The 42,985-nt window shown below is 57.8% G+C and carries 31 protein-coding genes and 1 tRNA gene (1 of these 32 running past the window's edge); 23 read left to right on the forward strand and 9 right to left on the reverse strand.

All coding sequences use genetic code 11. The features are described 5' to 3' along the window. Positions 1-1,414 carry the 5' portion of a heavy metal translocating P-type ATPase gene (locus tag DHV10_RS22450; RefSeq protein WP_162601793.1) on the reverse strand. Its footprint begins 425 nt before the window's first position, so the window shows 1,414 of its 1,839 coding nt (coding positions 1-1,414); the start codon lies at positions 1,412-1,414; its stop codon lies beyond the left edge, outside the window. Between the two features lie 965 nt (positions 1,415-2,379). Here DHV10_RS22450 and DHV10_RS22455 point away from each other — a divergent pair. From DHV10_RS22455 to DHV10_RS22475, 5 genes are all read left to right on the forward strand, one after another. After that, entirely contained in the window at positions 2,380-2,712 is a 333-nt protein-coding gene (locus tag DHV10_RS22455; protein WP_162601794.1) for an STAS domain-containing protein, read from the forward strand. 8 nt (positions 2,713-2,720) lie between these two features. After that, positions 2,721-3,146 (forward strand): ATP-binding protein, encoded by a 426-nt coding sequence (locus DHV10_RS22460; protein ID WP_109488655.1) that lies wholly within the window; start codon positions 2,721-2,723, stop codon positions 3,144-3,146. Beyond that, complete coding sequence (locus DHV10_RS22465; RefSeq protein ID WP_109488656.1) at positions 3,143-4,180, forward strand: PrsW family glutamic-type intramembrane protease; 1,038 nt, start codon at positions 3,143-3,145, stop codon at positions 4,178-4,180. The genes DHV10_RS22460 and DHV10_RS22465 overlap by 4 nt, the downstream gene beginning before the upstream one ends. Positions 4,181-4,241: 61 nt before the next feature. Further along, positions 4,242-4,811 (forward strand): sigma-70 family RNA polymerase sigma factor, encoded by a 570-nt coding sequence (locus DHV10_RS22470; protein ID WP_204101503.1) that lies wholly within the window; start codon positions 4,242-4,244, stop codon positions 4,809-4,811. Then, positions 4,808-5,857, forward strand: a complete 1,050-nt coding sequence (locus DHV10_RS22475) for a serine/threonine-protein kinase (RefSeq protein WP_109488657.1) — start codon at positions 4,808-4,810, stop codon at positions 5,855-5,857. Before DHV10_RS22470 ends, DHV10_RS22475 begins: the two co-directional genes overlap by 4 nt. Here the strand turns inward: DHV10_RS22475 and DHV10_RS22480 are convergent. From DHV10_RS22480 to glgP, 3 genes are all read right to left on the reverse strand, one after another. Next, positions 5,832-8,822, reverse strand: coding sequence for an SMP-30/gluconolactonase/LRE family protein (locus DHV10_RS22480; RefSeq protein WP_109488658.1), 2,991 nt, complete (start codon positions 8,820-8,822; stop codon positions 5,832-5,834). The genes DHV10_RS22475 and DHV10_RS22480 overlap by 26 nt on opposite strands. Before the next feature lie 84 nt (positions 8,823-8,906). Continuing rightward, the gene (locus tag DHV10_RS22485) at positions 8,907-9,497 is read right to left on the reverse strand and encodes a hypothetical protein (RefSeq protein ID WP_162601795.1); all 591 of its coding nucleotides are present in this window, start codon (positions 9,495-9,497) and stop codon (positions 8,907-8,909) included. Between the two features lie 941 nt (positions 9,498-10,438). Further along, a complete protein-coding gene (gene glgP / locus DHV10_RS22495; RefSeq protein WP_162601796.1) occupies positions 10,439-13,096 on the reverse strand; it encodes an alpha-glucan family phosphorylase in 2,658 nt (885 codons plus the stop codon). Between the two features lie 408 nt (positions 13,097-13,504). On the opposite strand from glgP, the gene DHV10_RS22500 reads away from it, so the two are divergent. The 3 genes from DHV10_RS22500 (at position 13,505) to DHV10_RS22510 (ending at position 17,546) form a co-directional block, all read left to right on the forward strand. Further along, the gene (locus tag DHV10_RS22500; RefSeq protein WP_109488701.1) at positions 13,505-13,852 is read left to right on the forward strand and encodes a PadR family transcriptional regulator; all 348 of its coding nucleotides are present in this window, start codon (positions 13,505-13,507) and stop codon (positions 13,850-13,852) included. Next, entirely contained in the window at positions 13,849-16,572 is a 2,724-nt protein-coding gene (locus tag DHV10_RS22505; RefSeq protein ID WP_109488661.1) for an ABC transporter permease, read from the forward strand. Before DHV10_RS22500 ends, DHV10_RS22505 begins: the two co-directional genes overlap by 4 nt. Before the next feature lie 221 nt (positions 16,573-16,793). Beyond that, on the forward strand, positions 16,794-17,546 hold the full coding sequence (locus DHV10_RS22510) for a glucose 1-dehydrogenase (RefSeq protein WP_109488662.1): 753 nt from the start codon (positions 16,794-16,796) through the stop codon (positions 17,544-17,546). Between the two features lie 390 nt (positions 17,547-17,936). On the opposite strand, the gene DHV10_RS22520 is transcribed toward DHV10_RS22510, so the two are convergent. Next, the gene (locus DHV10_RS22520; RefSeq protein ID WP_109488663.1) at positions 17,937-18,866 is read right to left on the reverse strand and encodes an MBL fold metallo-hydrolase; all 930 of its coding nucleotides are present in this window, start codon (positions 18,864-18,866) and stop codon (positions 17,937-17,939) included. Positions 18,867-18,962: 96 nt separating this feature from the next. Between DHV10_RS22520 and DHV10_RS22525 the strand changes: the two genes are divergently transcribed. The 9 genes from DHV10_RS22525 to DHV10_RS22565 all read left to right on the forward strand — a co-directional run bounded on the left by DHV10_RS22525 (position 18,963) and on the right by DHV10_RS22565 (position 30,216). After that, positions 18,963-20,432, forward strand: coding sequence for an MFS transporter (locus DHV10_RS22525; RefSeq protein ID WP_109488664.1), 1,470 nt, complete (start codon positions 18,963-18,965; stop codon positions 20,430-20,432). Between the two features lie 105 nt (positions 20,433-20,537). Further along, positions 20,538-21,284 carry a sulfite exporter TauE/SafE family protein gene (locus tag DHV10_RS22530; RefSeq protein WP_162601797.1) on the forward strand — a complete coding sequence of 249 codons (747 nt, stop codon included), beginning with the start codon at positions 20,538-20,540 and terminating at the stop codon, positions 21,282-21,284. A gap of 163 nt (positions 21,285-21,447) precedes the next feature. Then, entirely contained in the window at positions 21,448-23,193 is a 1,746-nt protein-coding gene (locus DHV10_RS22535) for an aryl-sulfate sulfotransferase (RefSeq protein WP_109488666.1), read from the forward strand. Between the two features lie 26 nt (positions 23,194-23,219). Then, complete coding sequence (locus DHV10_RS22540) at positions 23,220-24,113, forward strand: PHP domain-containing protein (protein WP_162601798.1); 894 nt, start codon at positions 23,220-23,222, stop codon at positions 24,111-24,113. After that, positions 24,110-25,018: a sulfate adenylyltransferase subunit CysD gene (gene cysD / locus DHV10_RS22545; RefSeq protein ID WP_109488668.1), complete on the forward strand. Its 909-nt coding sequence runs from the start codon at positions 24,110-24,112 to the stop codon at positions 25,016-25,018. The genes DHV10_RS22540 and cysD overlap by 4 nt, the downstream gene beginning before the upstream one ends. Before the next feature lies 1 nt (position 25,019). Beyond that, complete coding sequence (gene cysN, locus DHV10_RS22550) at positions 25,020-26,744, forward strand: sulfate adenylyltransferase subunit CysN (protein WP_109488669.1); 1,725 nt, start codon at positions 25,020-25,022, stop codon at positions 26,742-26,744. Positions 26,745-26,765: 21 nt separating this feature from the next. Continuing rightward, positions 26,766-27,353: an adenylyl-sulfate kinase gene (gene cysC / locus DHV10_RS22555; RefSeq protein ID WP_109488670.1), complete on the forward strand. Its 588-nt coding sequence runs from the start codon at positions 26,766-26,768 to the stop codon at positions 27,351-27,353. 49 nt (positions 27,354-27,402) lie between these two features. Further along, positions 27,403-28,308 carry a sulfotransferase domain-containing protein gene (locus DHV10_RS22560; protein ID WP_109488671.1) on the forward strand — a complete coding sequence of 302 codons (906 nt, stop codon included), beginning with the start codon at positions 27,403-27,405 and terminating at the stop codon, positions 28,306-28,308. Between the two features lie 168 nt (positions 28,309-28,476). Continuing rightward, on the forward strand, positions 28,477-30,216 hold the full coding sequence (locus DHV10_RS22565) for a coiled-coil domain-containing protein (protein WP_162601799.1): 1,740 nt from the start codon (positions 28,477-28,479) through the stop codon (positions 30,214-30,216). A gap of 801 nt (positions 30,217-31,017) precedes the next feature. Here DHV10_RS22565 and DHV10_RS28420 read toward each other — a convergent pair. The 3 genes from DHV10_RS28420 to DHV10_RS22580 form a co-directional block, all read right to left on the reverse strand. Further along, entirely contained in the window at positions 31,018-31,131 is a 114-nt protein-coding gene (locus DHV10_RS28420; protein ID WP_109488673.1) for a methyl-accepting chemotaxis protein, read from the reverse strand. Positions 31,132-31,144: 13 nt separating this feature from the next. Then, positions 31,145-31,468 (reverse strand): hypothetical protein, encoded by a 324-nt coding sequence (locus DHV10_RS22575; RefSeq protein ID WP_162601800.1) that lies wholly within the window; start codon positions 31,466-31,468, stop codon positions 31,145-31,147. A gap of 74 nt (positions 31,469-31,542) precedes the next feature. Next, a complete protein-coding gene (locus DHV10_RS22580) occupies positions 31,543-33,060 on the reverse strand; it encodes a protein adenylyltransferase SelO (protein WP_239461981.1) in 1,518 nt (505 codons plus the stop codon). Between the two features lie 399 nt (positions 33,061-33,459). On the opposite strand from DHV10_RS22580, the gene DHV10_RS22585 reads away from it, so the two are divergent. Continuing rightward, the gene (locus DHV10_RS22585) at positions 33,460-35,028 is read left to right on the forward strand and encodes an amidase (RefSeq protein ID WP_109488676.1); all 1,569 of its coding nucleotides are present in this window, start codon (positions 33,460-33,462) and stop codon (positions 35,026-35,028) included. A gap of 397 nt (positions 35,029-35,425) precedes the next feature. Here DHV10_RS22585 and DHV10_RS22590 read toward each other — a convergent pair. Further along, a tRNA-Ser gene (locus DHV10_RS22590) sits at positions 35,426-35,517 on the reverse strand. Positions 35,518-35,761: 244 nt separating this feature from the next. Here DHV10_RS22590 and DHV10_RS22595 point away from each other — a divergent pair. From DHV10_RS22595 to DHV10_RS22615, 5 genes are all read left to right on the forward strand, one after another. Next, on the forward strand, positions 35,762-39,607 hold the full coding sequence (locus tag DHV10_RS22595; protein WP_239461982.1) for an alpha-amylase family glycosyl hydrolase: 3,846 nt from the start codon (positions 35,762-35,764) through the stop codon (positions 39,605-39,607). Between the two features lie 112 nt (positions 39,608-39,719). Next, a complete protein-coding gene (locus tag DHV10_RS22600) occupies positions 39,720-40,382 on the forward strand; it encodes an HAD family hydrolase (RefSeq protein ID WP_109488677.1) in 663 nt (220 codons plus the stop codon). 212 nt (positions 40,383-40,594) lie between these two features. Continuing rightward, positions 40,595-41,389 carry an ABC transporter ATP-binding protein gene (locus DHV10_RS22605; RefSeq protein WP_109488678.1) on the forward strand — a complete coding sequence of 265 codons (795 nt, stop codon included), beginning with the start codon at positions 40,595-40,597 and terminating at the stop codon, positions 41,387-41,389. A 3-nt stretch (positions 41,390-41,392) separates the two neighbouring features. After that, the gene (locus DHV10_RS22610) at positions 41,393-42,151 is read left to right on the forward strand and encodes an ABC transporter permease (protein ID WP_109488679.1); all 759 of its coding nucleotides are present in this window, start codon (positions 41,393-41,395) and stop codon (positions 42,149-42,151) included. 2 nt (positions 42,152-42,153) lie between these two features. After that, complete coding sequence (locus DHV10_RS22615; protein ID WP_109488680.1) at positions 42,154-42,795, forward strand: TetR/AcrR family transcriptional regulator; 642 nt, start codon at positions 42,154-42,156, stop codon at positions 42,793-42,795. Positions 42,796-42,985 lie beyond the last annotated feature (190 nt).

Raw genomic sequence — 42,985 nt, forward strand, 5'->3', positions numbered from 1 at the left:
CGCCGATGTACAGCGTCGGTTCTTTTCTCGTCAGATCCTGAACGAGTGCGAGTTTCTCTTCTGGAGATTTCCCTCCGTGGATCTCTGAAATTCCAACCAGTTGGGCAAAATACTCCACCTCTGAAGGTCTGTCGCCAGAGAGCAGTATGGTTCTGGAAAAGCCATGGTGCGACCTGACATGGCGTAGGAATGGCTGGCTTTCTCTGCGGGGTTGGTCGCGAAAGCGCAGCAGCCCAGCGACAGCCCCATCTACCAGGGCAACGCACTCCATGCCCGCCCCCAAGTCACTGATGCTGCGACGTGTCTCTTCACTTAGCTTGCTGCGGCTTGTCAAAGCGAATGTCCGGCCACCGATCGTTCCGGTGAGACCGCAGCCGGGCTCCTCGCGCACATTCTCCGGTAGCAATAAAGGGATATGTTCGTCAGAAGCTATTTGTAGGACAGCACTGGCCAACGTATGTTTCGAGAACTTCTCGAGGCTGGCTGCAAATTGCACGATGTCTCGGCGGGGCAGGGAGTCGGTACACACCACCTCTGTGAGCGTCGGCTTGCCACAGGTCAGGGTTCCGGTCTTGTCAACAATGAGAGTTGTGCAGGAGCCGATCTTCTCTAGTACTGAAGGGTCTTTGACTACGATCCCATGGCGTGCGCTCACCGAGATGGCGCTTGTGATTGCGATTGGGATTGCGAGGAGCAAGGGACAGGGTGTAGCGATGACCAGGATCGACAGAAAACGATCAGCATCTCCGCTCAACATCCAGGCAGCGATTGCAACGGCAATGGACAGGGGCGCGTACCACAATCCAAGTCTGTCCCCGAGGCGTCTCATGTGAGGCCGGTTCTTCTCGGATGCGTGCAGAACCTCGACAATGCGGGCGTATCTCGATTCACTCACCACGCGGGTAGCCTGAATCGTCAGCGGCGCGTTTCCATTTATCGCTCCGGAAAGTACTGCGGCGCCCGGAGCCTTTTCGATTTCGAACGGCTCTCCGGTGAGATAAGACTCGTCCATACTGCCGTTTCCGCGCACAACCAGGCCGTCTACCGGGCAAAGCTCGTGAGGGTAGACAAGCAGCAGGTCGCCGGGAGCGACTTCTTCGATGGCGATATCCTGCGAGATTCCTCCATCTGTTTGTTTATGAGCAATCTGGGGCATTCTGCGAGCGAGAGCGCGCAGGACGGAGGAGGCGCGGCGGGTGGCGTAGTCCTCTAAAGCTTTTCCGCCGGAAAACATGAGAATCACGATCGCGGCGACCCAATCATGTTTCAGCCAGACGGCACTCCCGATGGATATGAAGGCAAGTACATCGACGCCGAAGCTTCGATTTTTCAGTTCCGAAAGCAGTTCAAGGCAAATCGGCACGCTTGCGATGCCGATCGTTGCAAGAAGGATGATGTCTCGTAGTTCAGACACTCGAAACAGATAAGGTCCACCCCAGGCCGCGACCATGCCTACAACGACGAAAGCGGGCAAAAACAGGGGAGAGCGGGCCTGTATGCTCTCCATCGAACAAAATGAGTTTAGTTTGGTCCACATTCAGGCGGTCTTTCTTGAGGTGAGGAGGTGAGTGCGCGACAGTGGCTGAGCAAATGGAAGGGCTCGATCATTGCTCCTGCTCTTAGTGGGAACAACTTTCTCTTCAAAGATCACGCCCTTCGATGTCCATCGCCGCAGCCTCAGATGTGTAGAGCATTTCGGGCACAGCCAGAAATAGCGGCTCGGGACCGAGCATATTGGAAAACCGCCATCGCTTCGAAGAACACGTTCTTCCGGAGGTACGTCCAACTCAACAAGGCATAAGACGCCGGTGCTCAGATCAGCAGCCGGCAACCGGCAGTCAGGGTTTGCGCATTGCATGGGAGGGCTCCCTCTGATGTCCGGAAATTCATTTGCAATTGGCGGACCAGTCATCAGAGTGTGAAGCCGCAATCCCGCATGCTCAGGCCGGTGGCAGTCGAAGCAGATTATCTTCGATAGTCGTTAAATGACTTTGCGCGAACGGGGTCAGGAGAAGGGCCGGCTTCAGCGGTGGAAGGCATGACCTTTGAAACAAAGCGCCTTCGCACTGGTCGCCGCAACAGATCGTAATCCAGCCCCTGCATTAGGACCTGTCGAGACGAGCGACCAGCAAGGTTCAGATCCAACGACTTCAGAGATATCCTGAAACGGGCCAGTTTTCAGCGATCCACGTTGACGGAAAGTCGCCGACGCTGTGATGAGGCCTCATGCCTCTCTGGAACAAGTGAGCGAGTTGCCCGTTTGATGGACGAGTGGACTGGGTTTGTTAACTTTGGCTGAGTTGCGGTTTGTCGAGCCAGGCGTGGACTGGAGCGATTCGCATTGACGTTCAGGGTATGGTGAGGCACCCTAGGAGTACTGTGACAATCGACCGCACGGAAGTTGATGGCAAGGTCGTGCTGCGTGTGGCTGGCCGCATGGATGCAGAGAACGCGGTTCTGTTTGAGCGAGAGTGCGAGTCGTGCCTCACGGATGGCGTTAGAGCTCTCGTGATCGACCTGACCGACCTTAAGTATGTAAGCAGCATGGGGCTGCGTTCGTTTGTGATGATCGGGCAGAAGTTGAAGGAAAAGGGCGGGGATTTTCGAATCTGCTGTCTGACCGGGCTGGTTCGTCAGGTATTCGAGATAACAAGGCTCAACCAGGTTCTGCCCTTGCACGATTCGCTGGAGTCCGCTCTCGTAGGGGGATAACGAGAAGCTTGCCGGACACGCCCAAGACATTAACGCTGATTGCGAAGCCCGCATCGCTCGGCTCTGTCACCGAGTTCGTCAGAATGGGTGCGCGAGAAGCGGAGCTGCCTGATCTGCACATTCGGCAATTGGAACTGCTGATCGAGGAGATCTTTATCAACATCTCGCGGTATTCCTATCCGGAAAATTCACCCGGGTCGGTCACGATCAGTTACGCGGTTCCGAAAGCGGGAGAGCTGCATGTTGAGGTTGGGGACCAGGGGATTGAATTTGATCCTCTCAGCGCGCCCGCGCCGGACCTTACGCTGAGTTTAGAGGAACGGCCGGTCGGGGGACTGGGAATCTATCTGCTGAAGACGCTGGCAGGGTCGCTCAGTTATCGGCGCGAACAGGGCTGGAACCGCTTGCGGTTTGGGATCTCGGCGGAATCGTGATTACACCGTCGATCCATAGCATCGATCTGCTCCGGCTGGCGCTGGCATTCCTGCCGGTGCTTCTATTTCTCGTTGCGCTTCGCGGTTTGGACAGCTACAAGCTGGTTTCGATTCGCTCGGTGGCGATGGGGCTGGGTGCGGGTGCGATTGCGGCCGGCCTTTGTTTTGCGATCAATACGTTGATCTTCCAGCGGTTTGCAGGGTATGAGGATCAGTACGCGCAATTTGGAGCGCCGGTGGTGGAGGAGTTGGCGAAGGCGGCTTACTGGACCTTTGTGATTGCGACAGCCCGGACGGCGTTTATGGCCGACTCGGCGATCTGCGGCTTTGCGGTTGGGGCTGGGTTTGCGCTGGTCGAGAATGTCTCCTATTTGCATTTGCTGCAAGGGAAGGGCGTTGGGGTCTGGCTTCTGCGAGGCTTCGGGACTGCGGTGATGCATGGTGGAGTGGCAGCACTAGGCGCGACGCTTTCGGTGTTTTTGCTGGAAGGCCGGGAGTCTGTGAGCTTCCGGTTGTTTATTCCCGGCGTGGTGTCTTCGATTCTGCTCCATTCGCTGTTCAACCAGAATCTGGAGTCTCCGCTGACATCCACCGTTGCGGCGGTTCTGGGCATCCCGGTGATTCTCGCTTTTGTCTTTTACTTCAGCGAGAAGTCTCTGCGGGAGTGGCTGGGAGGCAAACTGGATCGCGACATCGACATGATCGGCATGATAGGTTCGAAGGAATTTCAGGAGACCAGGGTGGGCTCTTATCTCACGAGTCTGCAGGAAGCCTTTCCGCCTGCTGTGCGGGGCGACATGCTTTCTCTGCTGCAGTTGACGAGTGAGGTAAGCGCACGCGCGAAAAGCGAGCTGATGTTCAGGGAGATGGGGCTGGAGGTTGCACCTGACCCTGAGGTGGATAGCCTCTTGACGGAGTTGCGGTATCTGGAAAAGAGTATTGGGCCAACGGGGATGCTGGCGATCCGGCCACTGCTATCGCAAACGCCCCGTGATCTGTGGGAGATGCACCGGCTGGGTCAGAAGCAACGCTGAAGGGACTACTATTCGCCGGGTTCGCGTACACAAGGAGCGTTTCGCTAGAGAGGTCAGGAGAGTGAGTTCTCAAGGTGAAGTCACCAACCTGCTCGCAGCCTGGGGTAAGGGCGATCAAACTGCCCTGAACGACTTGATGCCGCTGGTGTACAACGAATTGCACCGGATGGCCCGCCGCGCCTGGACCAAGCAGCAACAGGGAAACACGCTGCAGCCGACGGCGCTGATCAATGAAGCATTTCTCAAGCTAGCAGGAGCAGAGAACGCCTCGTTTCAAAACCGGTGCCATTTCCTTGCAGTGGCGTGTACGGCGATGCGGCAGATCCTGGTGAATCATGCGAAGAGCCGTCATACCGGAAAACGCGGCAGCGGTGCAATCGCGTTGTCGATTGATGACGTGCAGCTGGCTGTGAATCAAGAGGCTGCGGAGGTTGTGGCGCTGCATGAGGCCCTGACGCGACTGCAGGAGTTGGATCCGCGGAAGAGCCAGGTTGTGGAGATGCGATATTTCGGGGGGCTGAGCATCGAGGAGACGGCAGAGGCGCTTGGGATTTCCGTGATCACGGTCAATCGAGACTGGCGCCTGGCGCGGACGTGGCTCATTCGCGAGATGAAAGGTGAAAGCGCGTGACTGCGCCGGTTCGGTGGGACGAGATTGAGCGCCTCTTCCATGAGACGGTGGATCTTCCGCCGGCCGAGCGGGAAGGTCTTCTGGAGGCTGCGAGCCCGCCGCTCAGGGCAGAGGTGGAGTCACTGCTACGGACCAACGATCAAGAGCTTTTCGACGTACCGCCGGTTCACCTTGCGGCTGATCTGCTCGATCAAAGCCCCGGCGCTTTGGCGGTAGGAGAACGCGTAGGGAGCTACGAGATCGAAGAGCTGGTCGCAACGGGCGGAATGGGCGAGGTTTACAGAGCGCGGGACTCGTCGGGGACCCTGGTTGCTTTGAAGATTCTTCGCCGACACCTTGTTTTGAGTCCGCAGGCCATCAGCCGGTTTGAGACGGAGGCCTGTGCCGCGTCCGCATTGCACCATGCGAACATCGTGAGAATCTGCGAGTCGGGCGAGTCCTCCGCGGGACTCTTCATCGTGATGGAGTGGGTGCAAGGACCGACGTTCCGGCAGCTGATTGGCTCGGCGGAGGTGAGTATCGCTGTCGCGACTGACTGGAGCGAACAGGCTACGCGGGCTCTGGCCGCGGCCCACGCTGCCGGAATTCTTCATCGGGATATCAAGCCGGAGAACATTATTCTGCGTACTGACGGAGTGCTGAAGATGCTGGATTTTGGTCTCGCGAGGCTTGATGGTCCGGTAAGGATTGAGCCGGATTTGACGGGGTCCTCCGGAACGATTTCGGGGACCCTGTCGGGGACCTTGCTGTATATGTCTCCGGAAATTCTGAGGGGCGAGACTGCGACGAGCGCTTCCGACGTCTTCTCACTGGGTGCATTGCTGTACGAGTTGTGGACGGGCAGGCATCCTTTCGCGGGGGATACGCCGCTCGACGTGTTCGAGGCGATCGAATGCCGCGAGGTTTTGGCGGCCTCTGCATTGCGAGCAGGCATACCCGCGGAGATTGATGAACTCCTCTTGCGGATGCTCGATCGAGATCCGGCCGGGAGGCCGCGCGCAGAAGAGGCGTCTGCGGTGTTCAGTAGATTTTCAGAGAGAACATAAACTCGGTTCCCGTGTGACCGGGGCGGTCATGTGCGAGGGCGAAGCCGGTGGAGAAGGTCGACTTCACCTGGGAGAAGATCACTGTCCGCAGATCGATCTGAGCTCCCACATCTTCATAACCGGCGCGGTCATCGCCTGCCGGGTTTGCGACGAGACCGCCGGTAAACAGCGCGAGCCGGGCCCAGTTGCTATACAGCTTAGTTGAGCCAAGATTGCGGAAATGAAGCGGGGTGAGATCCCACTCGACGAGGGATTTCGCGAAGTTGTTCGCACCGATTTGATCGATGTGAACGCCGGGAAAGCTGTAGTACTGGCGATAGCGGCTGAAGTCCCGCTTGTCGACCCAGTTGTTTCCGAAGGCGCCGAAGTAGAAGTTCGCGAATGGATCAGCCGCGTTGCCGAACGCGCCTCCTGCCGATGAGCGTATCCATAGAGAAGAATTCCGGAGCGGAAGGAGGAAGCCACGAGTGTATTCGCCCCACACGTTCGGAAATATCTTAGGGAATGTGTTGTTGATTTGCGCTGTTGCGCTCCATTGCACTCCGTTTTCTTCTTCGACGGCGCCGAGCGATTTCTGCAGGTTCGAATAGGCCAGGCTTGCTGTTCCCGCCACAAATCTGGTGTGCGAGGCAGAGACGTTCTGGTAATCGGGAAGTTTGTCGAGGCCGGAGTACCCGGACAGGTTAAGGACGAGATCGAGTGTGCGGTCGGAATCGTGAATGATGTTCTTGCGCTTTTCTCCGACGAGAGCGAAGCCACGGCGACCAACTTTGGTGGGGCCGAACAGATCGTAAAAATCAGCTCTGTTGAAATATCCGGAGAGTTGCCAGTCCCAGTATCTTGTTTCAATGGCTGCGTGCAGGCGATCGCGAATAGCGCGCGAGTTGTCCGGGGAGTAGGAGGCAGTGGCCGTCATGTGACTGAGGCCGAGGCTGTCGCCGAAATCGAGGCGCACGCCGCCGGCCTTCGAGTCCTGGTATCCCTGCACGATCGGGTATGCGGACTGAAGTTGGATATTCCGCAGTGGATGATAAAAGCCCGCATAGGTCCTGAGCCGGAGATCGTCGATGTTGTTGCGCGAGGGCAGATTCCATGACTTTAGCTCGGGAAATTTCTCGACGACGCTTTCGCCGAGGTAAGGGATAGCGTTCACGTCTTCGATCGCTTTGACCGGCAGGTTCACGAGTCGAAAGCCTCTTGCGGAATACTCGAAGGCAGCCAGGCTGCCGTCGGGTAGCGGAAGGGGGCGGAACAGTCCCGTCTCAGAGTTGCTAAGCGCTTCGAATTTATGCTCCTGCAAGTCGAAGCGGAAGAGGTTGGATGCGCCCGTCAGGTAGGACGATCCGTACAGGTAGCGTCCGTCCGAGGAGAAGACGAATCCGTCGGGCGAGTTGTATTGAAAGTCGTGCAAGACCTCGGGATCGAATTTTTCAGCGAGCAGGTCGGCTGCTTGAAAGCGCACCAGGCGTTGCGTTCCCGTTGTGTCGACTAAGGCGCCGGTCAACTGTTTGCCATCCGGTGAGATGTCCAGATTGAAGAGATCAGACGCGTAGGGAAGCGTGTGGAGAACCTGCAGAGTTTTTGAATTGGGCTGTAGCCGAACGATGCTGGAGAGACCGTTGTCGTGTCTCACGCCCCATATGGTGCCGTCGGCGCGACTGAAGACCAGGTCGCCCATTCTCAGGTTCGCTTGGATGAGCTTCCGTTTGCGTGTAGCGAGATCGAAGACATAGAGGGCTCGCAGGCCGTGCGTATTGTTGGTGGTGAAGAAGAGGCGGCGACGATCAGGATCGAAGGCCAGCGATGTGACTTCGTAGACGGCCCCGCCTCGAACGTCGGTGAGATGCTCGACGCGTCCCGAGTCGAGATGAATGGCAGCAATGTACGGCATCGGCCCGGTGTGCCTGACGGCGACATAGATTGCATTCGACTTTGGATCGTAGAAGGACCTGGAGATCGAGCCGAGCACCCTGGAGGAGAGCGGCTTCACGGGTGTAAGCGGGTACTGCTGGATTGACTTGAGATTGGAATCCTGCCACTCGCGCTCAGTGGCGATCCATTTCCTCCATTCGTCGTGAAGGGAGACGCCGTAGACCTTTCGGAATTGGCTTTCAAAGTATGCGTGGCTGGCATTGTTGCGCACGATCCAGGCGGTGAGTTTATCGGGCCCATACTGGCGTGCCAGATAGTTCATGAAGCGCGTGCCATAGAGGTAGGAATTTGCGCCTACCTGGAAGTCGGCAGAGGTACCCTCGGATTCGAGGCCGACGACGTCGTAGATGTAGCGGTGGTCGCGAGCCAAACTCCGAAATACCATCTCGTCGTAACCGCCCAGACCGCGGCCGAAGCCGCCTCCAAGCCAGGTCTCCATAAAGACGGCAGCACCCTCATGGAACCAGCGGGGTGAGTACACGCGGGGGCTGCCGAGGAAGCTGAAGGGGATGGAGATGGGATCGTCTGTGTTCGGCATGATCTTGCCTGCGAAGCTCTTCCGAAACAGGGCGTCGCGCTGGGCGGGTTCGTCGCCCATAACGATGTGCATCATTTCGTGTTTCGACATCAGGCCCATGCGCTCGGCCGAGGGTAGGGTCTCAAAGACGAGGTTGAAGGGCTCAATGCCGATCTGGATGAAGCTGACAGGAACCGTTCCGGCGCCGCCGTATCCGGAATCGTCGAAATCCTGGATGAGCACCGTAATCTTGCCCTTTGGCTCATAGCCGAACTTCTGGCGATAAAAGTTCGACGCGTTCTCAAGGGAGCGGATCAGTAAGGGAGCAAGATATTCGTGCGCAGGGGAGTAGTAGACGATTCGGAACTGCTTTGTTTCCTGCGTATACAGGCGAGGTTGGGCGTACGAAGTGCAGGAGGCCAGAATCAGCAGGGAGAGGATCAGAAGAGAAAACGGACGGATGCAGGGCAGTGTGTGGGAGGCCTCGACGCCGCGCCCGACCGTTTTGCAATCCATTCGAAGGTCCCAGAGGGTTTGGGCGGGGGAGGGCCTGATGGGGCGCAGTTGCCGGGGGCAGCAACTGCGCTCATGTTCTGACGGTTAGAACTTCATGGCGGCCTGAATTTGACCACTGTTTAGCTGGTAGAGCATGTTGTTATTCAACTGGTACAACATGCCATTGCTCAACTGGAACATCTGGCCATTGGCGAGCTGGAACATCTGCCCGGTATTGAGCGCAAGCAGCTGGCCATTCTGGATTTGTAGCATCTGGCCGTTCTGCAGTTCGAACTTTACGCCGTTCTTCAGGGCCAGCAATTGACCGGCGTGCAATTGGTATAGCTGCCCGTTCTGCAACTGCAACATCTGGCCGGTCTTCAACTTGAAGACGTAACCGTTTTGAAGGGCCAGGAGCTTGCCATTGTTCAGCTGGTACATGTCGCCGTTCTTGAGTTGGAAGACCATCCCGTTCTGCAGTTCCGGCAACTGATGGTTCTTCATCGAGTCGATGGTCGCTTGCATGGCGACTGGAGCAGCACCCGGGGTCACCGCTGCGTCAGCCGGCTGCTCTGCGCGATAGACCTTGCGCTCGCCAATGGCGCCCTGACCGTCGCGCCCGGCTGCTGGGGGATAGATACCAAGACCGTACATCAGGCCCCCGGCCACGACCACTGCAGAGCCCACGAAGAGCAAGAGCTTGTTCCTGTTCATGTGTTTCCCCCTGACCTCGAAAGTTGGCGGCAAACGGAGTGCCTGGGTGGCCGCTCAATGGATATAACAAGAATCCTTGGTGTTTCGTATCATCATCAACGAATTTTTGGTATCTCGCCAGCGATTTCTGAAGAGAGTCGGCAGAACGGGCAGTCGACTGATTTCAAGGGACGAACGCTTTGGGGGAAAAAGCCACATTGGGGGTTTGACAACTATTTGTCGAGCCCCTTTGCGACGGTAGGGCAGCGCTCTGGCTTCGCAAGGCCATCGAGGCGGGCGGAGCGGACTAGTGCGGTACTCCTGCCTGCACGTGTTTCGTGGCGCAAACATACTCATTTTCACTTCGATCGTGCAGTTGCGGGAGGACGTGCAGTCCCAAGTTGAGGAGGTCTCTCTCAAAGGCTTCCTTGGCTGAACTGATTGCCTCGGGTGCGCTTCTAAAGTCAACCGAGGTCCGACAGTCAGGACGGATGATGATGAGCAGGCGTCCTCCGGCACGGAGAAGGCGTTCAATTCTGGAGAGTTGTGCTGCTCCCATTTCTTTCGGCATAGTCCGGATATCGTTGTTAACGAGCACTCCGTCGAAGGTCCGATTGAAGAGAGTGCAACCGGGGGTATCTGAGCAGGCGGACCGTACCTCTGGAAACATCTGGCGGAAGATCCCGAGACGCCCGCGAGAAGCGTCCACGAGGTGAAGACGGAGGCCTGCATCGATGATCAACTGCGGGATTGCACCACCCTCGAATCCGATCTGGAGGATGTCAGCCTCAGGCGGAAATTCGTGAGTCCACCTGCGCACCGTTGCGACGCATGCGTCGGAGTTACTGCGTCGATTAGCCTCAGCTGATCCGCTCTTTTCGTTCACCAGATCCAATTGAGGCCTCTTTCGCAGGCTCCTTAGAGGATGGCGGGATGTTTCGTCGTTAACAAACCAACCGTATTTCGCTTGAAACTCCGCCTGCTGCGGGTACATAGCATTTTTGACAGTAGTCCATCACCATGCGATCCGCATTGAAGCGCCAACCGAGCGTCTTGATTGTTCGTTTCATGCGCTGGATCCAGTGTCTTGGCAGTCCATCCCGGTCCCGCTGGTAGTACAGCGGAATCACTTCTTCCCGCAATACACGGTAGAGATCGGCTCCGTCGCGCTGGTCGTGAACGTCCATATTCAGGTGAGTCCGGCCCTTGCCGATCGCGAATCCGTTGGTACCGTCATAAGCTTCAGCCCACCATCCGTCGAGAACTGAAAGGTTCAGACCGCCATTCAGCACGACCTTTTGTCCGCTGGTACCGGAAGCTTCGAGTGGGCGGCGCGGATTATTGAGCCAGACATCTACTCCCTGGACTAAGTGGCGACCTACGTTGATGTCGTAGTCCTCGATGAAGATGAAGCGATCAGCGAGTTGGGGATCGCGCATCAGTCTGGCGATCTCCTGCAGTACGCGTTTACCGGGTTCGTCATGGGGGTGGGCTTTGCCTGAGAACAAAAACTGTACGGGACGTTTGGCGTCGTTGACTATGCCAGCAAGTTGCTCGATGTCCGCGAGGATCAGGTTCGCGCGTTTATACGTTGCAAACCGTCGTGCAAAGCCGATGGTCAGTGCGTCGAGCGAGAGCAGCTTCTGAAGGCCCGAGATGCTTTCCTTCGATTCGGATCGGCGCGCCGCCTGAGTAACGAGACGGTGCCGCGCGAATGCAATGAGCTGAGCTTTCAGCGCCAGATGAGTCTCCCAGAGCTCCCCGTCGTCCACCCTTTCGATTTCCGCCCATGTGTGCTTATCGCCGCTGCGGCCTTGCCAGTCGACGCCAAGATGCCGGTCATACAGACGCTTCATCTGTGGTGCAAGCCAAGACGGTACATGCACGCCATTGGTGATGTGGCCGATGGGGACAGCGTCTTCTGGCTTAGTGGGATAGAGGCTCCACCACATCGAACGGGAGATCTCTCCATGCAACGCAGAGACGGCGTTGGCGCGGCGAGACAACTTCAGGCCTAGAACTGTCATGCAGAACTGCTCGTTGTAGTCTCCTGGATGCACGCGGCCAAAGCCGAGCAGGTCATCTTGAGAGATGCGCAGTTCGTCGCGAAGAGGACCAAGATGCTCTTCGATCAAATCGGCATCGAAGCGGTCGTGCCCCGCAGGAACCGGAGTGTGCGTGGTGAAGACGACTTCACGTGACACCTGGCTGGCGGCCACCGTAAAGTCAACACCCTCTTCCTGCATGCGATCCCGGATTGCTTCGAGAACTGCAAAGCCGCTGTGTCCTTCGTTCAGGTGCAGAACTCCGGGTGTGATGCCCATGGCTCGCAGCACTCGATATCCGCCGACTCCGAGAAGTAGTTCCTGTCTTATGCGGGTCCGATTATCTCCTCCATACAACCGAGATGTGAGGTCGCGGTCTTGGGGTTCATTGCCTTCTACATCAGAATCGAGCAACAACAGATCACAACGCCCGACGCGCATTCGCCAAACCTTGGCTGAAATGACGCCGGAGCGCGTCTGAAGCTTCAGGGTGATGGGCTGCCCGTTTGCACCAATCGCGACCTGCATGGGAAGTTTGGTCACGTCGGTGTCAACATACTCTTCGTGCTGCCAACCGTCAGAGTTGAGTCTCTGAAGGAAATAGCCCTGTCCGTAGAAGAGTCCAACGCCAACCAGCGGAATATCCAGATCGGACGCACTCTTGATGTGATCACCGGCGAGCACTCCGAGACCACCGGAGTAAATCGGAATGGACTCATGCAGGCCGAATTCGGCCGAAAAATAAGCGACCGGCCGAGGACGGAGTACGCCTGCATTGATTGTTCCCCAAGTATTTTCAGCGCCGAGATACTCTCTCTGCCGCCGGTAGCAGTAGTTGATTCTGCTGTGCAAGCCAAGTTGCGACGCTCTACGTTCCAGCTCGTGGAGGGGAATTTCTGACAATAACGCGATTGGATTCTGATTCAGTTCACGCCAACGGGTTGGGTTCAGATCGCGAAAGAGTGCGATGCACTCCGGATCCCAGCTCCAGGCAACGTTTCTTGCCAGTGCCCACAGGCGTTCCTGAGCGGGCGCAAGGAATCGGTCCAGTGTGCGCGCCTCGCAAACCACCGGAGCAATCTCGCCGCCGACCTCCTGGAGCATCTGAACTTCGACTGGACGAAATTCGCGGATCTCCTTGGTCTGGATAATCAGCACGCCTTGTAGAATTCCGCGGTCAACGAGAGGTACGCCGAGAAAGGAGTGATACTCGCTCTCCCCGGACTCGCGGAAAAATTTAAAGCGAGGATGATTTGCTGCTTCTGAAACCGCAACAGGCTGAACACGCTCAGCGACCAGCCCGGTCAGCCCTTCATGAAGGGGCATCCGGAGATTGCCGATGCAGTCTGGGTGAAGTCCTACAGAGGCGGCGAGGACGAGGTTCGAGCGGTCTGGCTCAAGCAGATAGATCGAACAAACATCCGTGCTGAATCGTGTCGCAATCAGCCCGACAACGTTGATCAGCGTGGCCGCAGGTTTGCCCTCTTCAATGAGTGCCGAAACCTCCTCGGCGCTCAAGACCCCAATCGATGGACCTTCGTTGCATGCTTGTGCCATTGAGATATCTCTCCAGGCAAGGCGTGTCGGGTATTCAAGCAGATAGTAGATGCCATAGAGTCAGGATCCTATAAAGGCGACCGCCGCTTTAGCTCAAGAAGAGAAGCTCTTCGCCCGTTGTTCTCCTCAGCACGCATCGATCGCTTCCGGGTAGTGTCACTTGCCGGATGAATTCTGAGAGGCGATTGGCGGCTGATACTCGCAGACAGGGATGACGCGGGCAAACGGAACTTGCTGTCCTATAACCGAATCTCTCGATACTCCCCGAACTCCCAAGGGCAACCTCAGGCGAAGAAACCCGTTGGCGAAGAATTAGACTGCGGGTCTGATCCAGGACGTCACATTCCTGTTGCTTTCCAAAACGAGCGATGGCATATTCGTGTTGGAAACCAAGAGGTGACTTACAAGATGCCAGACAAGTCTGATGTTCCTCAGGGAACGCTTGCTCTGATGGTCCTGAAAACGCTCGATCTGCTGGGGCCTCTTCACGGCTACGGCATAGCTCGGAGGATTGAGCAGATCAGTGGCGATCTTCTCGCCGTGAACCAGGGAACTCTCTATCCACTTCTCCTTAAGCTGGAGAATGAGGGCGCGATCGCCTCGGATTGGGGCACCTCAGAGAACAATCGGCGCGCTCGCTTCTACCGTTTAACGAACGCTGGAAAAAGGCAGTTGCGGACCGAGACCGGCGATTGGGAGCGAACGGCAGCGATTGTCGCAAGGTTTTTCAGTGCCAAAGCGGAGGATCTGGCATGAAGTTGCTTCGCCGCCTCTTTGTCCGTATGGCAAGACTCGTGACCCGTAGCCGTGACGATCGTCGCTTGCTTGAAGAGATTGAAGAGCATCTGGCAAGCCAGACGGAGGAGAATGTGCGTGCCGGAATGGCCGTGGAAGAAGCGCGCCGACAGGCGGCTCTCAAGTTCGGCCCAGTGGGACCGATTCGGGAGCGTCTTCATGAAGAACAGACTCTTCCAGTTGTCGAGAACTTAATTTTGGATCTCCGCTTCGCGGTTCGGATGCTCCTTAAATATCCAGGGTTCTCATTTGTCTCGATCGCTACTATCGCACTGGGCGTGGGAGCGACGACAGCGATCTATAGTGTGATCGACGCCACGCTCCTGCACCCGCTTCCGTACCCAAATCCTAGTGAACTGGTGCGCGTTCAGGATGATCTTCCAGGTGTAGGAGCTGAGCGTGTGGGCATCTCGATACCTGAGTTGAGAGATCTGGCGAACTCGGGAATCTTTCAGTCGATCGCGATTGCGGGCCAAGGTGCGAACGTCAACCTGACCGGCACGGCGCAGCCACTTCGTCTCAGTTTCAAGCAAGTCACTCCAAACTACTTCGCAGTACTGGGTGTGGACGCGCAGCTTGGGCGCACCTTCAATCCGCATGACTCAACGCCCGGCTACAATCTCGAAGTTGTGCTCAGCGACGGGCTCTGGAGACGAGGACTCGGCGCTGACCCGCAGATTGTCGGCAGAACAGTGCTCCTGGACAACGACCAATATCAAGTGGTGGGCGTGATGCCGCGAGGGTTCCGCGATCAGGGCGCGACCAGCGAAGAGCAGAATGTGGAGCTGTGGCTCGGGGCCGGATTTGCGGGAATGCCTTTTCCCGCTCCGTCGCGTAGTTCACGGCATGCGAGTCGGGCGGTTCTTGGGCGGTTGAAGCCTGGGCTGTCCGTAGCATCGGCGCAGGACCGCCTCAACACGCTGGTGGCTTCGCTGAGTAAGCAATTTGCGGCGGATTATCCACCACAGACCCGATGGGCGGTGCGTCTGATTCCGCTCAGCGAGACTGTGGTGGGCAGTGTTCGGAATACATTGTTTCTGATCTTCGCCGCGGTGGGGATGGTGCTGCTGATCAGTTGCGTCAACGTGGCAAACCTGCTGCTCGCCAGAGCTAGTTTGCGAGGTCGCGAGATCGCAGTTCGGCAAGCGCTTGGTGTGCAACGAGCGCGCCTCATCGGCCAGCTTCTAACTGAGGCTCTGCTTCTTTTCCTGCTCGGAGGAATTACCGGCGTCGCCGTTCTCTTCTGCACGCACCGCTTCCTGCTGAGCCTGGTTCCCGCTAGTCTTCCGCACGAGAACGACATTGCCATAGGATGGGGGGTCTTGGCATTCGCGCTTGCCGTTTCCGCTGGTGCGGGAATTCTCTTCGGACTTGCTCCGGCATGGCTGATGAGCCGGACCGATTTGACAGCTACGCTCCGGCAAGAAGGGCGCGGGTCGATAGGGTCGTTGGGCCGCTCGCGAATGCGCCACTTTCTGGCCGTCAGCGAGCTGGCGCTTTCACTGGTGCTGATGGTGGTCGCGTGTTTGATGCTGCGCAGCTTCTGGGACATGTTGAAGGTGCAAGCCGGTTTCGATCCTGAGCGTGTTATGGCTGTTCAGATCTCGCTGCCAGGTCCGAACGATCCCAGGACCGATCCATATCAGACCGCAAGACAGGAGTCGGTCTTGTTGCGCGAAATACTCCGCCGAAGCCGAAGCCTGCCCGGTGTGGAAGAAGTGGCCATGGGTGACGAGGCTGCGCTTCCGCTGGGCCACACTCTTCCGATCAGGTTGCCATTGATCCGGGAAGGCATCGAAACGCTGGACAATGAAGCGCCTGTGGTCGACAGTCCGATCGTTTCGCCCGGATACTTTCATCTGATGGGCATGCCGCTCGAGCGCGGACGAATGTTCACCGATGGCGACGTTGAAGGTACGCCAGAAGTTGCGGTGATCAATCAGTCAGCGGCCCGGACATATTGGCCCAATCAGGATCCAGTCGGCAAGAGGGTCCGGCTGCATCTTGATACCCGTGGGCTAGCGGGCCCTGCTCAGCCGGTGTGGACGACGATCATCGGCGTGATTGCCGATGCTCGAACAGAATCACTGTCTGAGAGAGCGATTCCGCAAGTCTATCGCAGTTCCTACCAGCGCGTCTCGAAAGACTTGGTCCTGTTTCTTAGCGGAAATCTGGATCCGGCTAACATCCCGGTTCAAGTACGCCAGCAGGTCCAGTCTATCGACGCCAGCCTTCCTGTGTTTCGCGCGCAGACTCTCAAAGAGGTACTCTCCGCCTCGCTTTCGTTCCGGCGATTCTCCATGGAGATGGTGACTCTTTTTGCGATTACGGCGCTCCTTCTCGCTGGGCTAGGTATTTATGGAACGATCTCTTACCTAGTGAACGAGCAAAGACGCGAAATGGCGATTCGATTGGCGCTCGGTGCGCAGCGAGCGAACATTCTGAATCTGGTCCTGCAACGCGGGCTGAGGCTAGCCGCGACAGGGGTCTGCTGTGGTGTGATTGGAGCGCTCATCGCCTCCCACTTGATGGCTGGATTGCTGTTCGGTGTCTCGCCGCGCGATCCAGGCACATTTGCCAGTGTCACCGTTCTCCTTACCGGGGTGGCGCTGGCTGCCACCTATATCCCTGCGCTTCGCGCGATGCGCGTTGATCCGATCACTACTCTTCACTCCGAATAAACTGCCAGATGAGTTCCAGTCAGTAAACGGCCGGATCATCAGATCTCGGCGTGGGCCGGCCGGGTGTTCCAGCAGCTAAAAGAGCTCTGATTCCATTTGCCATTTCATATCCGCCTTTTTCGCAAAATCTGAGCATTGTTGAATCGACAGCCAGGCTGCCGTCATCATTTCGATGTACGTCGAAATATTCACTAGATGGCAGGGCGCGAAAAGGAGCAGGTATGGGAAAGCTGAATGGGAAGATTGCACTCGTAACAGGTGGAAATAGCGGTATCGGGTTGGCTACGGCTAAACGCTTCGTTGCCGAAGGAGCGCACGTGTACATCACGGGGCGTCGGCAGGAATCTTTGGATGCTGCGGTGAAGGAGATTGGCAGCAATGTTACCGCCGTACAGGGTGACGTCTCGAAACTGAGCGACCTGGATCGCCTGTTTGCGCAGATCAAGCAGGAGAAGGGGCAGCTTGACGTTGTGTTCGCCAACGCCGGGGGAGGCGAGTTTGTTCCGCTGGGCAGTTACACCGAAGAGCATTTCGACAAGACCTTCGACATCAATGTGAAGGGTCTTGTGTTCACCGTACAGAAGGCATTGCCGCTGTTGCCGGACGGCGCGACCATCGTGCTCAACGGTTCCATCGTGTCGATGAAAGGTTTCGAGAACTTCGGGGTCTATAACGCGACAAAGGCCGCGGTCCGCTCGTTCGCGCGTACCTGGACGAACGAATTGAAGGCCCGCAAGATTCGCGTAAACGTGGTAAGCCCTGGACCGATCGATACGCCGGCGATTTCAGGCCTAGTGGGGAATGACAGTGAGCAGGAGAAGCAGCTGAAGGCTAACCTCGCTGCAGGCGTTCCGCTTGGCCGCATGGGCCTGCCCGACGAGTTGGCCAAAGCCGTCGTGTTCCTTGCATCCGACGACAGCAGCTTTGTCGCTGGAGTCGAGTTGTTCGTTGATGGCGGATTTGTGGCGGTTTAAAGGGAGTGCCGGGGGTTGGTTGCGCCTCCGGTACACTTCTGGCGAACACCGTAATCTCAGAGACATGCGTAAAGGCTCACCGTAGACCAAACCGAGTGTGTTCACCGCGATCGCGATCTCTTCGATAGCACTTGCAAGGAGCGGCGCACACCTTGTTTTCCCAAGTCGCGCAGATTGGTCCGCAGCCCGACGCCGGATCGCGTATCCGAGGACCAGGAATACGACCATTCATTGCGGCATGTCTTAGCGAATGCGCAACCTTTCCTGCCGCGTCGGAGTAGAGCGCACCGGCCGCGGACGCTTCAGCCGTGTTGTCGACCGCTAATCCTGGATTTGTAAATGCTGGTCTGGCTTGTCATCAGTCTTGCGTGTTGGCGGGGATGCGATGCTTCAGTACTCCGAAAGATCATGGCCGTTTACGACGGGACCTTGGTAGTTCAGGTGGATCTCTTTCACGAGATCCACTTGTTCCGGATCTCCGAAGTAGAGCTGGTGATACAAGATCAGGAGCTTAGGCTTGGCTTCGCCAGCGATCTTTGCGAGTTCCCGGGTAGAAGTGTGAAAGCTCCGGTGATACTGGCCGCGTGACGCTCCGAACACCACGCTGTACCGATCCTCCGAATACACCTCGTGAATCAGAAGGTCGCAGCCGTGACAAGCGTCAACAATGGATTGCGTCGGTCGCGTATCACCGGAGAGCACGATCCTCCGCCCACCCGCGTCGATTGCATAACCGAAGGCCTGAGGCCAGGAACCGTGCTTGACCTCGAGCGCTCGCACCGTCACGTTTTCATCTTTGTAGATCAGTCCTGCGGCTTCGATCTCGTGCACTTTCACTGCAAGCCCTTCCTCATTGAGGGTTTCAAGGCCGCCGGTTCGAACCTGAATGTCTGCTGCGTAGGCCTGCTTCAGGTGAGCAGTCATCGCGGCGATGCCATTGGGGCCGTATACCTCCAGTGGCTCCCGTCGGCCGACCACCCAGGGCGTGAGGATAAGGTCTGGATAACCTAGCGTGTGGTCAGAATGAAGGTGTGTGATGAACAGGCGGGTGAGGTGCGTCGCCTCCAGTGCGCCGATCTGAAACTTTTCAGCCGCGGCCTCCGCCTGGCGAACTACGTTCGCGCCAGCGTCAAAGAGGTACACCTGGCCGTTGATGACAACTGCAACACAAGGTCCTGAACTTGTTGGATCGGGGATCGGAGTGCCCGAGCCCAGAATAATGACCTTCGCACTGCTTTGCGCGTGCGAAAGTGCCAATGATGTCATCGCAAGGCATGCGAGCCAGGCCACGATTCGAAAGCGCGGAGGAAGTAGCGGCATCACGTCTCCTGCGGCGGCAGTCTACCATGCGCTCGGTATAGAATGGGCAGACCCCGTTCCCCCAAGCGAAAGTGACAACCCATCACGAGAGGACCAATGAAAGTTTCTTCCTCCTGGACGACCGTGATCAGTCCTCTATCTGTTTCCGCGGACACGCCGGATCCGGGGCGCTGGGCTTCGCTCGCCGTCGTCCTTACCGGAGCCTTTCTGGCCGCGCTCGATTTCTTCATCGTGAATGTCTCGATTCCCGCAATCCGTACCAGCCTGAAAGCCACCTTTGCTGAGGTGCAGCTGATCATCGCGAGCTACGGCCTTACGTACGCAGTGCTGCTCATCTCGGGCGGCAGGCTCGGCGATATTTACGGCCGAAGAAAGATGTTTGTGTGGGGCGTAGTGTCCTTTACGGCGGCTTCATTGTTGTGCGGCGTCGCGCCGTCACCAATATTTCTCATCGCCGCACGGGCACTACAGGGAGTTTCCGGTGCACTGCTATTCCCGCAGGTGCTGTCTATTATCCAGGTCACCTTCCCGTTGCGCGAACGAGCAACAGCATTCGGCTTCTTCGGTACGGTAATTGGGCTGTCGTCATTTGCCGGGAATGCTATCGGGGGAGTGCTGGTCAGCGCAGATGTCTGGCATCTCAGTTGGCGGCCGATCTTCCTCATCAATCTGCCAATCGGGCTATTAACAGTCATTCTTGCCGAGAGGTTCGTAAAGGAATCCAGCTCTCCTAAAGCGCGCCGGCTTGATCTCGGCGGAGTGGCCATTCTCACATTCGCTCTCTCGCTCCTGCTCTATCCCCTCATCCAGGGCCGCGAATCCGGCTGGCCTGCATGGGCCTTCATCTGCCTGATCGCGTTCGTTCCGGTGATGATCATGTTCGTGCGTTATGAGCGGCAGGTAACGGCGCGCGGTGGATCCCCACTTGTCGAGCTTTCGTTGTTTCACAATCGCGTCTTCGTGACTGGCCTCTGCAGCGGCGTATGTTTCTTTAGCGGAGCGGCAGCGTTCTTCCTGATCTCAACAATTTTCCTTCAGAACGGGCTCGGGTTTTCAGCGCGGCATGCCGGCCTCACATTTCTCTGGTTCGCCATCGCATTTCTCAGCAGCTCGCTGGCGTCCGTGCGCGTGCAGCCCAAACTGGGCAGCCGGATCATCAACCTAGGCGTGCTGTTTATGATCAGCGGGCTGGTGGGACTGCTTTGGATCTCCTCTCTTCGCGGAGCGGCGCTGACAAGCCTAAACCTAGCTCCGATACTGCTCGTCTACGGCACTGGGCAGGGCTTTGTAATGCCCACGCTGATCAACACCATTCTGATGAACATCAAGGGGCACGACGCTGGATCAGCTTCCGGCGTTTTGACAACCGTTCAGCAGGCCTCATTTGCGACGGGAGTGGCGGTGATCGGCACAGTATTTTTCAGCGCACTGGGCCAGATCAGCACGGTTGAAGCATTCGTCCGGGCGCTTCGCATCGCGTTTTCGGTAAATATCGGTCTTCTGCTCATTACATTCACGCTGGTCCTTCAGATACCTCGTTTTCCTGCGAAAGAGCAGAGCCGTTGATGTGAAAGATGTCTGCTTTCTTCCTCGTTCCGCTTGTCAGCCCGTGGCGGAGAGCGCTGAATGGGCTGCTATGATACGGCAACACCACCTTGGCGCGGAGCCGCAATGCAATATGTTGTTGGATTTCTGATCGCGTGTGCGGTCGGGCTGACAGGTGTCGGCGCCGGCAGCATCACTGCTCCGATCCTCATCCTGTTTTTTCACCTCAAGCCGGCCGTAGCAGTAGGGACTGCACTCACTTTTGCCGCGGTGATCAAATTTGCGGTCCTGCCGATCTACATCCGGCGCCGGCAGGTGGACCGCCGGATCCTGCTGCTTCTGTGTGCCGGCGGAATTCCGGGAGTCGTCGTCGGTATACAGATCCTGAAGCGCATGAGCGTCGAAGACCACGAGAAGGGGATATTCCTCGTCTTGGGCATCACCATCATCTTTCTCTCGCTGGTGAATCTCTACCGGTCGCTCCGCAGTAAATTCAAAGCCGGTACTATCGATCGTTCCAAATGGCTTCCGCCTATTGCAGCCTTGATTGGCGCCGAAGTTGGCGTGTCGTCGGCGGGTGCGGGTGCGCTGGGCGCAGTCGTGATTATGACTCTCACTCAACTGTCGCCCGCGCTGGTGGTGGGCACTGATATGGTTTTTGGCCTGACCGTCTCCACAATCGGCAGCGGCCTTCACGTGTTCATCGGTCATTATGATCTGCAGGTACTCGGCAGGTTGTGTGCGGGCGGAGTTGTGGGGGCCATCTGTGGCGCTCTGCTTTCTTCGAGGCTCCCCTCCCGCGCGCTCCAGATGGTCCTTTTCATCTGCCTCATCGGGCTAGGCGTGCAGCTTTGCGTCAAAGCAATGAGTTGATGAGCAGGTTGAAACCTCCGCCACAATAAGTTATCGACCCGAGTGCAAATCGTGTGCTAGGCTTCTCAGCACTGTGCCCCACAGACTACTTCTTCCCCTGCTCCTGGCGGCCGTGTCCGTTTGTGCGGCTGAGACACCCATCACCGTCCATTTACAGACGAGCTTGCCTTCGCCCCAGCCGGTGGGAACGCCCATCGGCCTCACCTCCTTGATGGGGATGGAGAGCTTCAGCAGGGATATGTTTGTCTTCCAGTACGCAGTGAGCGTGAATGGCGGACCATTCAGAATTGTGCAGGACTACAGCCAGTCCTATACCTTCGCCTGGGCCCCGGAACTGTATGAGCAGTCGGCGACGATTCGCGTGCGAATTCGGAATAACGAGACAAAGGCAACCGGCGAAGCCACGATGCCGTTTCAATTCATTTCGCGGGTCAAGGGAGCAGCCCAGGTCGTAACACCTACCGCACACCCGCTCGTTGCTCTGTTCAGCGCCGCGCCTTGTCCAGAGGGAAAGCAGTTCCGCGTGGCTTTTCACGCAGACGGTGAAGAGGCGATGAGCCGCACTCCCGCACAGCCGTGTAAAGGGGGGATCAGTAACAACGTCTACGTCGCTGGTATGCGTGCAGATACCGAATACCGGCTCCGTTCCGAGGTCATCTCCGGAACCAATGTCACGCCCGGCGCGTGGCTCCCGTTCCACACCGGCATGCTGGACGGCAACTTTGCGGCGGTGTCTCTCGCAGTACCGCCGACCAGTGGAGTTGATGTTGCGGAGCCGGTGATTGTCTACAGCGCCATCTCGTTGGGGGGCGGTGTTCGGCCATTTGCCACGGATCTTCAGGGGCGGGTGATCTGGTATTTGCGATCCGCCGATTCCATCACTCGCGTACTTCGGGGCGGCCGGTTCCTCGTTATCACGGATGGATCGAACTCAGTCAATTCCACCCATGAAGGCCAAGTGCTGCGAGAACTAGACCTGGCAGGTAATATCATTCGCGAAACAAACGTCGGCATCGTCGCCGAGCAACTTGAATCCCGCGGCATCCATTCCGACTGCCATAAGGGCGGTCGAGAATGCGTCTCCGGCTTTCATCATGAAGCGATTCGTCTGCCAAATGGGCATACGCTGGTCGTTGCCGGGATTGAGCGCATGATGCCCACCGGCACCCAAGGCTCCAAACTGCCTGTTGATGTTCTGGGCGACCTCATCATCGACCTGGACCCCGACTTCCAGGTTTCCGCGTTCTGGAACTCGTTCGATCACGAAGACCTCAAACGTAAATCGCTGAACGATGCCAAATGCCATACAGGCGAGGGAGGATGCCCTGCCGTGTTGCTCGCCGAAGAGGCGAACGGCTGGTTGCATAGCAACTCCCTCAACTACATTCCGGCCACAGGTGACTTTCTGGTCTCCCAGCCGGAACAGAACTGGGTGCTGAAGGTCGACTGGAAGGATGGAAAGGGCAGCGGCAACGTCCTCTGGCGGCTGGGCAAAGATGGCGACTTCAAGGCTGAGTCGAAGGATCCGAATCCGTGGTTTTCATTTCAGCATGATGCAGGGTTTGAGCCGCTCGGTTCGGACCTCCTCACGCTTACGGACGACGGGGATGCAAGTGGTACCGCCAAGAAGGCGGGAGTTCGCGCGCAGGTGTGGAAACTGGATGAAGAGAAACATATTGCCACGCTGGTTTACAGCGCTCCGCTTGGAGTCGGCACCATATGTTGCGGGTCGATGCAACTCCTGAAGAATGGCGGATACACGGCAGTGGCCGGATGGTCGCTTCCCCTGACTGGGCGGACCACGGAGTTCGACAAGGACGGCAAAGTGGTGCTTGCACTCGACATAGCCGGCGCAGTCGATTACCGAAGCTATCGCTTGGAAGATATGTACTCGGCACCGATCAAGTAGCAAATCAAGTATTCGGCGGAGCGCAGTTGATCGATCTTCATACACATACCGACAAGTCCGACGGATCTACTGATGCCGGCGATCTCGTTCGGCTCGCGGTGCGTGAGGGCATCGAGGCGCTGGCGATCGCAGATCACGATACGCTGGCGGGCTACGATGCCGCGGCGCCCGTGGCCGCTGAGCAGGGGTTGGAACTCGTTTGCGCCGTTGAACTGAGCACGCGCCCCGGTGAGGCGAAATTGAATGGCAGGCGACAGCCGTCTGTTCATCTGCTCGGATACTGGTTACTCTCTCCGCCATCGACTGAGTTTCGATGTTGGCTTGAAAGCCAGCAGGAGAGCCGCAGGAGACGCAACGTGGAATTGGTCGCCCGACTGGAACAACTGGGCGTGCCGGTCTCCTTGGATGAAGCTGAGGTGTACGGAAGAAATCAGGTGGGCCGCCCTCATTTCGCCAGAGTACTGTGCGACAAGGGCTACGTCGCCAACATGCAGCAGGCTTTCGATCTGTATCTTGCGGACGAGGCAAAGGCCTCAGTCGAACGCGATGAACCCTCCCTTGAAGCAGGCATTCAACGCATCGTCGAAAGCGGAGGCATGGCCTCGCTGGCCCACCCTGTGCGACTTCCGCAACGCGGCTCTGAACTTGCCGGCCTTCTCAAGCGACTGATTGACGTCGGGCTGCAGGGGCTCGAAGTCTTTCACAGCGAGCACTCTTCCGCAGATACCGCAGAGTATAGCGAACTAGCCCGCCGCCTCGATCTCATCGCCACCGGCGGATCGGACTTTCACGGTGACAACAAACCCCGCATCCGCCTCGGCACAGGGATTGATTCGAACATCTCCCTGAGCTACAGCTTCCTCGAGAACATGCGCGAGATGTGCGCTGCCAGACAACATCGAACGAGCGGCAAGCGATGAGAGACAGCCTGACACTCACGCACCTGCGCATGCTCGAGGCCGAGAGCATTCATATACTCCGCGAAGTCGTTGCCGAATTTCAGCGCCCGGTAATGCTGTACTCCATCGGCAAAGATTCGTCCGTCATGCTGCGCCTTGCGCAGAAGGCGTTCTATCCCGGAAAGATCCCGTTCCCGCTGCTGCACATCGATACGACATACAAATTCCGCGAGATGATCGACTTTCGCGACCGCTACTGCGCCGAGATCGGCGCAAAGCTCATCGTGCATACCAACAGGGCAGCGATTGACGCCGGCGCGAACCCCTTCGATCTCGGAACCCAGAAGTGCTGCGGGCTTCTCAAAACGCGCGCTCTGCTCGATGGCCTGGCGGAAGGAGATTTCGATGCGGCGATCGGCGGCGCTCGACGCGATGAAGAGAAATCGCGAGCCAAGGAACGGGTGTACTCATTTCGCGATCCGCACGGCCAATGGGATCCAAAAAATCAGCGTCCCGAACTCTGGAATCTCTTCAATTCGCGTATCAATCCCGGCGAAAGCATCCGTGTGTTTCCGCTTTCCAATTGGACTGAACTCGACATCTGGGAGTACATCAATCTCGAGCAGATTCCAATTGTGCCTCTCTATTTCGCAAAGGAACGCGAAATGGTGGTTCGCCGATCAAGCCTCATCCCGGTTGAAGCGAACGTTCCCCTTCTACCCGGGGAAAAAGCAGAGATGGTGATGTGCCGCATGCGCTCGCTCGGATGCAGCCCGTGCACTGGAGCCATCCGCTCTGAAGCCGACACACTGCCCAAGATCATTGAGGAGATGATGCTCTTCCGCCGTTCGGAACGCGAGAACCGCATTATCGACTTCGACCAGGAAGGGTCGATGGAGATCAAGAAACGAGAAGGATATTTCTAACGTGCCCGCAAGCAGCAGAGATCAGACGACCGGAATTGATGCCTTTCTTCGTCGAGAAGAGGAGAACGACCTTCTGCGGTTCATCACCTGCGGAAGCGTCGATGACGGCAAATCAACTCTGATTGGGCGTCTTCTCTTCGACTCTAAGGGAGTCTACGAGGATCAGCTCAGCGCCATCAAGAAAGCGACGGTGAATCAATCTGCCGGTGCTGTGGATTTTGCCCTGCTGACGGACGGGCTCCGTGCAGAGCGCGAGCAGGGAATTACCATCGACGTTGCTTACCGCTACTTCTCCACTCCCAAGCGGAAATTCATCATTGCGGATACTCCGGGGCACGAACAGTACACCCGCAACATGGCAACCGGCGCCTCCACCGCGAACCTCGCGATCGTCTTAATTGATGCGCGTAATGGAGTGCTGCCCCAGTCTCGTCGCCATGCCTTCATTGCTTCTCTCGTAGGCATACAACACCTCGTAGTTGCCGTGAACAAGATGGATCTGGTCGGATACAGCGAAGATGTGTTCGACAGGATCTGTGCGGATTTCAATGGTTTTGCCGCTCCGCTGCAGATGGCGGATCTCTACTTTATTCCTGTCAGTGCGCTGCACGGCGACAACATCGTTACGAAGAGTGAAAACATGCCGTGGTTCGATGGACCAAGTCTGCTGCACCATCTTGAGACCGTTCATATCGGCAGCGATCGAAATCTCTCCGAGATGCGTTTTCCGGTTCAGCTTGTCTCCCGGCCAACGCAGGACTTTCGCGGCTTCTCCGGCCAGATTGCTTCCGGCGTTCTCAAACCCGGTGATCCGGTCATGGTGCTCCCTTCGGGGCGGAGTTCTCGCGTGAAGTCGATTGTGACCTACGACGGCGAGCTGCCGCGCGCATTCCCGCCGATGTCGGTGACCGTCTGTCTTGAAGACGAAGTGGACGTGAGCCGCGGCAACATGTTCGTGCCGCCATCGCACCCTCCGCACGTAACCAGGTGCATCGATGCTCGGCTTGTCTGGATGGATCACCAGCCGCTCGATCTTCGTCGGCAATACCTCGTCAAGCACACCAGCCAGTGGGTCAAGGCGCAGGTGAGGTACGTGCGGTACCGCGTGGATGTGAACAGCTTCCAGCGTCATCCTGCTTCCGAACTGAAACTGAACGAAATCGGAACGGTTGTGATCGATCTGCATTCGCCGTTGTTCGTGGATCAGTATCGCCGTAATCGCGCCACGGGCAGCTTCGTTCTTGTCGACCCGATCTCGAACGCTACCGTGGCTGCAGGAATGGTCACCGGTCGCGACCCAAAAATGGCGGACTCCGCCATGCAAGAGGTGCAGGCTGCCGAGACCAGGCACATCACCAGCGATGAGCGAGAGCAGCGGGTCGGTCATGCTTCCGTGCTCATATGGCTCAATGGCGGCGTACAGCTTGCGTTTGACATCGAAAATGAACTCTTCAATCGCGGGTATCTCACGTACGTCATCGCAGCGCAGGCGGACGGCAGTGTGATGCTCGAACTAGCTCAGAACCTCACGGCGGCTGGCCTTCTTACCATTTGCGCGGCCGATTTTCTTTACGAAGTTGAGCGGGATCGGGCCAGGGCCATCATCGATCCTGCGCGGTTTATCGATCTCGATGCGTCTGTCTTCAGCAGCGCTGAAGAAGCAGTGGCGAAAATTTCCGAAGTACTTGCCGAGCGGCAGATCGTTCCGGTGCCTCGGTCACGCTGAATGGGCTAAACAGGAGCACGTATGAACTCCGGTTGTACCTTGTGGTTTACTGGCCTCTCGGGCAGCGGCAAAAGCACGATCTCGCAGCTAGTCGCTTCCCGTCTGCGAGCGCTCGGCGCCAGGGTAGAGGTCCTCGACGGGGATATCACCCGAACCCTGCTGTGCCAGGGACTCGGTTTCTCGAGAGAAGACCGTGAGGAAAACATTCGCCGTATCGGATTTGTTTGTGAGCTGCTATCGCGGAACGATGTTATCGCGATTGCCGCGGCCATCTCGCCGTATCGTTCGTCTCGGGATGAGCTCAGAAGGCGGATTCCAAACTTCATCGAGATTCATATGAATTGCCCAGTCGAAGTTCTGATCGAACGCGATGTGAAGGGGTTATACAAGAAGGCTCTGGCTGGAGAGATCAAGCAGTTCACCGGCATTTCAGATCCCTATGAGTCACCGGTTTCTCCGGATCTGACGATAGATTCTTCCTCTGAATCGATCGAAGCAGGTGTAGCAAAAATCCTGTGTCATCTAGAGAAACTCAAGATAATTCCTCGCGCAGGCGCAGAACTCCCAACGGCTGAGCGCGAGGTGAAGTCAATACCGACATTCAATTGACTCGCGTGTAGCAATGCGCGAGAGCCCATCAGGAAGGAGAGGTCCGATTATGAGCACGACCGTAGCATGGCCCCAAAAGACGAAGGAGATGCACAACCAGCACATCGACTCCACGTTTTGGGATGGCTTCAAGTTCAGAGATGACGACATCATCATCTCCACCTACGCTAAATCAGGCACCACGTGGATGCAGCAGATCATCTCGCAGATGCTCTTCAACGGCGAGACTGACATTGACACGCAGGCTATGTCACCGTGGATCGATATGCGCGTTCCACCCAAGGAGATCAAACTCGCGGCCGTTGAAGCGCAAACGCATCGCCGCTTCGTAAAGACCCATCTTCCAGTCGAGGCACTTGTGTACTCGCCCAAGGCCAAGTACGTTTATATCGGGCGTGACGGCCGCGACGTCCTGTGGAGTCTATACAACCATCATTCGATGATGAATGAGGCTGGATACGACGCTTTGAACAAGACGCCCGGACTGATAGGACCGCCCATCGAACCTCCTACGGAAGACATTCGCGAATATTGGCACACCTGGCTTGCGAAGGATGGTTTTCCCTACTGGTCATTCTGGGAGAACGTTCGCAGCTGGTGGGCCATCCGCAACCTTCCCAACCTGATGCTCGTTCACTTCGACAAGCTGAAACGCGACATGCCGGGAGAGATGCGACGCATTGCCGCCTTCCTCGACATCCCCATTGACGAAAGCAAGTGGGACCTTATCGTCGAGCACTGCACCTTTGACTGGATGAAGAACAACGGGGAGAAGATCGTTCCTCTCGGCGGCGCCGTTTGGAAAGGTGGCGTTAAGACCTTCATCAACAAAGGCACAAACGGACGCTGGAAGGAAGTGCTCACACCAGCCGAGTCCGCCGAGTACGAGGCCAAAGCGCTCGCGGAGCTGGGCCCCGAGTGCGCTCACTGGCTCGCTACGGGCGAGATGCCGTAACGTGGAACCTGGTCATCAGGCCGCGGCCATCACCAGCCGCGGCTTTGCTTTTTGCGCCAATTGTTCAATATCAAAGCAATCGAGGAACTCATTTTCACTCCAGGCGCGTCTCGCGCGTCCGCGTTCAAGTGAGTTCTGTGCTCAATCACCATTTCAGGAGAAATACCGATGATGCGGAGAATAGCTGTGTTCCTCGCCATTCTTGTTCTTGCCGGACGTCTTGAACTCGATGCACAGTCGTCCTCGCGATCCTCGCGCAAAGGCGAAGACAGCATTCCCACGGATTCTCCCGTCAATCAGTCAGCCGCCCTCGATGAGATCAAAGCTCTTCTGCGCGAGCAGGCTCGGCTTCTCCAAACCCAGCAGCACCAACTTGAACGCCAGCAGGCCGAGATCGATGAATTGCGCCGGCAAGTCGCCCCGCAGAAAGGCGCGGAGATTCTCGCCGCCATCGATCAGGAATACGATGCTGCGAAGGATGCGGCCCTGCTTCGCAATGCATCATTGAGCTTCACAAGACCCATACATCAGACGAACGTGTCTCCTGTCGTCACAGCGGCAATCGCACAGGCTGGTAAGGGAACAGAAACCGGCGATTCTCCACTTTCCATCCACTTCGGAAAAGCGAGCCTCACACCCGGGGGCTGTGTCGACTTCACCTCCTACTACCGCTCTGCAGATGTTGGCAGCGGGCTAGGTACCTCATTCGGAACCATCCCCTACAGCAACACAGTTCTCGGCGGCCTGAGCGAAACGCACTTCACCGCGCAGGGCTCCCGCCTCAGCCTCCGCGCCGACGAAACCTTCGGCTCGGTCAGAGTCTTCGGTTATGCTGAGGCTGACTTCAACGGCTACCTGCCCCCAAATGGTTATGTGAGCACCAACTCTGACTCTCTCCGTCTCCGCGTTTACTTCACCGACCTGAAGCGCAGCCGCTGGGAACTGCTCGCCGGCCAGAGTTGGTCTATGCTTACTCCTAACCGCGTAGGTGTCTCGCCTTTTCTGTCCGAGATCTACAACACCCTCCACCTCGATTCCAACTATCAGGTTGGTTTGACCTATGCGCGCCAGACCCAGATTCGAGCCGTGTACCACTTTACTGACAACCTAGCCCTGGGCCTCTCGGCAGAAAATCCCCAGCAGTTCAGCGGCGGCGCAGCCACGTTTCCGGCGCTCTTCAACACGACGCAAACCGATCTGGGCTCAAGCAGCGGAGCTGGCGGAGGCACGGCCACACCGAACGTTCATCCCGATTTGATCGGGAAGCTTTCGCTCGATCCCCGCTGGGGCAATCGCGCCTGGCACCTTGAGACCGCAGGGCTTCTCACTGGCGTGGGTATCCTCACTCCCGCATCCGTCACCAAAGGCCCGGTTGCTAAAGACACCCGTGAGGGCGGCGGAGTCTCAGCGGCTGCAAACATCGAGGCAGGAAGAACCCTGCACATCATTGCGACTGGCTTCTGGAGTGACGGCGGGGGCAGATATATCGGAGGTCTGGGTCCCGCATTTGTTGTCGCGCAGCGGGACTCCACCACTTCGGCCTTTTCAGCCCAGATGATTCACGCCGGTTCATTTATCGCAGGGGCTGAATGGCGGCCAACGAGAAACACCGTTATCGCACTGACCTACAGTGGCGCCTACTTCGCGCGCTCATTCTCATTTGACCCGAGCACGCGCACCCTTATCGGCTACGGCTATCCCGGAAGCGCTAACTCGAACAACCGCAGTGTTCAAGAGGGAACGCTGGCCACGCAGACGAAGCTGTGGACACGACCGGGTTACGGCTCGGTGCAGGTGATCACGCAAAGCTCATACATTGCGCGTTCACCATGGTCGCTCAATCCTGGCTCGCCCAGTTCCGCACGGGTGTTCGTTGGCTATGCCAATCTTCGATATGTTCTGCCGTGAATGCTTACGCGAGAAGCGGTAACCATAAACGAGTCTATGGCAAACGATGCACTGTGACTTAGAGTCGCCATGTTGGACTTGTGACTCCGCCCTCCAACTTTGAACAGAGCAAGCCCTAATGCAGCTCGTCTCGTCGTGCAATCTGTGGTAGGTAGTAGACGGGCTAGGTATCTTGTATGAACGGCGCGGGGGGTGAAGGCCCCAAATCTCTTCACTGGCGATTCGCAATCAACTCTGCTATCAGCGCATCCATCGACCCGGGCGAGCAGGCAATCCTCCGATCCGCTTCCTGATCGGGCATAGGAGCGGCGACATCGCGAGCCCTCTTAGACGACACACGATGGAGTGCAGATTAAATCCGCATCCGTAGCGGGATAACCTCACTTCTCAGGGGCGATCCCGGCTCCGGAAGCCTGGACAGCCGCGGTGCTGCCGTCCAGGCTCGGAGTCTACTGTTGGTCGGAGCAGCAGGCAAGCCGGACGGCGGTCGGGAAGAGAGCCGCGTCCGGTGCGATGCTTTGGCATCGGCCGCTGCTCCGGCGATTGCGCTCAAATGATGAACCACCTGCATCAGAGCCTCTGCTTCGGCCGTCAACGCCTTGGCGGCCGCCGCACTTTCGTCGGCGGTAGCCGCAACTGCTGCGTCACCTGTTCCATCTCAGTCAACGCTTTCGCAACTTGCTCCATACGCGCGTTTGCTCTTCACTGCCCAGGCTTACCTCTTCTACAAGCTTCTTTACATCAGCCGAGTCCTTCATGATGGCGCGAATCGCGAGTGCTACGTGTTCCACTTTGGCCTTACTATGGCCTGACCCTGTGGATAGATTCCTCGATCAATTGCGAGGTGTCCTTGGCCGCTTGTGCGCATCGTTGAGCGAGATTGCGGATCTCGTCCGCGACCACGGCGAAGCCCATGGCGGCCTCGCTTCTACTGCAACGTTAAGGGCCAGGAAGTTGGTTTTAAAAGCGATCTCGTCGATGGCTCCATGGTCTGCGAGACATGGTCACTGGACTCCTTGATGTCGCTCATAGCGGTCACCATGGTCTCCAAGTGACCGTTCATCTCGGCAAGCTCAAGTTCCGACTTCCTGACCAGTGCTTCGGCCTGCTTGGCGCTCTCGGCGTTTCTCCGTGCGATGGAGTTGATTTCTTCGCTCGACGCCGAGGTTTCCTCAATCGACGCAGCCTGCTCTGAAGAGCCCTGAGCCACAGACTGACTGGAGGAAGAAATCTGACCGGCGGCACTCGTCAATTGCGCAGCGCCCGCAAGGGAGTTGCAAGGCCTTTGGCAAGGATCCGTTTGCTGGCACATCGACCGATACCGGCTCATGTTCCGCAAAAAGTCTGACTGACGCGCTCTTCTGCACGAGCAGGCATTGTGTACCGTTCCAGGCTTGGTCTCTCTTCGTAAGGGCGCGAGATGACATCCAATAGCTCTTCAAACGGCTGATAATCCTGATGCTCGGAAGCGGCCTTGAGCGCTGCCTCAACCAGGTGGTTGCGCGGGATGAATGCTGGATTCGCCATCCGCATCGATCTAGCCCGCTCATGTGGTGAATGGGGTTCTTCTTTGAGACGTTTTCGCCAGTCGACAAGCCATGAATCAAAACCGCCTGCGTCGGCGAATAGGCTGCGTACTTCCTCGTCGCCTTCCGGTCCTAGCGCGGCTCCGCACAAGCGACGAAAGCCCAAAGTGAGATCGGTGTGGTTGGCGAACATCAGTTCAAGGAGGCGTTCAACCATGAGCGCGTCGTCCTCGCGTTCCGTGAAGAGGCCGAGCTTGTGGCGGAACCCGTCCAGTCGAGCGACCTCATATTTTGGCGCGAACGCAGCGAGCGCCTCGTTGGCGGAGCGAAGCGCCGCTTGTTCGCTTCCTTCCTCCTCCTCCAGTAACGGAAGCAAAGCCTCAGCGAGGCGGGTCAGATTCCACAACATGACTCGCGGCTGGTTGCCATAGGCGTAGCGTCCTTGTTGGTCGATGGCGCTGAACACGGTCGCCGGATCGTACGCCTCCATGAAGGCGCAAGGGCCGTAATCGATGGTTTCGCCAGAGATAGAGGTGTTGTCGGTGTTCATCACCCCATGGATAAATCCGAGAAGCATCCACTGGGCAACCAGTTCGGCCTGACGGCCGATTACGCCGTCGAGTAGCGCTCGATACGGCCGCTCTGCCTTTGCCGCGTCAGGGTAATGACGGGCGATGGCAAAGTCCGCCAAGATCCGCAACCCATCCGTGTCTCGTCGGGCTGCGAAATATTGGAAGGTTCCTACACGCAGGTGGCTTCGAGCTACCCTTGTCAGCACTGCGCCAGGTAATGCGATCTCGCGCTGCACCCGTTCCCCCGTGGTCACCGCGGCAAGCGCTCTAGTCGTTGGCACACCCAGCGCAGCCATCGCTTCGCTCACGATGTACTCGCGCAGAACAGGGCCGAGCGCAGCCCTGCCGTCGCCTCCGCGAGAAAACGGAGTGCGACCGGAGCCCTTGAGCTGGATGTCGTAACCAAGACCATCCCGTCCCACCAGTTCGCCTAGCAGGTTGGCACGGCCGTCGCCGAGCTGAGGTACGAAATAGCCAAACTGGTGTCCAGCGTAGGCTTGTGCCAGCGGTTCTGATCCGTCAGCCACACGGTTGCCGGCCAGGATCTCGACACCGTGATCGCTTGCGAGTTCACGAGGATCGATTCCCAGGGTCCGGGCCAGCTCGGTGTTCAGTTTCACAAGGCGCGGAACTGCGACAGGGGTTGGGTTCAGTCGAGCGTAAAAGCGCTCAGGCAGCCGGCTGTAGGTGTTTTCAAAACGGAAATGCGCGGTGTGTCGGTCGGCGGTCGAGGACGAGGGACTCACCGATGCCTCGCGGGAAGTCATTGTTCGATAATCGCACGGGGCCCTTGCGCACCGTTTTGGCAATTCACAGTCAAATTCAGCCAAAAGACGGTGCTGCAGGTTTCCGAGGCCAGTGGAATGAGGCGTCTATTTGCTGAATCGTCCTACCACGGGCCTGTGACCGCGCCGCTCCTTACGTTGCGAGCTTTCCGCCTCAGCTGCCAAGACCCAATTTGAAACTTACCGATCGCCGGCCAACCGCTCACAACCGGAGAGAACCCCCAAAAAGTGTGACGCTTCAGAAAGTGTATGAAAGGTGCATTCCGCCACCTTCGACACAGCCAGACGGCGAGACGTCCGATTCTGCAACCTTGAGCGATCGAACAACCAACTCACTTGAACCGTGCTATAAACGCATCAATGTCCCGCGCCGCTCTTCTTTTCCTTGCACTTGCAACCAGCGCCTTCGCACAAAACTCTGCGTCCCCGTTCAACGTAGTTGGTTCCACCATAGCCGAAACTCAGCGCGCAATCCTCGACGGTCGCACCACTTGCCGCGCTATCGTCGAAAGCTACTTGGCCCGGATTGCGGCTTTTGACCAGAAGCCCATTGACGGCCAACGCCTCAACGCGTTTGTGGTGCTGAATCCCCACGCGTTAGAAGAAGCCGACGCATGCGATCGTATGGTTCGTACTTCGCATAAGTTGCTCCCGCTCGGGGGCATTGCAATGGTCATCAAGGATAACTACGACACACGCGGCCTGCAGACTACCGGTGGTTCGCTCGCCATGAAGGGGTTTATCCCTGAGCAGGACGCGACGATCGTTGCGAAGCTCCGCGCAGCTGGAGCCATCATTCTCGGCAAGAGTAATATGGCCGAATGGGCCTTCAGTCCCTATTTGACCGTCAGCTCGATCGCCGGCATCACGCGTAATCCATACGACCTTTCCCGCGTGCCCGCTGGATCCAGCGGAGGCACTGCAGCGGCAGTCGCGGCCAACCTGGCCGAATCCGGCATGGGCACCGACACTGGCAATTCGATCCGCGGTCCCTCCTCGCACAACGACCTGGTCGGAATTAGGCCCACCATTGGTCTCACGAGCCGCGCTGGAATCATTCCGCTTTTCGCGCACAACGACGTGGGCGGTCCCATGGCGAGGTCCGTCGCCGATGCGGCAGCCATACTCACCGTGATCGCCGGCCCCGACCCACGCGATCCCATAACTCAGCTTTCCGCAAATCGCGCATCGAAAGAATACACGCAGTCCCTGGACCGCCACGGCCTACGTGGTGCGCGTATAGGCGTTTATCGCGAGTACATCGACGACCCGAAAACTGATCCTGAAGTGAAGCTCGTTACGGAAACGGCTCTCAAGGCACTCCAGGACGAAGGCGCTACCCTCGTAGACCCCTTCACGATCCCAAATGAGAAAGAACTGGAGAAGAACCTCTGGTGCGGCGATTTCGAAGCCGATCTAAACGCGTACCTTTCCGCACATCCTAACGCGCCGTATCACGACCTGAAGTCCATCGTGGCTAGCGGATTGTATTTGCCGTACATTGCCGAAGAGATCCAGCGTGCTATCAAGGCGCCCGCGTCCGATGACCGCCGAAAGCCGTGCCTTGATGTCTATCACGACGCGCCAAAGATTGCCTTTCGCGACGCGCTGACCAAAGCGATGGAAGCCCAGCGGCTCGATGCCATTATCTATCCCACGTGGAGCAATCCGCCGCGCAAGGTTGGCGATATGCAGAGTTCGGCAGGCGACAATAGCCAGGTGCTTTCTCCGCAAACCGGCTTCCCGGCGATAACCGTACCCATGGGATTCACGCATGGCACGCTTCCCGCCGGGCTGACCTTTCTTGGCCCCGCGTTCAGCGAAGCGCAACTTATCCGCTACGCGTACGACTTCGAGCAGACCGTGAAGCAGCGCCGGGAACCAGAACTATTCCCCTCTCTCCCTCAGCCAAATTCGGCGCCTAACTGATCGACAGTGCGATTCAGTGGCTGACGTCTGAGTTGCCGTTGATGACGGGATATATGGGTGAAAGTGTGGCCCGGATCGGGCGGGTGTTCCGGACGGCTAGTGGCCCAGAGTTCGCCACCCGCATGCGCTGAGCGCATATATCAGGAGAGATGATTGCCGGACACGGTCGCAGCTAGCTCAATCAAGATTGGCGCGTGATCGGAGGGCTTCTCCTCGGCTCGTGGTCCTTTATCAATCTGACATGCTTTGAGCATCGTTCCTGCCTGTTGCGAGAGCAGGAAGTGGTCAATGCGAATTCCGCGGTCGAATTCGAATGCCCGGCGGAAGTAGTCCCAAAAGGAATATGCCAGTATTCAAGCCTATTTTCGGCAGGTTCCCAATCGTTTTCTGAGGTTCATGGCGGAGAGGGAGGGATTCGAACCCCCGATAGAGTTACCCCTATGCCTGATTTCGAGTCAGGTGCATTCAACCGGGCTCTGCCACCTCTCCGTCGAGGGAACTTGCGGCGAATCAGGGCGATTCGCGCTGCCGGTCTTTCCCATTGTACCCGAAGCCCGGGCCTGAGTTCGGGGGAGTGGGCGCAAGTCTGGAGGGGAGCGATAGACGGCCCCGAGGTGTTAACGTGTTCTCTGGCCGCGCTCAACCCCGGCGATCGCAAACTCCGCAAAATCTGGTACGTCGGGCTGGGCAAGAAATGCAAGATTTGCATCAGACGGGAAGACTGGATTTTCTCATGATGGAGTTCCATATCTCGCGCCAAGCGCGCGAACGCTACGGCTTCGCCGAATCCCTCTTCTCCTATAACGGCAATGTTGTGTTTGCCAGTCTCGCTGCTTGCCGCGAGTTTGCGTACCGGATGAACCAGGTACGCGAGGCGGACAAGAATCCAGACCAGGCGGTGCATGCCGGACAGCTTTACGCGATGGGGCTGATCGACGAGGCTAGCCACGTGCTGATGGCGAAGTACCGGGAGCAGTTTGATCCGGAGGTGATGACCTCGGCGCTGGACTGGTTTGGCGGGCGTGTGGGCTCGGACGAACTGGACAAACTTCTGCTGACGTTTGTGGAGCACTTTCCGGGACAGTCTGTGATGCGCGGGGAAAAGACGCCGAGGGAGTGGCTCAACGGGAAGACCGGGTCGATGACCCACCGGGCCGCGGCGCTGGAAGAGCTGCTCTTATTGTGGTCGGCGAACCGAAATCCCGCCTTTAAGAAATTCGAGGAACTGTTTGAAGATAAGCCTCTTGCGGAGAGGACGGTTTACCGTCAGGTCACCAAGAAATTGCCGCAGTACTTCGCGACACGGCCGCTGGTTCCGATTGAAGGGGCGAAGGCGGTCAGCCTTTTTGATCTGCTGGGTGCGCCTTTGCAGGGAGCACCGGGATCGCTGAGCGAACAGCTCGCGCTGATTCGAAAGCTCTGGCGGCCACTGCTCGGCGACAGCCTCGACCGATTGCTGATGACGGGCGGGGAGATCTTGCGCGAAGAGGAACTGGCGATCTGGATGCAATTCAATCCGGACGCTGCCCGGGCGCGCACGGCGGCGGAAGAGGCTGCACGGCGGCGGATGGAGCAGGGAACTCAGCAGTGGCCCTCGATCGTGAGCGAGTCGCAGGTTCCGACGTTTGGAGATCCGGCGAACGAGTACGAGAAGTTCAGCCCGGACACGGCGTGGATGCCGAATACCGTTCTGATTGCGAAGAGCACCTATGTGTGGCTGGCGCAACTGAGCAAGCAGTATGGGCGGCATATCTATCGGTTAGACCAGATTCCTGATGAAGAACTTCAGACGCTGGCAGATCGCGGAATCAACTCTCTGTGGCTGATTGGAGTATGGGAGCGGAGCCGCGCGTCGAAGACGATCAAGCAACTCTGCGGGAACCAGGATGCGGTTGCGTCGGCCTATTCGCTGTTCGATTACAAGATCGCCGAGGACCTTGGCGGCGAGGCAGCGTACATCAACCTGAGGGACCGGTGCTATCACAAGGGACTGCGGCTGGCGAGCGATATGGTGCCGAACCATATGGGCATCGATTCGCCGTGGGTGATCGAACACCCGGAGTGGTTTATATCTCGCTGGGAGTCGCCCTATCCGGCATACAGCTACAACGGGCCCGACCTCTCGCACGATGAGCGGGTCGAGATCAAGATCGAGGACCACTATTTCGAGCAGACGGACGCGGCTGTGACGTTTCGCAGGCGCGACAAGTGGACCGGCGAGACACGCTACATCTATCACGGCAATGATGGCACCAGCTTCCCGTGGAACGACACGGCGCAGCTTGACTATCTGAACCCTGCGGTGCGCGAGCAGGTGATTCAGACCATCCTCTATGTGGCGCGGCTGTTTCCGGTGATTCGCTTCGACGCGGCGATGACGCTCGCCAAGCGGCATTTTCACCGGCTGTGGTTTCCGGGGCCGGGATCGAGCGGGGCGATTCCATCGCGGGCCGAGTACAGCATGTCGCAGGCGGAGTTCAACCGGCTTATGCCGCTGGAGTTCTGGCGCGAGGTTGTTGACCGGGTGGCGCAGGAGGTGCCGGGAACGCTGCTGCTGGCAGAGGCGTTCTGGCTGATGGAGGGGTACTTCGTCCGCACCCTGGGGATGCATCGGGTGTACAACAGCGCGTTCATGAATATGCTGCGGGACGAGAAGAACGCGGAGTACCGATCGGTCATCAAGAACACGCTCGAGTTCGATCCGGACATCATGAAGCGGTACGTCAACTTCATGAGCAATCCCGATGAAAGAACGGCGATAGATCAGTTCGGCAAGGGAGACAAGTGCTTCGGCGTGGCGGCCTTGATGTCGACGCTGCCGGGATTGCCGATGTTCGGGCACGGGCAGGTAGAGGGCTTCACAGAGAAGTACGGGATGGAGTACTACCGTCCGCGTTATGACGAGACGCCGGACCCGTGGCTGGTGGAGCGGCATCAGCGGGAGATTGCGCCGCTCTTGAAACGGCGCTGGGTGTTTGCGGAGAGCCAAAACTTTCTCCTCTATGACTTCTTCGAGGGGTCTGGGTCGGTAGACGAGAATGTGTACGCGTACTCGAATCATGCCGGCGGGGAACGCGCGCTCGTGGTCTTCAATAATCGGTACGGCGAGACGCGCGGGACAATTCACAATTCCGCCGCTTACGCCGACAAGGGCTCAGCACAGCTGAGGCAGCGGCGCATTCATGAGGGGCTCGGCTTCGATCCGCATTCGGGCGCGATTCTTGCCTGGCGCGACTCGCTGACGGGACTGGAATACCTACGGCGGGCGAGCGATGTTGGGGAGCGGGGGATCACTTTCCACCTTCACGCTTACCAGTGTCATGTGCTGATGGACTGGCACGAGAAGTGGGCAAGCGCCGCGAAGCCATGGGATCGGCTGTGCGATCAGTTGAATGGAAGAGGCGTTCCGAGTCTCGAGGACGCACTGGTGGAACTGGAACTGCAGCCTTTGTATCAGGCCCTGCGCGCTCTCTTCGATCAAGATACGATCCGCATGCTGACGGATATGGCGGAACATCCGCGGACGACTGCGTCCAGCGGAACAGTCAGCGTGGCGATCGATCGGAAAGCCAATCGCGCTCGCAGCGAACTGTTCAATGTGACGTGGGCACGCTGCGAGGCATTCATGCGGCTGGCGCAACCAGCCTATGCAAGCCGTGCTGGCAGAAGAGGCGAAATGACGATGCCTGGCCTGCTTGGGCCGGCATTCCGCGAGCGGCTATCGGCAGCCATGCGGATTCCGGTGGTGGAGACGCTGTGCTCAGCTCCGTGGACGGCAGCGGCGAGGCGTGTGTTGCCGAGTCCGAGCCCGCAGATGGCTGCGACGGCAATGTGGGCGCCGGTGATTGCGTGGTGCGCGCTTGAGACCCTGGCGGAGTCTGTCGATGCGGAGCAGCCAGAGAACGCGGCTCTTGAAATGTTCGAACAACTGCGACTGCGGAAGCCGCTGGCCGAGGCGTTCGCGGGTCTGGGCTTCGAAGGCGAGTCGGCCTGGCGCGCTGCGGCACGGATCAGAGTCTTGCTGCTGGTCGAAAGAGAGAAAGCTTCCGGGCAAGGAGAACAGGCTCCGCAGAAAGCTGTGAAGGGGTCGGAACAGCCAGCGGGTTCAGAGAAGGAGCTCGGCAGCAGAGCGGAGCTCACGTCCGCACATGAGCCGGTGTCCGGACACAAGCCGGCGCCGACGCGGAAGCCTGACGTTCCCGCTGTTGTGGCCGGTCTTCCTCGCGAGCTCTGGGCGGATCCGGATGTACGGTGGCTGGGGGGAGTTCACGATGCGGGCGGCTCAAGTTATCTGGTGCAGGAGCCTTTCGAAGAGCTGCTCTGGTGGCTGCAGATGCCGGCGATTCTTCGGCTGGCTTCTCAGGCGAGCGTGGGCAAGTCGGACACGCAATCATTCTGCGCGTGCATACAGGATTGGCTGGGAGATGTTGAACGGGCGGGTTACAAGCTGCAGGCGCTGCTCGGGTCCGACGAAGAAGAGGAGCTGAAGGAAGCTTCGGAGCAGAGTGGGATTGAAACAGTGGAACCGGCAAGTGCCGAGGCTGATTTCGAGGGCGAAGTAGCGAAGCCTTCGATGTGAGACCGCCGTCGGCTGCTGCACTTCGAGTTTAGAGGGGCTTCAAACTCTTCATGAGTTGTCATGCATCTCAGGTCTTGTGTTGCGCGGAATGACCGCGGGACTGGGAGAACGGATGATTGAAGCCCTCTTGAGCGACATTGACGGCACGCTGGTAGACAGCAATGCCTTGCATGCAGAGGCGTGGCGGAGGACTTTCGAGCACTTCGGCATTCAGGTGGGAATGGACGAGGCCTGGCGGCAAATCGGAAAGGGAGGCGACAAGCTTATCCCGGTCTTCGTGAGGGAAGCGGATCGAAAGCGATTGCAGAAAGATCTGGAGGCATTTCGGAAAGAGATCTTTCATCGTGACTACATGCCGCGCATTGTCAGCTTCCCGAGATCGAAGGACCTGTTCCGAGCGGTGAAGCAGAACGGAACGAAGATTGTCCTAGCCACATCCTCGGATAAGGAAGACGTCTCGACATACAAGCGCATCATCGGTATCGAGGATCTTGTCGACGAGGAATCATCGGCTTCCGACGTTGAGGAGTCGAAGCCCGATCCCGGCATTTTTGCTGTTGCGCTCAAGAAGATCGGGGTGGCTGCTGATCGTGCCATTGCGCTGGGTGACACTCCGTATGACGCGCAGGCGGCCGGGAAACTTGGTATCAAGGTTATCGGGCTTACGTGTGGCGGATGGAAGCGGAACGATCTGTTCGATGCGGGGTGCGCGGAGGTCTATCAGGATCCTGCGGATTTGCTTGTTCACTTGCGAGAGTCTCCACTGGCAAAGTAGAGCTGAAAATAGTTGATTTTCCCGCCTGGTGCGGATCGCCGCGGATATTTGTCCGGATCTCAACTGAACTGAGAGACGAAGAAGGACCGGCATCGGCTGCGGCAAAGACAGCTCGGGAAGATCGCGCTTGACAAACTGAACTGTACCGTTCAGTATTGTTTTCGGAGCAGGCCAGGTTAAGGGTGTAGCTCCGACCCGGGAGGTCATTCTGCATGATCAGGGTTCAGAATCTTGTAAAAACCTTTGGCTCGTTCACTGCCGTCAACGATGTCTCGTTTGAGGTGGCGGCGGGGGAGATCTTTGCCTTTCTCGGTCCGAACGGGGCGGGGAAGACGACAACCATCAAAATGCTGACCACGCTGCTGCATCCGACAAGCGGATCGATTGAGCTTGACGGTCTGGATCCGCGCAAACATCAGAACCAGGTGCGCCAGCGGTTTGGAATTGTGTTTCAGGATCCCAGTCTCGATGGAGATTTGACGGCCTGGGAAAACATGGAGATCCACGGCGTGCTGTATCACGTGCCGCATAAGACGCGGCGGCAGCGCTCGGAAGAGCTCCTGAAGCTCTTCGAGCTGTGGGACCGGCGCAACGACCAGGTGAAGAAGTTTTCGGGCGGCATGAAGCGACGGCTGGAGATTGCGCGCGGCTTTCTGCATACGCCGAAGATCCTGTTTCTGGATGAGCCGACGCTGGGGCTTGATCCGCAGAGCAGAAACCAACTGTGGAGCCATGTGAAGCGCGTAAATGAAGCCGAAAAGGTGACGGTGATGCTGACGACGCACTACATGGATGAAGCGGATCGTGTGGCGCATCGCGTTGGGATTATCGACCACGGCAAGCTGGTGACGCAGGGTACGCCGGCTGAGATCAAAGAGCAGACGGGGACGGCGTCGCTGGAGGATGCGTTTCTAAAGCTGACGGGGTCCACGATTCGCGACGAGAGCGCGGGATCGGCAGACCAGATGCGGCAGTTCGCCAAGATGTGGCAACAGCAAAGGAGGTAGCGGATGAGTGCGATCTATATTCTCTGGCTGCGCGAGCTGAAGCGGTATACGCGTTCGCGGGCACAGATCATTGCTTCGCTCGGCCAGCCGATGTTGTATCTGCTGGTGCTGGGGTTCGGATTGAATCCGGTATTCAAGAAAGCCGGATACGGCAGCTATTTTCAATTCATTGCTCCGGGAGTGATCGGGATGTCGGTGCTGTTCTCGTCGATCTTTTCGGGGCTGGGACTGCTGTGGGATCGGCAGTTTGGGTTCCTGAAGGAGACGCTTGTAGCTCCGGTGCCGCGGATCGAAATCATGATCGGGCGGACGCTGGGCGGATGCACTGTCGCGGTGATTCAAGGGCTGCTGGTGTTGACGATCTGCCTGATTTCCGGATTCAGGCCGGCAGGCTGGCTCGCGATTCCGGTTGCGGTCGGATTCATGGTGCTGATCGCTCTGCTGTTTGCGGCGCTGGGCGTGATCTTCGGGTCGAGCCTGCAGGACATGCAAGGTTTTCAATTGATCATGAATTTTCTTGTGCTTCCGATTTACTTTCTTTCGGGAGCGATGTTTCCGCTGACGAATCAAGGAAAGGTCCTGGGTTTCATTACGGCGCTCGATCCGTTGTCGTACGGGATTGACGGGATGCGATCGGTGTTGCTGAGCGCGGCGACTTTCCGGCCGGCGTTCGGAATCAGCATCGACCTGGCGGTGCTGATCGGGGTTGGTTGCATTCTGCTGGTGCTCGGGGCGTGGCGATTCTCTAAGATCGAAGTGTAGACATGGTTCGTCCCCGAAGTGCTGAAGCTCACGAAAAGGTACTGAATGCCGCGCTCGAGCTGTTTGCCGAGCGCGGCATTGATGCGACGAGCATGGATGCGATTTCGCAGGCGTCCGGCGTCAGCAAGGCTACGATCTACAACCACTGGACTGACAAAGAAGCACTGCTGCTGGAAGCGATGTTGATGATCCATGGGCTCGATCGCGAGCCGGAGGACGTGGACACAGGCGATATTCAGCGCGACCTTACAACGGTGTTGACGCGCAAGCCTCCGGACAAGTGCGATGCGGTTCGAAATCGGCTTACGCCTTCGCTGATTGCCTATTCGGCCTTTCATCCGGAGTTTGGACGCGAGTGGAGGCACCGGGTGACGGAGCCGCCGCGAAAGTGCATCCGGAAAATTCTGCAGCGCGGGATCTCGCGAGGCCAGCTGCCGGCGGATCTCGATATTGAGGCTTCGGTCGCGTTGTTGCTTGGGCCGATGTTGTATGCGCACATCTTCAACAAGGAAGATCCTTCAAAGGCGCCGGATCTAGGGCCGGTGAGCGCGGCAAACTTCTGGCGCGCGCACAGCCTGAACCGGAAGGAACGCGTGGCGGATCTTGGGATCACGAAGAGGACGCCGAGGTCGAAGGTTCGTTAGGTTGGGTCTTCTTGGAAGTGGTACTTAGCGCAAAACAAATGCAGCGCAACTGCAGATCCTTCGACTGCGCCGGTCCAAGTGGACCGGCTCCGCTCAGGATGACATTCGTTGCTCGCGCTCAGGATGACAATCGTTATTCGCGCTCAGGATGACAATCGTTATTCGCGCTCAGGATGATAGTCGTTATTCG

Source organism: Occallatibacter savannae, from assembly GCF_003131205.1.
Taxonomy (GTDB): Bacteria; Acidobacteriota; Terriglobia; order Terriglobales; family Acidobacteriaceae; genus Telmatobacter; species Telmatobacter savannae.

What these genes read in the sequence shown, in the direction of transcription:
- DHV10_RS22480 (WP_109488658.1), bottom strand. Translation starts at nt 8,822, where the DNA reads ATGGATTGCAAAACGGTCGGGCGCGGCGTCGAGGCCTCCCACACACTG.
- glgP (WP_162601796.1), bottom strand. Translation starts at nt 13,096, where the DNA reads ATGGCACAAGCATGCAACGAAGGTCCATCGATTGGGGTCTTGAGCGCC.
- DHV10_RS22500 (WP_109488701.1), top strand. Translation starts at nt 13,505, where the DNA reads ATGCCAGACAAGTCTGATGTTCCTCAGGGAACGCTTGCTCTGATGGTC.
- DHV10_RS22505 (WP_109488661.1), top strand. Translation starts at nt 13,849, where the DNA reads ATGAAGTTGCTTCGCCGCCTCTTTGTCCGTATGGCAAGACTCGTGACC.
- DHV10_RS22510 (WP_109488662.1), top strand. Translation starts at nt 16,794, where the DNA reads ATGGGAAAGCTGAATGGGAAGATTGCACTCGTAACAGGTGGAAATAGC.
- DHV10_RS22520 (WP_109488663.1), bottom strand. Translation starts at nt 18,866, where the DNA reads ATGCCGCTACTTCCTCCGCGCTTTCGAATCGTGGCCTGGCTCGCATGC.
- DHV10_RS22525 (WP_109488664.1), top strand. Translation starts at nt 18,963, where the DNA reads ATGAAAGTTTCTTCCTCCTGGACGACCGTGATCAGTCCTCTATCTGTT.
- DHV10_RS22530 (WP_162601797.1), top strand. Translation starts at nt 20,538, where the DNA reads ATGCAATATGTTGTTGGATTTCTGATCGCGTGTGCGGTCGGGCTGACA.
- cysD (WP_109488668.1), top strand. Translation starts at nt 24,110, where the DNA reads ATGAGAGACAGCCTGACACTCACGCACCTGCGCATGCTCGAGGCCGAG.
- cysC (WP_109488670.1), top strand. Translation starts at nt 26,766, where the DNA reads ATGAACTCCGGTTGTACCTTGTGGTTTACTGGCCTCTCGGGCAGCGGC.
- DHV10_RS22560 (WP_109488671.1), top strand. Translation starts at nt 27,403, where the DNA reads ATGAGCACGACCGTAGCATGGCCCCAAAAGACGAAGGAGATGCACAAC.
- DHV10_RS22565 (WP_162601799.1), top strand. Translation starts at nt 28,477, where the DNA reads ATGATGCGGAGAATAGCTGTGTTCCTCGCCATTCTTGTTCTTGCCGGA.
- DHV10_RS28420 (WP_109488673.1), bottom strand. Translation starts at nt 31,131, where the DNA reads ATGGGCTTCGCCGTGGTCGCGGACGAGATCCGCAATCTCGCTCAACGA.
- DHV10_RS22585 (WP_109488676.1), top strand. Translation starts at nt 33,460, where the DNA reads ATGTCCCGCGCCGCTCTTCTTTTCCTTGCACTTGCAACCAGCGCCTTC.
- DHV10_RS22595 (WP_239461982.1), top strand. Translation starts at nt 35,762, where the DNA reads ATGATGGAGTTCCATATCTCGCGCCAAGCGCGCGAACGCTACGGCTTC.
- DHV10_RS22600 (WP_109488677.1), top strand. Translation starts at nt 39,720, where the DNA reads ATGATTGAAGCCCTCTTGAGCGACATTGACGGCACGCTGGTAGACAGC.
- DHV10_RS22605 (WP_109488678.1), top strand. Translation starts at nt 40,595, where the DNA reads ATGATCAGGGTTCAGAATCTTGTAAAAACCTTTGGCTCGTTCACTGCC.
- DHV10_RS22610 (WP_109488679.1), top strand. Translation starts at nt 41,393, where the DNA reads ATGAGTGCGATCTATATTCTCTGGCTGCGCGAGCTGAAGCGGTATACG.
- DHV10_RS22615 (WP_109488680.1), top strand. Translation starts at nt 42,154, where the DNA reads ATGGTTCGTCCCCGAAGTGCTGAAGCTCACGAAAAGGTACTGAATGCC.